Origin of the sequence: Paenibacillus konkukensis (genome assembly GCF_023523925.1) — a bacterium.
GTDB lineage: Bacteria > Bacillota > Bacilli > Paenibacillales > NBRC-103111 > Paenibacillus_S > Paenibacillus_S doosanensis.
On record NZ_CP027059.1, the window covers coordinates 3,488,015 to 3,545,685 of the forward strand.

The 57,671-nt window shown below is 56.7% G+C and carries 37 protein-coding genes (1 of these 37 cut by a window edge); 6 read left to right on the forward strand and 31 right to left on the reverse strand.

Annotation, left to right across the window (positions count from 1 at the left end):
- From SK3146_RS14940 to hepB (SK3146_RS15005), 14 genes are all read right to left on the reverse strand, one after another.
- Positions 1-2,176 carry the 5' portion of a chondroitinase-B domain-containing protein gene (locus SK3146_RS14940; RefSeq protein WP_249865773.1) on the reverse strand. 1,457 nt of this gene lie to the left of the window's left edge, so only the first 2,176 of its 3,633 coding nucleotides appear in the window; it begins with the start codon at positions 2,174-2,176; its stop codon lies beyond the left edge, outside the window.
- A gap of 836 nt (positions 2,177-3,012) precedes the next feature.
- Complete coding sequence (locus SK3146_RS14945) at positions 3,013-4,344, reverse strand: ABC transporter substrate-binding protein (protein WP_249865774.1); 1,332 nt, start codon at positions 4,342-4,344, stop codon at positions 3,013-3,015.
- Positions 4,345-4,365: 21 nt separating this feature from the next.
- A complete protein-coding gene (locus tag SK3146_RS14950) occupies positions 4,366-5,688 on the reverse strand; it encodes a Gfo/Idh/MocA family protein (protein WP_249865775.1) in 1,323 nt (440 codons plus the stop codon).
- A gap of 96 nt (positions 5,689-5,784) precedes the next feature.
- Positions 5,785-7,101, reverse strand: a complete 1,317-nt coding sequence (locus SK3146_RS14955) for an ABC transporter substrate-binding protein (RefSeq protein WP_249865776.1) — start codon at positions 7,099-7,101, stop codon at positions 5,785-5,787.
- Positions 7,102-7,206: 105 nt separating this feature from the next.
- Entirely contained in the window at positions 7,207-8,610 is a 1,404-nt protein-coding gene (locus SK3146_RS14960) for a sulfatase family protein (RefSeq protein ID WP_249865777.1), read from the reverse strand.
- A 39-nt stretch (positions 8,611-8,649) separates the two neighbouring features.
- Positions 8,650-10,161 carry a DUF3604 domain-containing protein gene (locus SK3146_RS14965; protein ID WP_249865778.1) on the reverse strand — a complete coding sequence of 504 codons (1,512 nt, stop codon included), beginning with the start codon at positions 10,159-10,161 and terminating at the stop codon, positions 8,650-8,652.
- 89 nt (positions 10,162-10,250) lie between these two features.
- Positions 10,251-12,146: a heparinase II/III domain-containing protein gene (locus SK3146_RS14970; RefSeq protein ID WP_249865779.1), complete on the reverse strand. Its 1,896-nt coding sequence runs from the start codon at positions 12,144-12,146 to the stop codon at positions 10,251-10,253.
- Complete coding sequence (gene hepB, locus SK3146_RS14975) at positions 12,143-14,452, reverse strand: heparin/heparin-sulfate lyase HepB (protein WP_249865780.1); 2,310 nt, start codon at positions 14,450-14,452, stop codon at positions 12,143-12,145. The genes SK3146_RS14970 and hepB (SK3146_RS14975) overlap by 4 nt, the downstream gene beginning before the upstream one ends.
- A 48-nt stretch (positions 14,453-14,500) precedes the next feature.
- Positions 14,501-15,811 carry an ABC transporter substrate-binding protein gene (locus SK3146_RS14980; protein WP_249865781.1) on the reverse strand — a complete coding sequence of 437 codons (1,311 nt, stop codon included), beginning with the start codon at positions 15,809-15,811 and terminating at the stop codon, positions 14,501-14,503.
- 223 nt (positions 15,812-16,034) lie between these two features.
- On the reverse strand, positions 16,035-18,110 hold the full coding sequence (locus SK3146_RS14985) for a heparinase II/III domain-containing protein (protein ID WP_249865782.1): 2,076 nt from the start codon (positions 18,108-18,110) through the stop codon (positions 16,035-16,037).
- A 16-nt stretch (positions 18,111-18,126) separates the two neighbouring features.
- The gene (locus SK3146_RS14990) at positions 18,127-19,263 is read right to left on the reverse strand and encodes a glycoside hydrolase family 88 protein (protein WP_249865783.1); all 1,137 of its coding nucleotides are present in this window, start codon (positions 19,261-19,263) and stop codon (positions 18,127-18,129) included.
- Positions 19,264-19,341: 78 nt separating this feature from the next.
- Complete coding sequence (locus SK3146_RS14995; RefSeq protein WP_434006817.1) at positions 19,342-20,769, reverse strand: transposase; 1,428 nt, start codon at positions 20,767-20,769, stop codon at positions 19,342-19,344.
- 478 nt (positions 20,770-21,247) lie between these two features.
- A complete protein-coding gene (locus SK3146_RS15000; RefSeq protein ID WP_249865784.1) occupies positions 21,248-22,708 on the reverse strand; it encodes a sulfatase family protein in 1,461 nt (486 codons plus the stop codon).
- Positions 22,698-25,001 carry a heparin/heparin-sulfate lyase HepB gene (hepB, locus tag SK3146_RS15005; protein ID WP_249865785.1) on the reverse strand — a complete coding sequence of 768 codons (2,304 nt, stop codon included), beginning with the start codon at positions 24,999-25,001 and terminating at the stop codon, positions 22,698-22,700. The genes SK3146_RS15000 and hepB (SK3146_RS15005) overlap by 11 nt, the downstream gene beginning before the upstream one ends.
- 355 nt (positions 25,002-25,356) lie before the next feature.
- Between hepB (SK3146_RS15005) and SK3146_RS15010 the strand changes: the two genes are divergently transcribed.
- Complete coding sequence (locus SK3146_RS15010; RefSeq protein ID WP_249865786.1) at positions 25,357-26,577, forward strand: ROK family transcriptional regulator; 1,221 nt, start codon at positions 25,357-25,359, stop codon at positions 26,575-26,577.
- A 28-nt stretch (positions 26,578-26,605) separates the two neighbouring features.
- On the opposite strand, the gene SK3146_RS15015 is transcribed toward SK3146_RS15010, so the two are convergent.
- The 9 genes from SK3146_RS15015 to SK3146_RS15055 all read right to left on the reverse strand — a co-directional run bounded on the left by SK3146_RS15015 (position 26,606) and on the right by SK3146_RS15055 (position 37,071).
- Positions 26,606-28,273 (reverse strand): response regulator transcription factor, encoded by a 1,668-nt coding sequence (locus tag SK3146_RS15015; protein ID WP_249865787.1) that lies wholly within the window; start codon positions 28,271-28,273, stop codon positions 26,606-26,608.
- Positions 28,274-28,357: 84 nt separating this feature from the next.
- Positions 28,358-29,863, reverse strand: coding sequence for a glycoside hydrolase family 32 protein (locus SK3146_RS15020; protein WP_249865788.1), 1,506 nt, complete (start codon positions 29,861-29,863; stop codon positions 28,358-28,360).
- Positions 29,864-30,856: a PfkB family carbohydrate kinase gene (locus SK3146_RS15025; protein WP_249865789.1), complete on the reverse strand. Its 993-nt coding sequence runs from the start codon at positions 30,854-30,856 to the stop codon at positions 29,864-29,866. It abuts the gene before it with no gap.
- A gap of 18 nt (positions 30,857-30,874) precedes the next feature.
- Complete coding sequence (locus SK3146_RS15030; protein WP_249865790.1) at positions 30,875-31,705, reverse strand: carbohydrate ABC transporter permease; 831 nt, start codon at positions 31,703-31,705, stop codon at positions 30,875-30,877.
- A gap of 55 nt (positions 31,706-31,760) precedes the next feature.
- Positions 31,761-32,681 (reverse strand): carbohydrate ABC transporter permease, encoded by a 921-nt coding sequence (locus SK3146_RS15035; RefSeq protein ID WP_249865791.1) that lies wholly within the window; start codon positions 32,679-32,681, stop codon positions 31,761-31,763.
- On the reverse strand, positions 32,682-32,855 hold the full coding sequence (locus tag SK3146_RS15040; protein WP_249865792.1) for a hypothetical protein: 174 nt from the start codon (positions 32,853-32,855) through the stop codon (positions 32,682-32,684).
- 19 nt (positions 32,856-32,874) lie between these two features.
- Entirely contained in the window at positions 32,875-34,167 is a 1,293-nt protein-coding gene (locus SK3146_RS15045; RefSeq protein ID WP_249865793.1) for an ABC transporter substrate-binding protein, read from the reverse strand.
- A gap of 230 nt (positions 34,168-34,397) precedes the next feature.
- Positions 34,398-36,224 carry a cache domain-containing sensor histidine kinase gene (locus SK3146_RS15050; RefSeq protein WP_249865794.1) on the reverse strand — a complete coding sequence of 609 codons (1,827 nt, stop codon included), beginning with the start codon at positions 36,222-36,224 and terminating at the stop codon, positions 34,398-34,400.
- A gap of 190 nt (positions 36,225-36,414) precedes the next feature.
- Positions 36,415-37,071 carry a YheC/YheD family protein gene (locus SK3146_RS15055; protein ID WP_249865795.1) on the reverse strand — a complete coding sequence of 219 codons (657 nt, stop codon included), beginning with the start codon at positions 37,069-37,071 and terminating at the stop codon, positions 36,415-36,417.
- Positions 37,072-37,346: 275 nt separating this feature from the next.
- On the opposite strand from SK3146_RS15055, the gene SK3146_RS15060 reads away from it, so the two are divergent.
- A complete protein-coding gene (locus SK3146_RS15060) occupies positions 37,347-38,192 on the forward strand; it encodes an SDR family NAD(P)-dependent oxidoreductase (RefSeq protein ID WP_249865796.1) in 846 nt (281 codons plus the stop codon).
- A 421-nt stretch (positions 38,193-38,613) separates the two neighbouring features.
- Here the strand turns inward: SK3146_RS15060 and tnpA are convergent, their stop codons facing one another.
- The 8 genes from tnpA to SK3146_RS15100 form a co-directional block, all read right to left on the reverse strand.
- Positions 38,614-39,084, reverse strand: coding sequence for an IS200/IS605 family transposase (tnpA, locus tag SK3146_RS15065; protein ID WP_249860177.1), 471 nt, complete (start codon positions 39,082-39,084; stop codon positions 38,614-38,616).
- A 255-nt stretch (positions 39,085-39,339) separates the two neighbouring features.
- Entirely contained in the window at positions 39,340-42,237 is a 2,898-nt protein-coding gene (locus SK3146_RS15070; RefSeq protein ID WP_249865797.1) for a cadherin-like beta sandwich domain-containing protein, read from the reverse strand.
- Positions 42,234-43,499: a TRAFAC clade GTPase domain-containing protein gene (locus tag SK3146_RS15075; RefSeq protein WP_249865798.1), complete on the reverse strand. Its 1,266-nt coding sequence runs from the start codon at positions 43,497-43,499 to the stop codon at positions 42,234-42,236. The genes SK3146_RS15070 and SK3146_RS15075 overlap by 4 nt, the downstream gene beginning before the upstream one ends.
- A 379-nt stretch (positions 43,500-43,878) precedes the next feature.
- Positions 43,879-44,520, reverse strand: a complete 642-nt coding sequence (locus SK3146_RS15080; protein ID WP_249865799.1) for a hypothetical protein — start codon at positions 44,518-44,520, stop codon at positions 43,879-43,881.
- 36 nt (positions 44,521-44,556) lie between these two features.
- A complete protein-coding gene (locus tag SK3146_RS15085) occupies positions 44,557-45,825 on the reverse strand; it encodes a vWA domain-containing protein (protein ID WP_249865800.1) in 1,269 nt (422 codons plus the stop codon).
- 101 nt (positions 45,826-45,926) lie between these two features.
- Positions 45,927-48,332 carry a hypothetical protein gene (locus tag SK3146_RS15090; protein WP_249865801.1) on the reverse strand — a complete coding sequence of 802 codons (2,406 nt, stop codon included), beginning with the start codon at positions 48,330-48,332 and terminating at the stop codon, positions 45,927-45,929.
- An 84-nt stretch (positions 48,333-48,416) separates the two neighbouring features.
- A complete protein-coding gene (locus SK3146_RS15095) occupies positions 48,417-51,806 on the reverse strand; it encodes a tubulin-like doman-containing protein (protein WP_249865802.1) in 3,390 nt (1,129 codons plus the stop codon).
- 21 nt (positions 51,807-51,827) lie between these two features.
- Positions 51,828-53,588 (reverse strand): VWA domain-containing protein, encoded by a 1,761-nt coding sequence (locus SK3146_RS15100; protein WP_249865803.1) that lies wholly within the window; start codon positions 53,586-53,588, stop codon positions 51,828-51,830.
- A 179-nt stretch (positions 53,589-53,767) separates the two neighbouring features.
- On the opposite strand from SK3146_RS15100, the gene SK3146_RS15105 reads away from it, so the two are divergent.
- The 4 genes from SK3146_RS15105 (at position 53,768) to SK3146_RS15120 (ending at position 57,655) form a co-directional block, all read left to right on the forward strand.
- On the forward strand, positions 53,768-53,917 hold the full coding sequence (locus SK3146_RS15105; RefSeq protein ID WP_249865804.1) for a hypothetical protein: 150 nt from the start codon (positions 53,768-53,770) through the stop codon (positions 53,915-53,917).
- Positions 53,918-53,999: 82 nt separating this feature from the next.
- On the forward strand, positions 54,000-54,848 hold the full coding sequence (locus tag SK3146_RS15110; protein ID WP_249865805.1) for a hypothetical protein: 849 nt from the start codon (positions 54,000-54,002) through the stop codon (positions 54,846-54,848).
- Positions 54,849-54,859: 11 nt separating this feature from the next.
- Positions 54,860-56,953 carry a hypothetical protein gene (locus SK3146_RS15115; protein WP_249865806.1) on the forward strand — a complete coding sequence of 698 codons (2,094 nt, stop codon included), beginning with the start codon at positions 54,860-54,862 and terminating at the stop codon, positions 56,951-56,953.
- A 90-nt stretch (positions 56,954-57,043) separates the two neighbouring features.
- The gene (locus tag SK3146_RS15120) at positions 57,044-57,655 is read left to right on the forward strand and encodes an HD domain-containing protein (RefSeq protein WP_249865807.1); all 612 of its coding nucleotides are present in this window, start codon (positions 57,044-57,046) and stop codon (positions 57,653-57,655) included.
- Positions 57,656-57,671 lie beyond the last annotated feature (16 nt).

Here is a 57,671-nt window from a genome sequence, read left to right on the forward strand (position 1 = left end):
TTTTCGTATAAATTCCGTCCGCCAGTACAATGGTCGTCCCCGCCTGAGCGGCCGCCAGCGCGGCATCCAATTGCTCCGCCGTCGAGACGTTCACGATCGTGCCGCTGCTTATCGTGTATACCGGCGTTGCGCTCGCCTGCTGCGAATTCGCGCTGGAGCCTCCGTCATTCGTCGCCTGAACGACGTAATAATAGGTCGTGCCGCTTGCGATATGCTTATCCGCGAAGCTGGTCGCGCTGCTGTCGGTCGTGCCGACCGTCGTGTATTCGCTGCCGTTCTTCGTGCTGCGCAGTACCTTGTAGCCCGTTGCGCCGCTCACGGCATTCCATTGCAGCGCCACTTGCGTGCCTGCGTCGGCATTGGCCGTAACGCCGGTCGGCGCGTCCGGCGCCGTCAGCGTCGCGCTCGCTTCCGCAGAGCTGCTGCCGGTTCCTGCCGGATTCACGGCTTGCACCGTGTAGTACCAGGTGCCGTTCTCCACGCCGCTGTCCACATAACCGTTCGCACCGCCATCTTCAATCGTGCCGATTGGCGTAAAGCCGCCGCCGCTTCGCATGCTGCGCAGCACAACATAGCCGGTCGCGCCGCTTACCGGCTGCCAGGACAACGCAATCGTCGCGTCGCCCGTAGCGGTCGCTGTGACGCCGGTCGGAGCGGCAAGCGGCGTCGCGTTCAGCGTCGCGCTCGCTTCCGCAGAGTTAGCGCTGGAGCCTCCCGTGTTCACCGCCTGCACCACGTAGTAGTACGTGCCGTTCGCGATGCCGGTGTCCGAATAGCTCGTCGTCGATCCATCCGCCGTCGTGCCGATGCGCACATAGCCGCTGCCGCTTGTCGTGCTGCGCCATATGCTGTAGCTTTTCGCGCCGCTTACCGGAGACCAGCTCAGCGCAATTTCCGAGCCGGCCACAGCTGCGGTCAGTCCGGTCGGAGCATTCGGCGCCGTGACGCCCGCCGTCGCCGTCAAAGGCGCGGCATTGTTGATCGTCAAGCTCGGCGTCGCGCCCGTATCTGCGGTCACCGCCTGCACTCGGTAGTAATAAGTCGTGCCGTTCACAGCCGTCGCATCGCTGTAAGCCGTCGTGCCGCCCGCGACGGTGCCGAGCTGCGTATACCCGCTGTCGCTGGACAAGCTGCGCCAGATCGTGTAGCTGGCCGCCGATGCGAAGCCGCTCCAGCTCAGATCGATCTTGTTATCGCCGGACGCCCCTGTCAAACCTGTCGCGCCGACGGAGACAAAAGCCGGAATCCCTTCCGCCGACGAACCCTGCGGCGTTATCGAGACCGGACTCACCATGTAATAGTACGTCTGGGGATTCGTCACCCCGATGTCCGTAAAAGCCGCGGCGCCAGACGTGCCGGCATACAGATACGGTCCAGAAACAGTCGTCGATCGCCGAATCACATAGCTGTCGGCGCCGGTGACCTCCGACCAAGACAGATCGACCGCCGTTCCAGCGGAAGTGCCGGTCAGTTCCCCCGGCGCGCCGAGCGGCGTATCGGTGGCGTACGGGTTATCGAAGCTCGCGACACCCTTCTGCGTCACAAACCCGATGTACGGAACGGCCGACATCGCCATGTCGTCGCTGACCTTGGCGATGAGCGCCGGCCCTCCCTTGGCCGAGCCGTACATCGCGGCTCCGCTCACCACAAGGTTCAGCGTACAGTAGGTGGCCGAACTGCCGCCGGCGCAAGCTCCTCCGAGGGAGACGGAGCCCGGCATCGAGACCGACGCGTTGTTCACTTTGCCTCGCCATTCGAGGCTGCCCCCGCTTAAGCCAAGCGCATAAAAGTTTTTGCTGTCCTTATACCGAATCAGGCCGGGATGCGCGCCGCCGTCGGCAGCCAAGTCTTTCACTTGCCCGGAGAAGGCGCTGTCGGCCAGGAAAGACTTCGTTTTATTGGCAACGTAGAGACTATTGGCCCCCGGATCGCTCTGAATCGCGTTGCCGTTAGTTCCGTCGGCAACAACGGTCCACGGGGTCGCCGCATTGCCCGTCCATCCTCCTATCGTGTTGCTGCTCGTAATCGTATTATTGACTTCAAAATCGGGAGGCTCAAACCCCGTCGACAGCGTCACCGGCTGGTTGGAAGCGGATACATAATGTGGAAACGAACAGACCGTCAGAGCCGCGATAAGCAGCATGCTAACATAAGAGTTTGGCCGTTTACTACGCATAAAGTCACCTCGGATTCATTAGAATTAAGCTTCGATCGAAGCTTTCAAAGCGGGGCCGGCGCAAGAAGCGCGAAGCCGTTAAGATCAAGCCGTATCAGACGGTACGTTTGCGGGGCGTCCTGACGTTAGGTCCGAGGCCGCACCAATGCAAAGAAATTCCGTGCGAACGCCTGCTGCCAAATACGACATTAATCGCGATTTCTGCCGACATTGCTGACGTTGTTGTGAAAGTTTTTCTCATGTCGATCCTTCAACTCTTATTCGCCTCCAAACTCTTGTCGTTATAATAGATATCCGCATAATAAATCTCAGATACCCTCAAGATTGCTCTCGCTTGCGGATAAGGCGTGCTGACCGCGCTTGTTCCGCCGGCCTGAGCGGCAGAGCGCCGTGCAGTCTCGCCACGCACCGTAGCCATTATACAGCCGCAATCGGCGGTGTGAATATCATCAAAAACGCAAGTTCGTCATTAAAATCGAAAATTTCCCTCTTCATTTTCCACAAAAAGCATAAAAAGATCGTCGTTTTAGCCCGAATTTAATCACGGCCAGGAAACTGTAGAAGCCATAACGCTGCTTGATCCTTCCCGCTGCGGCAAAACGGCAAGCAAGCAACACTGCCCGCAGCAATAGCAACGCCCCTGGCGATCGGGTCAAGTGACAGGTTCCCCCGATCAGTACATGCGAAGGGATTGTGCAATCGCCGGCGCAAACGCCAGATACAACTATCGGCAAAAAGGCGTCCGTCCCTCGCGGACAGACGCCTTTCCCCTTGCTATGCGGCCCCTAGGCCATATGTTTCGGAATTATTCACCGTGCTTCTAGTCCGGCTCCGCCTTACTTCTTTTTCGTTTGCTCGGCCTGAATATCTTTGGCAAGCAGCTCCGACGAATCTCTGACCGCGGTCACGATGTCCTTCTTGCCTCTTCCGATATCGCCGAACGCTTCGTTAAGCCGTTTCCAGGCCAAATCGTTGTATTCGGTCAGCGGGGCCGGAGCGGCGTACTGCTGCGGGAAGATCGCTTGAATGTTTTTGCCTTTGTATTTCGGCAAATCCTGAGCGAACGTTTTCTTAATCTCCGGATTTTTGAGCGCCGTCTCGATTCCCATCTTGGAACGGATCGTCTGGAACTCATCCGAAGTCAAAGCCTGAATGACATCCATCGCCTCGTCCTTATGCTTGCTCGTCTTGCTGATATATATATAGCCCGGATACGCCTGCGGCCCTACCTGGCCCAGCTCTTTGAAATACGGCAGCGAAGCGTAATCCCAGTTCAGATCGTCGGGGAAATTGACCGCCGAGTTCGAGAAATGCGACCACATCGCCAGCGTCTTATCCTTGGAGAACATTCTCGACTGCGCGGTGGAAGCGAAGAAGCCCCCTTCCAGCGGCTTGCCGTCGGTCGTCGGAATCAATTCGTAGAACCGCTTCAAGTTATCCAGAAAAGTCATCATCTTCGGATCGTCGAACATCGGCTTGAACGTTTTCGGATCGACGAACGGCGCCGAAAACTGATTCGTTTTCAAAATATGCTCCGGCGACGCCAGGAACCCGTAATACTGCGTGCCGTTATCGCTGCGCGTCAGCTGCTTGGCAAGATCGTAGACCTCATCCCACGTCATGCCGTCTTTCGGATACGGCACTCCGAATTTGTCGAAAATGTCCTTGTTATACATCAGAACCGGAGAAGTGTTGGACAGCGGCAAACCGTAAATGCCTCCGCCGGCAATTTCCTTCTGCTGCTCGATCGTGAACGGCTCGAAACGACTTAGATCGACGTTCTTCTTTTTAATTAAGTCCGAGATGTCGTACTGAAATTCATTGCGGATCAAATTCAGATGCGTGTGGCCGATCGAGAAAATAAGGATATCGAACTGCTGGCCGCCGGTAATCAAGCCGTCCATGTTTTTGGAAGCCGGCACCGGCACGAATTTCGGCGTAATATTCGGAAACTTCTGCTTGATGTAATTGCCGTAATTGTTCATAAAATCGTCTTCCGTCCAGTCCGCGTTGCCGGTCTGATAGAAGACAAGCTCGACAGGCTCTTGTTTCCCCGATTCTCCTGCTCCTTCTCCTTCCTGTTTGCCTCCGCTGCATCCGGCGAGCAAGCTCCCCGCCAGCGTGGAAGCAATAATGATTTTTCCTGACATTTGAACCCACGATTTCATTGATATACCCCTTTATTTGTTTTAATAGGCCAGTTCCACAGTTGCGTGCCCCGTGCGGGAGCGCTCGGCCGCAAATCCGATTTCGTGTCCGTAAATGGACTGTTCGAGCCGCGTAGACGATATCGACGCCCGCTCCCCTCTCAGGACGCGGACGAAATCTTCCACCAGCAGCAAATCCCCGCCTCCATGGCTGTCGTCCGTCACGTCGACGGTCACTTTTTCCTCGGAATACTGATGCCCTGCCCGCGGGTCGGGATGTCTGACGACGAAGCTGCCGTCCTCCAGCACCCCCTGGATTTCCCCGCGCGTGCCGATGATATGGATCGTCCGGCATGGACGCGATGTCGCGCCGATCATATTATGCGTCGCCGTGCTGCCGTTCTCGAACTCCACCATGACGGATTGATGATCGACGACGTCGTTATCGCAGCGCCACACGCAGCGGCCGTACGGATTCGTAGTGCGAAGCGATTCCAGCTTTTCTTCCTCGGTCAACTTGACGCCGAGATGCTGGTTCTCCCATACGTAAAACCCCCACCGCTTCTGCTCGATATAATGCTTGCGGGCGGAATAGGCGCAATCCGCTTCAATCCGGCAATCGGCCAGACACCGCTCTCCCGAGCCCTCGGGCGCGCGCTCCGCTTTGAACTGCATCAGGCTGCCGAAGCTGCCGACTCTGAGCGGCCTGAGTCCGCCGGTCATCCATGTAAGAATATCGAGATCATGACAGCATTTGGCCATCAGCATGGAAGACTGGCATTTCTCTTGGGAATTCCACTTGCCGCGGATGTAAGAGGCGGCCATATGATGATAGCTGACGTGTTCGGCGGTTTGGATGTTGACGATTTCGCCGATGTCGCCCGCCGCTATCCGCTTGCGGATTTCCCTGTAAAACGGCGCATACCTCAATACATGGCAGATCATAACGATTCGCCCGCATTCCTGCGCCTTGACGTAAAGCTCGCGCAGCTGCTCCTCCGTCGTCGCTATAGGCTTCTCCAGCAGCACGTCATATCCTGCGGCGAGCAGCGGCAGCGTCGTCTCCACATGCAGACGGTCCATCGTCCCGTTGATTGCCGCGTCGGCTATCCGGGGACCGGCCGTCAGCTGCCCGACGGATTCAAAACAGGCTTCCGGAGGCAGCCGAAACGCCTCGGCCGTCCGCTGTCTCCGTTCCGGATCGGGATCGACCACACCCGTAATACGGAAGCTGCCGGGATGACGCCGGGCATAGGAAGCATAGATTAAGCTGCGGTGCCCCGCGCCTACGATGACGGCGGTAACGGGCCGCTCCGAGCCCGCCTTCGTCTGATCGTTCGGATTGCCTTTGACGGTATCGTTCAATTCGGTGTCGCCTCCAGTCGTATGTAAGCGGCGTTTAAAAGGATCGTGATTTCGTCGTGTCCTGCGGTCGCTTGTTTATCATGCTTTTAAGCGCGCTTATTTTTTCTGTTCGGCCAAAATCGCCTTGTTCAGCGTTTCTTCCAGATCGCGCAGCGCGGTGTTCACGTCTTTTTTTCCGGTAAGCACGTTATTGAATTCTTTGTTCAGCGGAGTCGTTACCGGAACGGTGACCAGCTTCGAATCCCGGGCCGGCTGGGCTTTGACCGGCTTATTGACGTACAGCGCTTCCGTATGCTTGCCCTTCAGCATCGAGAAGTCTTGGCCGAACGCCTGCTGAATCGCCGGATTTTTCAGCACCGTCGCCTTGCCCGATTTGCTGGCCTGCATCTGCATCTCGTCGGACAGCACGAATTGCAGCACCTTGAACGCTTCCTCCTTATGCTTGCTGGCGCTGATCAAGTAATAGAAGCGCGGGTTAATCTGCGCGTTCGTGCCCGGAGCTTCCTTCATCGTAGGCAGAGATACCATATCCCAATTGGTGAAATCGTCCGGGAAGCTCTCGGCCGCCGCCGTCACATCCGCATGCATCGCGGATACGCGGTCTTTGACGAAGCTGGCTACCTCCTTCACCCGGCTGCGCTCGTCCATCGGCGCGTTCATCGGAAACCGGTAAAACCGGGTTAACGTCGTAAAGATCGATTTCCAGGCGTCGGTATTGACGTCGGACCGATCCTCGGACAGATGCAAGTAAGGCGCTCCGAGCTGGTTATTATCCAGCAAATAAATGAAATTCATCGTCATGCCGCGATACTGCACGCCGTCCTCGTAACGGGTCAGCTTCTCGGCGAGCGCGTACGCATCGTCCCAGGTCATTCCGTCCTTCGGATAAGCAATCCCGAATTTATCGAATATGTCCTTATTGTAATAGAGCACAGGCGTAAACGTATTGACGGGAAGCCCATACAGCCCGGCGCCGTAGCTGGCCGAAGCGTTCTTGATAATATCGAGATAGGCCGGATCGATCCGATCCAGGTCGAAATTCGATTGCTTGATCAGATCCGTCAAGTCATATTGAAGATTAAACTTGACCAGCTTCTCATTGAGCGCGGAAATGCCCTGGTAATAAATGTCCGGACTGTCGCCGGCAAGCACCAAATCCTGAATCTCCTTGCCCTGATCGGCCCCCTGGAACTCGAACGAAATGTAAGGGTATTTCTCCTTCACCTTCGCCTCTACCTCGGTGCGGAACTTCTGTTCATAATCCTTGTCTCCGGTATAAAATTTGAGCGTCACCGGCTCGTGCTGCTCTTCGCCGGCCGGCGCGTTGTTGGCCGCCTCCTGCTTGCTGCATGCCGATATCATCGTGGCGGCGATGACGGCGGACAGTACGGCCGCCCCTGCTTTTCTTCTCATGCTTTCCCCTCCCCATTGGCATCATCCAATTTCTGTAAAACGCAAGTTGAGAAAAACCTTGATCGAAGTCATTCCAAGACGAGCGGCCGCGTTCAGCGCCTTATACTACCGGACGCCGGCCGTATAAGGCGTATCTTTGACCTCAACCTGCAGCCGGTGCAGCTCCTCCGTCAGCTGTTTCACCGTACCGGCATAGGCCGGATCGGCGTATACGTTGTTCATTTCATGGCTGTCGCTGCGCAGGTCGAACAATTCCCATTCCGGCGGCTTCGGATCGTCGACGGCGTCGGTAGCGCCCAGCGCGTCGGCATAGTAGTAGATCAATTTATAATCATGCGTGCGCAGACCGTAATGGGCGTATACGCCGTGCTCGCCAAGATGCATCCAGTACCGGTAGTACATCGAGGTGCGCCAGCCCTCCGGCACACTCCCTTGCATAAGCGGGCGCAAGCTGACGCCCTGCATCGGCTCCGGCGCCTGCAGCCCCGCATAATCTAGAAACGTCGGAGCAAAATCGGTATTCAGCGCCATCGCATCCTGAACCGAGCCCGGCTGAATTTCGCGCGGGTAGCGGACGATGAACGGCATGCGCAGCGACTCTTCGTACATGAAGCGCTTGTCGAACCAGCCGTGGTCGCCCAGGAAAAAGCCTTGATCGGACGTATAAATGACGATCGTATCGTCGGCGATGCCTTCCGCATCCAACGTATCCAGCAGCCGTCCCACATTATCGTCGATCGAGGCCACGCAGCGTAAATAATCTTTGATGTAGCGCTGATACTTCCAGCTCTTGAGCTCCTTCCCGGTCAAGCCCTCCGGCGGATCGATCTTCAAGTCGCGCTTCTTCAGGTCGCGCTCGATCCGCATGATCGCCGCTTCGGCTGCGGCGGCGCGGTTGCTGTAATCGTCGTCGAACGTCGGCGGCTCCGGAATGTCGATGTCCTCGTACAGATGAGCGTGTTTCTCATCCGGCAGCCACGGGCGATGCGGAGCTTTGTGATGGCACATCAGGAAGAACGGGCGATCCTTATCGCGCTCCGTAATCCAAGCGATGGACCGGTCCGTAATAATATCGGTTACATAGCCTTCATACTGCTTTTCCGTCCCCATCTCGATAAAGGTCGGCTGATGGTAATCCCCTTGGCCGGGCAGCACGTTCCAGTAATCGAACCCCGTAGGATCGCTGTCGCCGCCGTGGCCCAGATGCCACTTGCCGATAATCGCGGTCTGGTAGCCGTCTTGCTGCAGCAGCTTGGATACGGTCTGCTGACGTCCGTCGAGCTTATCTCCGAGCGTCTGAACTCCGTTCAAGTGATTGTACAGTCCGGTCAAAATCGTCGCCCGGCTCGGAGCGCAGATCGAGTTGGTGCAAAAGCAGTTGTCAAATCGCATCCCCCCTTCGGCGATCCGGTCCAAATTCGGCGTTTGATTGATTCGGCTGCCGTAGCAGCTCATCGCATGAGCGGCATGGTCATCGCTCATGATAAATAAGATGTTCGGTCGGCTCACGTTCGCATCCTCCTTGATTTTTCGCAGATGGATTTCAAATTAAGATAAAGCGTAGATCGGCGAGATAAAGGCGCATTGGCCGTTCATTTGCCTAATCTCGACATGATATACGTCGCATTCCGATTCGGCCTCCGTATCCGTCCACGCTTCTTTTACCGTATAAGCATGCTGCGGCACGGCCCGCTGAAGCACCATCGCTTCGGAATTGTAAGGCTTCAAATGCTTCGTCCGGTTGCCTGCGAGCAGTTCGCCTATCGTCGCCGTAAGCTCGACGCCGTTTAACTGTACGCGCACCTGCGACGCTTCGCTGCCCTCGATCTCCAAAATGAGCGCAGCCGTATGGGAATGCATCGTCGTCGGGTTTTTAAAGGTCGTGCAGCTCCACTCTACGGAAGTGTCCGTTTGGCGGATCAGCTCGTTGCCGATCGCATTCATCGAAGGATCGTCCTTCATCTCCGGCGTTGGAGCCAGCACGCTGCGGCCGCGGAAGCAGGTCTCTACGGAGAGCAGTCTGCCCCCGCCGACGTCGGCGGCCCCGTTCCAGAAAAAGCCGTTTTTGCTGTCGCCCCAGCCCATTTCCACTCTGACTTTATAGACTCCGGCTCCGGCTTCGCGGGACCGGCTCGATCCGCTGAGCAGAAGCGATTCGCCGTTGATGATTTGCCAAGGACGCAAATTTTTGTACACGACGATTTTATCGATCTGGTCGCAGGCCGTCACATCGAGCTCGAACCGCCGCTCGCTTGCTTTAGCCTCGCTGCCCATCGGCAGACCGTTCATCGTAAAGCGGCAGGCGATTTTATCCCCGGTAACCGCATACGTTCTGCGCGCCAAAATGGCTTCCCAGATCGATTCCCGCGTCTTCTCGTCGGCCATCACCGCCAGCCGCCCGTCCCCGTAGGAACCCGGATAGCCGGCATGATGGTCGGTCGAGCCGACAAACCCGAAGCGGTGCTTGCGCCGCAAAGCCTCGTACACGCTGCTGCGCGAATCGCGCGGCCCCATGTCATGGTAATATGGATATAAGCCTTGGTCGGACATGCCGCTGCCATGCTTCGAATACACTTCGACAATCGGACTGATTGCCGGATCGAAGCTGTCCCAGTTGCCGCCGCGATAGCCGGGCGTATAGCCGACATGATGCGGTACGGCGATAACCCGGCGCGGCGCCAGCTTCCGGACGATGGCGGCCGGCGACTCTCCCTCGACCAAAGGCAGATCATCGTCGGGCGACACGAAATGATGGTCCCCGTACTGGCTCGAATGCGCTTCGTAGCCTTGGAACGTTACGAATTCCCCCGGCACGTTAAAGCTCTTCACCGTTTCCCTTACTTGGTCCCAATGGCCCTTCAGCTTGGCGAAGCCTTCCTTGTGAAAATCGACCAAATATTCCAGCCCCTCGGTGCGGGCCGGCATGTCGTACCACGATGCGTGGCCGATGATAGCGACGAAATCCAGCTGCCCCCGGGCCGCACGCAGCGCATTCTCCAAGCCTCCGAAGCCGTAGCTGATTCCGCAATGATTGTGCAAATCTCCCCAATATAATGGCATAAGTATGATCCTCTCCTATTTGTATGGTGGAAGTAAAATGGAGACGGCGCCCGGCGCAGAACGTCTCCGGCTTGCCGACCGCCCGAATTCTAAGGCTGACGGAATCGGATGATATGCCCGCCTTCCCGCTCCTGCCTCACAGGGGTGAGAACGATCCGGTACAGCTTCTCTCCCCAGGAATTGCGCAGCTTCTTGTCCTCCAGCGCGATCGCCTCCGCGGATGCCGTAAACGCGCCGGCATCGTATTCCATCACGAGCGCTTTGCGTCCATCGCGGTAGAAGGCCATGACGCCGGCGTTATCCGCGTCCGGCAAGCAGCAGGTCATGAAGTGGAGCGTGAACCGGCAGGCGGCGGAATCGGCGAATGCGTAACGCTCCTCAAGCTCGACCAGCGGCTGCGGCATCCGCTCCAACCGGCAGCGGCGCCGCCAGGAAACGACGCCCGCTTCCGGCGGGTAAGCGGAAGCGATGTCCAGCGTCAGCTGCGAGCCTTCCGCGGAAGCCTCGTAATACGCGGACGACGCCCGGTATTCGCGGCCGTCCCGCTGCATCGATCCGTTCAGCGTCGGCAAGCTGTGGTAGCCGGATTGCATCGTCCATATGTCGTAGCGTTCGGAGCTGAACGTCTTGGCGGTATACTCCTCGACCCCGACATCGATCAATACCGGCAAGCCGTCGGCATAGACGACGAAATGCCCGACATCGTTATGATTGTGACTTTCCTGATTGTGTCCGCCCTTCATGGCGGCATACAGACCGCGATCCGGGGAGTCCGTCTCCCGAGCGGCCATCACTTGAATTCCGTCCATCCACATATCGCGCCGGTAGGTCAGCGGACGGCGGTCGTTCTCGATGACATCGTAGTGGAACAGCGCCGGCAGCACGCGCAGGAACGACAAAAACTTCATGTTCTTCCATCCGTCGGTGCGCAGCATCTGGTGAACGGCCGTCCCCAGCGCCATCATATTGTCGTCGCCGATCCGCTTCCCGAAGCGATACACGACATCTTCTTCCACTGTGATCCGGTGCGGGCCGTCGGCGAAATTAAGATAATAGCGGTCATGAATATGAACCTTATAGATGTAGCGCCCGATATTTTGAATGAGCGGCTCATCATATACGTTGAATTGCCCTCCGGTAGCCGTATACAGCAGCTCCAGACAGTCAAATAGCGAGCCTCCGGCCTTATTCCAGTACCCGGGCCCTTCATCGCAGCCGCCGTCGGCCGGATGCATCGAGAGGTACCGATCGAGACCCGCAAGCGCCTTCCGCACCGCTTGAAGCCGTCTTTCTCCGTCCTCCTCGGCAAGCAGGAAGGCGCTCAGGCAGTTCGAGGTGCACCACGGCGTCCAGTTGTTCAGCCGCTTCTCCCGCTCCGTAAGCCCCATCCACCAGCAGTCGTCCCGCTGCAGGTAAGGATCGAGAATGCGGCGGCGCAGCTCCATGAGCAGCCGCTCGCCGATCAGCGGATTGACCCGGTCGAACGCCGGCCGGAGCAAGTAATGCAGCCAGGCGAACAAGTTGCCGGTCTCGGCCGCAAACAGGTCGATGCCCGGCTGGGCGGCCGCATCGGGCAAGTCGGGATAACGCCCCTGGAACATCCGGTTGTGCGCGGAGATGACCCAGTTCGACTCTTCGCTGATCAGCCAGATGCCGTCGATCAGGTCGTTCATAAACCGTCCCTCGTTCTCCACGCATTCCGCTAATGCGAGACTGGTCACCGCGCGTCTGCGCAGATGATACGGTCCGTCATAACGCGTGCGGTTGCCGTTTTGCAGAAATTCTCTATACATCGTCGCCGTAAGCGCCGGCCAGGCGCAGCCGAGATAGCGCTCTCCCTCGGCAATGACCGATCGGCGCAGCTCCGGCGGGAGCTTCTCCCATTCGTCCCGTTGCTCCGCATCGGGATATGGGCGGCAGCTGTCGCGGGATAACAGTATCGCTCCAAGCTCCTCTGCGCCGAACAACTCGCTAAGCTTGATCATGCCTCAGCTTCATCCTCTCCATTATTCTTAACCGCGCTCCGCCCGGCTGGCGGCGGAATAAGACGCATGGCTGCTGATGCTCCCGGCAGATGAAGCACTCCGGCTTCTTCCGCAACCTCGTGCCTGGCGGCGGGACAGCCCGCTATCTCGACGGTCCACGTCCCGGGCGCCAAATCGGCGATCAGGCACTCACGGCCGCCGGTCGCTCCGGCATCATCCGCAGCCCCGCCCGAGCTTGCCGCTGCGCAGCGGTCCTCCGGCATCGGAATGATCAGCTCTTCGCTCAGCCGAAGACCGCTTTTGCTGAAATAGACCGTCCAATTCCCGATCGCCGCCCCGACAAGCTGCTCCGTCTCGACCTTCGCGGTCGCCAAAGGAGCCGGTCCGCCGATATCTTTCACCTGCATCACGTTCAAGAACAAATCCTGCTCGGACGGCGTGCGCGGGCTCGCTTCAATGCGCCATGCCCCCTGCTCCTTCGTGCTCGGGAAATCGTTGACGTAGTTGGTGCCGAACACCCAGAACTCCTTGCCCGGCCCGCCGACGGGAACGATGTCCACATTGTCCGGCTCCGGCAGCAGCGTATCGTTGATCAACTGGCCGTTGTAGCCGTCTTCGCTGCGGGAGACGACGGTGCGCGAGCCGCTCACTTGGGGCTCCTCCACGCTGTGCAGCAGCCAATACTTTTCGAACTCGGCGTTCGCCGACACGACGCGGTCGAAGACGATGAGCGCCGCCGGATGATCCGCATCCTTGAAATTCAGAAACAGGAAGGAGCGCTGGAACTGCTTCATCTTGGCGGAATAGGCCGCCGTAATGTCGCCCTTGAGATAGGAGTAATCCGGCTGCACCGGATCGGGTCCGCAGGCATGAGCCAGCGCTTCGCCCCGCTTGAAATCCTTGTTCAGCAGATCGTCCAGCGTAAGCGGCGGACGCCCTTCGTTCGGCCAACGCTGGCCCCCGTCGTTGACATTCGGCCAGACCAGGCCGCCGTCCTTAACGTAAGGATACTGCTTCAGCTCATCCGGATCGTAAACGAGCACCGTATTATGAGCGATCGACCGCTTAAAATAATATTTGTTATGCGGTGAATGATATTTGCCCGACGAGCCTTTGTAAATGCCCGAATCTATGGCTAAGTAGCCTTTGTAGTACAGCTGGAACGCCCCCGCGTCCAGATGCTGATGGTTGTTGTACTGGTACTCCCCGATGCGCATTTCGGCCACGACGGCGGACGAAGCGCGGTCCATCCCCTCGTCCCAGCCGGTCCGGGCGATCATAATGCCCGCCGGCGAGCCGAAATAGCGGGTCAGCGGGAGCTCCTTCACCGATTTCGGGCCGACGTCGGGATTGTAGAACAAGAAGGCGTGAAACACGTACATATCCGGAATCGTCTCGAATTCGCGGAACTGCTGATCGATAAAGTACGGATTGCCGTAGTAGCTGCCGGCCATCAGATAAACGAGCGGAAACAGCTTGATGTATTGATGCTCCGCATACAGCGGATTGTCGCTGTCCCCGTCGCGCAGCAGCTTGCCGTCCGGCCTGCGGGTGTAAATCCATTGATAGCCGACTTCCTCCTGCGAAGGGTCGTACGGGTTGCCCGCGCCCATCCGGTCCAAAATCCACGTCGCGTACAGCTCGGCCTGATAACGGTAAGCGCCGTAATTGTCGCCCTGATGATGCCAGCCGGAAGGATAGAAGAAGTTGCGGGCCGGCACCATCTCGGCATAGAAGCGGCCCGCCGCCACATCGTACAGCTCCGGATCTTCGTCATAGATCGCGATGCCGGTGCCGATCAGATCGCGCATCAGCATCCATTCGCTCGTATGGCCGACGATCGAGCCTTCCTTCCTCGGCGGAAACCCGCATTCGAGCATATGCGCAAGCCGTCTGAAGTGGACGATCATAAACTGCCGATCCTCGTCGCTCAGCAGCTCTCTGCACCAGTCGTACACGACGGCCGCAGCCAGCATCAGCCTGCCGATAGCCCGGGAAATATCCTGGAAATTCGGGTTAAATGATTTCGTAATGCAAGAGAGCGCGAGCTCCTTTGCCCGCTGTCCGGCTTCCCGGTCATCGTCTAGCACATACATAAGGGCGTTGGCTTCGATCAAATAAACGTCTTCGGGCGTATCGCCCGATGCGGCTTCCCGGATGTCAACTTGGCTGAAATACACGAGCCGCTCCCATACCTGCTTCATTTCCGGCTTCGTCCGCTTCTCTCTAAGACCCGGCATATCCCGGTGGCGCAGCAGCAAACGGGGATGTTCCTGCGGCGGCTTATGCGGCGGTTTTGGATACATCGCTAGCGCCTCCTATTTTTCAATCATGAACTTCGGCTTCATCTGCCGTCATTTGGCGTTTTTAATCTCCGTCATCGCTTTTTCGGCCTTTTCCTGCACTTCCCTGAGCACGGTATTGACATCCTTATTGTTTTGCGCCATATCCTTCGCCCCTTCGCGGATCAGCTGCTTGAACGGCAGATCGTAGTCGGTCGGCTTCACGATAGCGGCCTGCTTCAGCTTGAACACGGCCTGCACATTTTTGCCCTGGAAGCCTTTCAGCTCGGAAGCGTAGGTCTTCTTCACCTCATCGTTGTTCAAGGAAGTCATGCGCCCGGTCTTGTTCATCGCAATCTGCGCGTCATCCGACACCAGAGTGGACATCACCTTGAAGGCTTCCTCCTGATGCTTGCTCTGCGGAGACAGCATCATCAGATGCAGGTCGACGGGCTTGCCTATGCCGGGACGGTCTTCGAAGCTCGGATACGTGACCATGTCCCAGTTCAGCGGTTTGCCCTGCTGCGCCATATCTTCGATCGTGCCAACGACGCCGTCTCCCCACACCGGATACATGGCTAGAATGCGATCCTTGAAAAAGCCGTTCGAGGTGTACATAAATTTATTTTTCTCGCCGATAAAGCCGGGAATTTCGTACATCGCTTTCAGCTTGGAAAAAGCGGTCTTGTAGCCCGCCGTATTAATGAGCGGCTTCTCTTCCTTTTCGTCCACATACGGGAGCGAATACTGTCTGGTGAGGTTTTCCGGGTAGTCCGGATCAATACCGATATACTGTACTCCGTCTTCCTTGCGCGTCAGCTTCTTGGCTAGCTCGATCGCCTGATCCCAGGTCATGCCGTCCTGCGGGTATTCCACCCCGAATTTATCGAAAATATCTTTGTTGTAAATCATCAAGCCGTAGTTCATTGAGAACGGGAGAGCGTATATTTCCCCGTTGTCGCCGAATTGTTTGATCGCATCCATGCCGACCGGATCGAACTTGCCCAGATCGAGGTTGTTTTTCTTCGCCAGTCCGTTCAAATCCATGCCGAGCCCCAGCTTGTTGAACATACCGATGTAAACGTTGCTGGTCAGTATCAAATCGGGCAAATTGCCGGACGCAATGATCTGCTCGGGCGTATCCTTGTCTCCATTGCGTGAAACGAGCTGCATAGTAATATTCGGGTATTTTTTTTGCACCGGCTCGACGAAAAATTTCTGAAATTCCGAATCCTGAATGCCCGAGCTGTAGCTGTATACGACCAGATTGATTTTCTCGTTCGTCTCGGCCGGCTTGGGCGCTTCGCCCGCCTTATCGCTGCTGCATCCGGATAAAGCCGCCGCCAAACAGAGCAAGCACGGTATCAATACATTCTTCTTCACCAGAAAGACCCCCTATTTACGCTTTTTTTGAAGCATACGGCTGTCGGTTAAGAAAGCTTCCCGTTTCCTAATAAATGAATGCACGCGACAATCGATTTCGCCTTATCGTCCCGGCAGGCGTCCAGAACGGGAGCAGGGCAGGGCTTCGGATTGCCGCGCCCGTTCCGTCCTTCGCCGCTTAAGGGCCGCAAACCGGGACACTTCTTCTAGTGCAGCCTTCCGGTTAACGCAGCGACCATTCGGCAAGCGGGACATAGCGCCCCGGCTCGGCGGGAACTGACTCTCCTGCGGCCAGCGGCGTCAGCTCAACGGCCATACGCATGGCGGTTACGCCGTCCAGCTTGACGGCCAGCTTGCGGATGCCGTTGTTCGGCGTCTGCCCCTTCGGATTGTCCGACTCGGGCAGCGGCTTGGCATCCATCACCTGGAAGACCGCGCCGGCCGGTTCATCTCCGGGCGGGAACACCATGCGGACGCTGAGCCGTTTGCCGTTCTGGCTGAGCAGAGCCGAACGGCCGTCTTCCGCGATCTGGACGGACGCCTTCGTATGCATAAACCACCAAACGGTGGACGGCGCCTTGTTCTCGATCTCATCCTCGACGATCAGTCGTTTGCGGTCCGCAAACATGACGCCTCGCTTCGCAGTGTCGGCATTGCGCGCATAAGCCGGCTGCATGTCGGCAATGGCGTAAGCTCCCTGCGGTTTGGAATCGTAGGCGGCGATCCGGCTCATCGCCGTCGGGATTTGCTGAAACTGCTTATCCGGATTGATCACCAGCGTGTTATGACCTTCCGGCTTCAGCCGGTAATAGGTGTACCGCTCTTTGTCGTATTCGAAGTAGCCCTTGAGGTTGTAGTCCTCCTTGCCCGGATCTATCGCCCACTGGATGCCGTCCGCATGGAACACGAATTCCCCCGTATCCGAATGGGAATGGCTCGCAATTGCCGTGCCCGCCTTGAAGCCGACGAAAGCGGCCGCCGGATCGTCCCACTTGCTGCGCATCGTGACGACCTCGGCGTCGCGGTAATATTGATCCGCAGGCAGCGCCGCACCCGCTTCGCGGAACTGCGGATCGTACCAGAGCAGATCGTATACGCCGCCGTTCTGCTTGGCGTCCTCCATCATGGCGATTCTTCGTTCCGCCAGCATGGGATCGTTCGTCGCCTTGGCCAGCCAGAACAGCTCCGGAATCTTCATCTTGCCGCTGTCGCTGTCGGCGAAGTTGAACGTGCCCTGCGGGCCGGTCGTATAGATCGGAAAATAGGCGGTCTTATGCAGTCCGGGCGTCTCGGCATGACCGTAGGTCGTACCGAGCGAGCTTTGCAGCGCCGCCATATAACTTACCGTATATTCCATCATGTAACGCCAGTAGCCCGGGCCTTCGCTCCATCCGCCGTCGGGCTCCCAATGGCTTAAAATAATGTTCCGCACCGATTGCAGGGATCTGGCGATAATGTCCCCGGCGAGCGCTTGCACCGGCTCTTCATCGCCGAGCGCGAGCGCCCCGACGATGATGCCGCCGTTGCAGACGGCGCTCCAGTTGTTCACCGGATCGGTTCTGACGCTCCACCATGCCTTGTTGTTATGGGCGTCGAGCGCCTTTTGCAGCCCTTTGTCGACCATCGCCTGACGGATAGTGTCCCGCTGCTCTTGCGTCAATCGCTCGTAGAGCCAATCGTAGCCGATTCCCATGCCCGCCGTTATTTCGGCGGTATTAAGAAACTCCTTCTTATCGTTCCAATCGGGAAAAGCGGCCAGCGCCATCATCTCCTCGATGGCCCGCTTCGCATATTTGTCGTCGCCGCTGAGCCGAAACATCATCGCGTTCTGCTCGATGATAGGCCTCGCGTCTCTGGCGGACAGCATTCGCCGGCCGTCCGGAGTTTCGTAAGCGCCGACCGGCTTCGTCAGCGTTTTGTCGGCGGCCTTCCGCAGGTCGCCGTACCATTTGCGCAGCAGAGGGTCGCTCTTCACGCCTTCCTGCAGCCGGATGAACGTATCCGCCGTCGCGAACAATCTCGGATGCTGCTGCTGCGGATTGTGCTGCCGAAGATCGGCTATAATCTGCATCGCGCTAGGGGGCGCGCCGGCGTACGGCTTGAAATCGGCGGGGCTCGGTTCCGAGCCCTTCAGCGTCTTCGCCGCCTCCGCGCTATCCGGCTTGGACGGCGAAGCGCTCTGTTCCGTAGGCGGCTTGGCGCTCTGAGCGGCCTCGTCCGAACAGGCCGGTGCGACCGCCGCTATGCACACAAGCAGCGTAAGGGCAATGAGACGGCTCCATGGCTTGGGAATCCGCATAGCCCGCTCTCCCCTTCTACCAGAACAGCTCGGTTTGTCCGCGCAGCTTGGCCAGCGCCTCGGCGAAGTAGTAGTCGCCGTAGATCAAGCCGACATCGATGTTTTTGTTCGCCGGGAAATGGCCCGTGCCATGCGGCAAAATCGCTTCGTCGCTCAAATCCCAGATCGCGTAATGATCGACCAGCGATTTCAGGATGCGCCGGGCCGCCGTCCCGTAGAGCCGTCCTTCCTCCGCAGGCAGCAGGTCGGCCAGCAGCAGCAGGCCGCTTGCGGCAATGGCTGCCGCTGAAGAGTCTCGCGGAGCTCCCTCCTGGACCGTCAGCCGGAAATCCCAATACGGCACCAAGTCTTCCGGCAGGTTAGCCAGGAAGAAGTGGGCGACCTTTTTGCTCCCCTGCAAGTAGGCGTCGTTCTTCGTATAGCTGTAGCACAGCGCCAAGCCGTACAATGCCCATGCGGTGCCGCGCGCCCAAGCCGATTCGGGAGCGAAGCCCTGCCCTCCGAGCGCTCCGACGCGTTCGCCGGTCTCCGGATCGAAGTTCACGATGTGGTAACAGGAGCCGTCCTCGCGGATAAATTCGCGGAGCACCGTATTGGCGTGCTCCACCGCAATATGCTTGAACCGTGGGTCCTGAATTTGCTCCGAGGCCCAGAACAAGAGGCTGAGATTCATCGTGCAATCGATGATCGCCCAGCCGGTATTGCCGTCCTTGCTGTCCCAGTTGCTTTGGTTCCAGGCGCGGATGAAGCCGCCCCGCAGATTAAACCGGCTCGCCAGCCAGGCAGCGACCTTCAACGCGCGCAGCTTCGAATCGGCGCTGCCCGTCAGCTTGTAATTGGCTACCGAGGTCAGGCTCCACATAAAGCCTACGTCGTGATGCAGGCGGGTATATTCTTCAATGCATACGTCCATCTTCCGCTCGCATTCCTCGGCGATCCGCTTCAGCTCCTCATTGCCGGTATCCCGGTAAATGAGCCACAGCAGTCCCGGCCAGAAGCCCGAGGTCCATCCGTTCGGCTCGGTGCAATCGTATTTCCCGTCTTTGGCTACATGGGGAAAGCCCGCGCCGATCGTACGGCTCGTTTGCCCTACCTTGGCAACCAGCTTCTCCCACGCATCGTCAATCCACATTTCATTCGTCGTCTCCGGCATGTGCTCTCTTCTCCTTGTTTATGTATTTCTTATGTTTTTCCAGCGATTCTTAAAAGTGTGGTGAAAAAGTCCCTGTTATTACAAAATGAAGCCGTCAAAGTTACCAAAAAAACGGAACCCTGAGCATGTAGTGGAGCAAAGATACTGGGGACAGCCTGTTATCTTGGCGAGGACGGTGCAGGAAAGTGCACCGGCCCGTGGCCTTCTGGCTTTGAATCGGCACAGTCGCTTTAAATTCTGGACCATGGCCGTAAGTGTAGCTTGCTCTTGCATGCGATCAAGACCGCGGCTGCGGGCTCGATCGAGTCCATGTCTTCCTTTGGCCTCCGCAAAGGCATGTTCAATACGCGCACGCAGGGCTTGGATGTGCCGGTATGCACCATGACGCTGAATACTTTTTGCAAAATTGTAAGCCTGGATCTCCTTCTGTTTGAGACGGCGTTTGGCTTTTCGAACGGGATGCAATGCTCGGGTCTTGTAAACCGGGAATTCTTGCAGCTTGAGACTACGCAACCGGATGAGTGGGATGATGCCAAGTTCATGGAGCTGAACCAGATAGTCTGCTGACTCATACCCTTTATCTGCCGAAAGCGTTCGGATTTGGAGATGAGGATGACGAAATCGAATCGCTTGCACTTGCTTCAGGCTGACTTCTCTTTCTGCTGTACCGGATGCTAAAGAAGCCCGGGTGTCCAGGATCACGCCGGAGTGAACATCGATCAGATCATGCACCAAATAACGCAGATGAGCTTCCTGCCCTTTGCTTTTCTTATACAAACGGGCATCGGGGTCGCTGGTACTACGGTGCGTACGGTTGGAAAAGGTTTTGCCATGAAAATCTTCGTGAACAGCCTGTTCCTCTACCTCCGAATGATCGTTCCTCGTAGAGGGAGGTTTAGGGGCATCCTCCTTGTCGGTTTTCGTGTCTTCGGTATCCTCCTTGGCTTGGCGTACTAAATACGCCTCGATAGATTCGACAGGGGCCAGTTGGATTTCTGCCAAACTGTGAATGGACGCATTCGCGCGTACTTGTGTTCCGTCCACGGCCGCATCCATTTGCGGCTTAACGAGTCCTGCGATGATGCACTGGTCAACAATGTCGCGCATCAGGTCGTCAAACACCTGATGGTCCCGCCAAAACTTTCGGGTTTTCACCAGAGTGGTCCGATCCGGCAAGGCCAGCTCGGCTTCTTCGGGATGCAGAACGGCTTCAAAGTCGAGGCCGCAAAACCACAAGTAGCCCGCATGCATAGGCAGCAAATTGTACAGAGCACGCTCACTGTGGTTGAACAGATAACAAAGAACCATCAAGCGTAGCTGAAGTTCAGGATCGCTCACGGGACGACCCATATTTTCGGAATACAGAGCACGTGTACGTTCGTGAATCATGCTCCAATCAATAACACGATCCAGTTGACGAAGAAGATGGTTTTGGGGAACAAGCGCCTCCATCTCGACCATTTGAAATAGTCGAGGTTGGGTGCCTTGGCGTTTGGAAACTAGCATAAGTTTTGGCCTCATTTCTCATCGATCAGTTCCATTTATTTTACCATTTCTATTGTGTCATGACTGTACAATGCCACTTTTTCACCACGCTTTTAAATGAAGAAAAGATTATATTTCATTTATGGTATCTCTAAAAAGGTGGTGAAAAACAAGCAGCCTGCGGTCGATAGAAGTTTCCACCCGCTCTTGCAGCCGGATTTTTTTCATTTTAAACCACTAAAGCGGGAAAATCCGTCTACAAAAGCGACCGCTCACGCTACTCCAACTTTTTATCGACTCTTCGGTCACTTTTTCACCACGTTTTTAAAAGGGTGGTGAAAAAGTCCGCTGCGGCGTCCATTTGATCCTCCAATCGCTGTTGAAAACGGATTCTTTAGATTGTTTTTTCGTTTTTCTGTGGAGAATCCGTTTTCAAAGGCGAACGCTTACGCTTTTCCAACTTTCTATCGACTCTCCGGCCGCTTTTTCACCGGGCGTTCTAAGCCTGGAATTCCGCATAATCGCCCAGAAACCGCTCATAGACGTTTTCCGGCAGATCGAGCAAATCGTTCGTGCTCCGCATATAATCGCGCAGGCTGCCGAGCAGGCTCTCGATCCGGCCGCCGTGCTCATCGGACCGGAACGCCAAATTGTTCATTTCCTGCGGGTCTTGCTTAAGATCGTACAGCTCGATAAATATTTCATCCTTAAAAATGTCGGCGATCAGCTTATGATCGCCTTCCATAACGCAGCGCTGGAAGTTGCTTCGTGCTCCGTTGCCGTCGAATTGAATGAAGATGCGCTCACGCGCGAGGCGCTCCTGCTCGCCGGTAATTAACGGCATTAAAGATACGCCCGACACTCCTTGCGGCGTTTCCAGTCCGAGGAAATCGCACAAGGTCGGAAGCACATCGACGCTGCTGACCAGCTCGCCCGATTGCTTGACCGCCGGCGTGAAGTCCCCCGGAAATTTGATGTACAGCGGCGTTTTTACCGATTCTTCGTACATGCACATCTTCTGCCACAGGCGGTGCGAGCCGAGCATTTCGCCGTGATCGCTCGCAAACACAATCAGCGTATTGTCGTATAGACCTTCGCGCTTCAGCTCGGCGACAAGCCGTCCGACGCAGTGATCGAGCAGCGCCACCAGGCCGAGATATACTCGCCAAATGCGCTCCCATTCCTCGCGCGTATACGATGTGCCGAGCATCCCGGTCAAATTGTACAGCTGCAGCGGCGATTGATTGTCGGCCCAGACGCCTACGTTGTCCGGAAGCTTCGCTTCCTTCACCAGCGAATACCACGGCTCGGGGATGTCGAGCGGAGGATGCGGAGCAAGGAACATCGCGTTCAGCGCGAAAGGCTTGCTGCGGTCCCGTCCGCGAATCGCCTCCAGCGAATCGTTAAGAATAAAACCGTCATAGAAGAAATCAAGCTCCTCATCGTAGCGGCCGACGGTCGGAATCGAATACTTGCGCTTGCGGGTCACGCGGCCGTAGGCAAGCTCCGGTACCAAGCCTTGAAAAGCCGGCCCGCCCGGCTTTTTCTTGCCGTTCTGCTTCAGAAACGCTTCATACCGCTGCTCCAGCTGCAGCCAATGGGTTTTACTGTCCGCGCTATGCTCCAGCTTCGGTTCCGTGAACAGATGCTGCTTGCCGGTATGCCAGCTGTCCCATTCCTCCTCGATAAGCCGGTACCAATGTTCATGATCGGGACGCACCATGCCGTGCTCCTTCTCCTGCGGCGTCCACGGATTGATCAGCGAGCCCGTCACATTCGGATATTTCCCTGTGAAGAAGGCTCCGCGGGCCGGAACGCACAACGGCGAGGCGCAGTACGCCCGATCGAACGTCACGCTCTCTTCCTTCAGTTGGTTAATGTTCGGCGTGTACTCTCCTCCCAGAGCGTCCCAGCGAAGCTGGTCGGCCATAATGATGACGACGTTCGGCTTATCTCCCATTCCGTTCTCCTCCTTCTTCGTCAGGCTGATGCTCCGCCGGGCCGCGGTAACTCAGCATAATGCGCCCGGGAGCCGCCATCCACCGCCAATGCAGCACGCCGCTCTCTTCCGTCACCTCGCGGGTCAACAGATGCCGCCGCTCCCATGCCGAGCCTTCCCCATTCCCCGTCTCCAGCTCGACCGTCCAGATGCCGGCCGCCAGATCGGCCGCCAGACCGTTTAGCTCGCGTCCAAGCAGCGGCGAGCCCTCCTCTGTCACCGGCAGCGCGACGTCCTCGGCGAGACGCTCGCCGTTCTTCGCGAACAGCGCAAGCCAGCCGTTCAGCTGCGCCCCGACCATCCGCTCCGTCTCTACCTTCTGCGTAGGGAGCGCCGCCGGGCCGTCGATAGCTTTCATCTGAATGACATTCAAAAACAAATCCTCCTCCGACGGCTGAACCGGGCTGACCTCGATGCGCCACTCGCCCTGCTCCTTCGTGCCGGGGAAGTCGTTCACATAATTGGTGCCGAACACCCAATATTCCTTGCCGGGGCCGCCCACCTTCTCAATCCGCCGATTGCCCGATTCCGGCAGCAGCGTATCGTTGATCAGCTGTCCGTTGTAGCCGTCCTCGCTGCGCGAAATGACGGTGCGTCCTCCCTCGATCTGCGGCTCCTCGATGCTGTGCAGCAGCCAATATTTCGAAAGCTCGGGACGGGCCGAGACGACGCGGTCGAACACGATCAAAGCCGCCGGATGATCCTCATTTTTGAAGTTAAGGAACAGAAACGAGCGCCGGAAGCTTTTCATTTTGCTCGAATAAGCGGCTGTAATATCTCCTTTAAGATACGAATAATCCGGCCGCTGCCGGTCGTCCCCGATGGCGTGCGCCAGCACGTCCGCGCGTTTAAAATCTTTGCTCAGCAGATCGTCCAGCGTAAGCGGCGGCCGGCCTTCATTGGGCCAGCGCTGCCCGCCGTCATTGACGTTCGGCCATACCAGGCCGCCGTCCTTGACATAGGGGTACTGCCGAAGCTCGTCGGGATCGTAAACCAGCATCGTATTATGCGCAATCGAACGCTTGAAATAATATTTGTTATGCGGTGAATGATACTTGCCCGAGGAGCCTTTATAAGAGCCCGAATCGATGGCCAGATTGCCTTTGTAATACAGCTGGAACGCTCCCGCGTCCAAATGCTGATGGTTGTTGTATTGATACATGCCGACCTTCATCTCGGCTATGACGGTGCTGGAATCGATGCCGTCATCCCAGCCGGTGCGCGCGACCATCACTCCGGTAGGAGGGCCGAAATAACGGGTTAGCGGCAGCTCGTGCAGCGGCTTCGCTTCCACATCGGGATCGGCGAACAGGAAGGCGAAGAGCACGTCTTTGTCCTGAAACCGCCCCTCGTCCTTCAGCTGCTGGCATACATAGTAAGGGTCCTTATAATAACCGCCGAGCAGCAAATAAATAAAATGAAGCCTCGTATACTTCGTATGATTCGGCATAACGGGCGTCGAGTCGCCGTCGCGCAGCAGCTTTCCGTCCGGCCGCCGCGTATAAATCCACTGGTAGCCCACTTCGCGCTGCGATTCATCGTAGACGTTGCCGAAGCCCATCCGACCGAACAGAAACGTCGGGAACAGCTCTCCCTGGAAACGAACGCCGCCGTAGCCGTCGCCCTGATGATGCCAACCGGAAGGGTAAAAGAAGTTGCGCGCCGGCACCATCTGATGCAGTACCCGGCCGGCCGCCAGATCGTACATCTCCGGGTCCTCGTCGTAAATGGCGATTCCCGTGCCGAGCATATCGCGCTGGATCATCCATTCGCAGCTGTGGCCGACGAAAGCGCCTTCTTTTAACGGCGGATAGCCGCATTCGAGCAAGGAAGCCAGCCGTTTGAAGTGGCGGATGAAAAAATCCCGTTCCTCATCGCTCACCAGCTCGTAGCACCAGTCGTATACGATCGCGCCGGCCAGCATCAAGCGGCCGATGTCCCGCGAAATATCTTGAAAGTTCGGGTTGAAATGCTTCGTAATGGCGGACAGCGCGAGCGCCTTGGCCTTCAGCCCAGCCTCCCGGTCCTCCTTTAACAAATACAGCAGCGCGTTGGCTTCAATGACATACACATCCCCGGGGCAATGCTCCGAGCCGGCTTCCTCGATCCCGTATTCGCTGTACTTCATAAGCCGCTCCCAAGCCTGCTTCACCTCGGGTCTTGTCATCTTGCTCCGCAGTTCGGGCAAATGCTGCCTGCGAAGAAATAGCCGGGGATGCTCCGGCGGCGGGGTCAAATGCGGTTGCGGAAACATAGCTATGGTCCTCCTAACGCTTATTGATAATGAAGTGCCGATAATAGCCTATCATTAGATTAAACAAGTTAATCATCAACCGGCTAAACTGTAAACGCTATCAACTGCCGTTCGCCCGCGGGGCGGAATTTTCTTCCCTTTTCCTCTTGATCATACGTCACACTCGAAACTTATGTCAATAACTAAACTTATTATCCGAAAAAATTCATTTTACATCTTTAAATTAGGGTAAATTCATAAAAATTTTGTCTAAAGTTTTATATTAGTCTCTATGCCGCCATTGCCTTCACGCGATTATTTTGATATGGTTAATGCAGACATATTTTGAGTTCGAAGGAATTGCGAGGGAACATTTATGGATACTATCCGCAAAGTCTGGGATCAAAAAGGCAGCAAAACCGCCATCCTCCAAATGCTGAGAGTGCACGGGCCGATGTCCCGTATCGAGCTGACCCAACAGACCGATCTAAGCCGCGCGACGATCTCGGTGACGATTAATGAATTGATCGAGCTTGGGCTTGTGCACGAAACGGAGCTGCGACAGTCTACCGGAGGCAGACCGGCGACCAATCTGGAGCTTGTCCCTTATTCCCATATCATCCTGGGCGCCGACCTCAATCATCAGACCTGGACTTTGGGCGCCTTCGACTTGCTGGGCAACACGATCGAGAAACGGCGCATCCCCTTCAGCCCTTTGACCCCTGAGGCGGCGGTGAGCGCGCTGGTTCAGGAGCTTCCCGACTTTATTAAACAATTGGACAAAACTCCGATCCCGCTGCTGGGCATCGGCGTGCCCGGGCTCGTCGATACGCATAACGGCTTGCTCCGCAGCTCCGCCGTGATGGGCTGGCAGCAGGTCGAGCTAGGGGCGCTTCTGGAGAATGCGCTGGGCTGGCCGACGGCCGTGTTGAACCGCAGCCGCGCGCGCGGCTTGTCGGAATGCCGGTACGGCGCGGGCAAAGACTACCGGCATATGATCTATATCGGCATCGATTCCGGTATCGGAGCCGGCATTTATGTGAACCGCGAGCTTATTCACGGGGCGCTCGGAGGAGCCGGAGAGATCGGCCACACGACGGTTGACGCCGACGGGCCGCTTTGCCCGTGCGGCAACACCGGCTGCCTGCAGATGCTGTCCGCGGCTCCCGCCATGGAGCTTGAAGCCCGCCGCCTGCTCCGCCTTGGCTCGCCTTCCTCGCTTCACCATCACCCGGGCTTCGATCTGCAGATGCTGAAGGCCGAGGATATATGCCATGCGGCCGAACAAGGCGATGAATTGGCCATTCAGGTCGTTAACCATGCGGCCACCTATTTGGGCATCACGATGGCGAATCTGGTCAATCTGCTGAATCCGGAGGCGATCATATTGGGCGGGACGATTCCCAAGGAAAGCACCGTCTATGTGCAGTCGGCGATTAAAATGATGCGGCAGCGCGCGATGGGCCAATTATCGGCCGCCACCGTCGTGCACATCGGCGAATTCAAGGAAATCGGCGGAGCGCTGGGAGCCGCCAATATGGCGCTCGATCGGCATATGTCGTTTTCCTACTTTTCGCCGCAGTCCATCGCCAAATAAGCACGCCAATACAAACGGGCCTGCCGTCTTACGGATAGACGGCAGGCCCGTTTGCTGCGGGACGCAATAAGCGTCGATATTCATCCGGCGTTACGCCGTATTTTCGTTTAAACACCCGGTAAAAATACTTCTCATCCTTAAAGCCCGTTCGCGCGGCAATCTCGTATACCTTCAGATCGCTTTCCTCCAGCAGCCGGACCGCCTTATTCAATCGGACGCCGCTCAAATATTTGACGAACGTCGTCCCGAGCTGATTTTTGAATACCATGCTTAAATAATTGGGGCTGAAATAAAACCGCCCGGCCACCGCTTCCAGCGACAAATCTTCCATATAATGCGCATCGATAAATGCGGCGCATTTGTCCGCGGTCAGCTCGTGCTTGCGCGACCGCATCGACTGCAGCGCCGCGATGAGCTGCCCGCCGCAGCCGGCGAGTATCCCGTGCAGCTGCCCGAAAGCCCGGCACTCCTTAATCTGCCGTTCCATCTGCATAACCAGCTGGCGATAGTCTTCCTCGTTCATCATATCCTTCACCGTTTCGGCCAAGCTCCCGGTTAGCCGGATCAGCCTCGCCTTCAACTGGTCCGGAAACGGAAAGCCCTCTTCCGTGATTTTGTTCAACATCTCATGGATATGCTGTTCGAAAGCGTCGGCCTTCAGCAGTTTAATAAGCTCCTTCAGCGTCTCCTCGTCCTTGGACGCTTCGCCGCTCATCCGCTGAAGCGGCCGATCCGCGTCGCCGTAACGTATCGGTCCGTCCGCGGACTGATAGAAATGGCGGGCTTCCGCCTCCAGCGCCTCCGCGTAAGAGCCGGCGGCTTCCGCGATAATATCGCCGCGCGGCCGCCCTACTCCCATCGTGCAGACGGCATCGTCCCCCGCACCGCCGCAAAGCCCGCTTACTTCCTTGTGCACGGCTTCCAGCATCGCCGTCCCGGCGGGATGATCCGCTTCCGCGGCGCTCCCGGTCGTAAACACGGTGACGATGCTGCGCGTATCGTCCGGCGAAACGAACGAAACCGGCTGGCCGAGCGGGCTCAAGCCGCGGTTCAGCGCCTCGATGACGGACTGCTTCAGCTGGTCCGGCTCCGCCGTGGCCCCCGCTTCTTCCTCTTGCCCCGTATCCTCCGGCGCTCCCAAGTGAATGCGGCTGACAATGACCGTCCCCGCTTCCTTCAAGGAAAACGCGGTCTTCAGCTCGTCCCGCTTCGCTGCGGACAGCCGGCCGGCGATCCATTCGCTCAGCAGACGCTCGTAATAGACCGGCAAGGTGGTATCCAGCCGCTTGGCCAGCTGCTCCTTCTCCATGAGGCTGCTTCGTTCCTCGCGGAGGCTCGCTTCCACTTTATCGAGCATCTGCACGATGCTCTCTTCGCGCACCGGCTTCAGCAAATAATCGAACGCTCCCAACTGCAGCGCCTTTTGCGCATATTCGAAATAACGGTAACCGCTCAAAATAATAATTTTCAGCTGGCGGCGCCCCCGGCGGCTGTGCTCGATAAAATCGAATCCGTCCATAATGGGCATCTTGATGTCCGTAATGACCGCATCGACTGGCTCGGAGTCGATCGCCTCCAGCGCCTTACGGCCGTTGCTGGCTTCGATCACCCTGCATTCCGGCCTCACGCTGCGAATCATACCGGATAATACTCTGCGCTGTATCGCTTCATCATCCACTACCAGGATGCAGTTCATAGAGGACCCCTTTCTGGCGAAACCGGATGCAGCCGGGGGCGGCGGGCCGCAAGCTGTCTGGCGCGGCCACAGGCCGGTGCAGGCTTATAAGCCGGGCGCGAGCGGGTATACGGCCAACGAAATCAGCTTCGCCTGGCCTCCCGCAGCGTATAGCCCGATCCTTAACGCATCCGAATCGGCCGGATATATCAAATCCGTAATGGCGGCGGAGCCGTCTCCGGCGAATACCTCGACCGAGGAGCGGTCCAGCCATATATGCATTGTAACACGATGATGCGCATCCTGGCGCAGCGGCGCGGCATGCCTGCCCGCAAACAGCGGATGGAAGGAAGCTTCCCCCGCCCGGGTACGGTCGACGAACAGCTGCTGCGAAGCGGCATCGTAGCCGACGACGACCTCCTGCTCCTGCGCATCGGACGCGGACGTCCTGAGGCGCAGCCCCGCCTCCCGCGCGTCCTGCAGCTCGAACTCCGCGATCAGCTCGCAGCATGCCGCCTCCTGCCCGATCCACGGCTGCGCGTCATCTCCCAGCGCAATGTCCCGCCAAACGGAGGCAGCCCCACGCAGCCGCCGCAATTCCTCGACGGGACGCTGAATCATCTGCAGACGGCCGTCCACGCTCCGCAGGCTCAGCGCTCTCGGAAGCGTCATGGCGCTTCTCCACTCCTTCGTCGGGGTGACCTGGGCATACTGCCAATTGCTCATCCAGCCGATATAGATTCTCCGGCCGTCTTCCTGCGGTATATCCGACCAGCTCACGCCCGCGTAGTTGTCCCGCCCGCAATCAAGCCACAGCACCGTCTCCGGCGGGTTGTCGTTGACGAATTGCCGGCCGTCGAACGTGCCTGTGAAGTACTGAGTTCGCGAGCCTTCCGGAAACGCCGGATTGTTGCCGATGCTGACAAACAGCACCCAGCGCGTCTCCCTGCCGCCGCTTCCCTCAATCGGCAGCTCGAACAGATCGGGGCATTCCCATACGCCGTCATGCGACCCTTCCTTCTCTCCGAACGTGCCGGACAAAGACCACGCCTTCAAGTCGGGAGAAGTATAGAAGCTGACCGTTTGTCCGGTTGCCAGAACCATGACCCATCGGCCGGAGGCTTCGTGCCAGAACACTTTCGGATCGCGGTAATCGTGGTGCTTCTCGTCGGCGAGCACCGGATTGCCCGCATATTTATGCCATGTTCTGCCGCGGTCCGTGCTGTAGGCCAGACTTTGCCGCTCCCGGGGACGATCGCTCCCCGGCACCGTGTCGTGATGGGTGAAGATCGCCACCAGCCCCGGCTTCCCTCCGAAAAAGCCCGTCGTATCCCGCCAATCGACCACCGCGCTGCCCGAGAAAATCGCCCCGTGCTCGTCGGGCTCCAGCGCAACCGGCAGATGCTCCCAATGAACCATATCGGGACTGACGGCATGCCCCCAATGCATCGGCCCCCAGGTCGTGCCGTAAGGATGGTACTGGTAGAACAGATGGTATTCCCCTTCAAAATAAACCATGCCGTTCGGGTCATTCATCCACTGCCGCTGCGGCGTAAAATGATACTGCGGTCTGTAAGGATCATGCAAGCTCGTCTCAAGCTCCCTCTTCATTTACGATTCCTCCCTTATCAAGCGTTCTCCCGTTCTTTCCTTGTTCATCCATTGCTCGATCTCTTCCAAGTAAGGCATGCTGTCGATCGCGCCTTTGCGGGTTGCGGCCAGAGCCCCCGCCGTATTGGCGAAGCGTACGACAGCCTCGAGCTCCTCCCGTTCCAAATCCTGAACGGGTTTGCCGCAGTCGGCGATCCGGCTGAGCGCCGCCCCGACGAACGCGTCTCCCGCCCCGGTCGTATCTACGGCCGTCACCTTGCAGCCCCCCACACTGCCGGTCAAGTCGCCCTTACGGTAAAAGCAGCCTGCGCTGCCCAAGGTTACGAACAGCAGCGGCGTCCCGAAGCTCTCCTGGAGTATCGCCGATCCTTCGGCCGCATCCGCAGTTCCGGTCAAAAACAGCAGCTCTTCCTCCGACAGCTTGACGATATCCGCCAGCCGCAAGCCTTCCGTGATCATCCGTTTGGCCTGCTCCGGCCGCTCCCATAACGCGGGACGCAGATTCGGGTCGAAGGAGACGGCCGCGCCGCAGTCTTTGGCCAACCGCACCGCCGCCAGCGTAGCTCCCGCCGCGGGCTCGTGCGTCATCGAAACGGAGCCGAAATGAACGATCCGCGAATGCGCGAGGATGTCCTTGTTCAATTCCCGCTCCGACAGCAGCATATCTGCGGTCATCCGGCGGTAGAAGCTGAACGATCTTTCGCCGCGCTCATCCAAATGGACGAAGGCGAGCGTCGTCGGAGCTTCTTCGGCAACGACCAGCCCGGCCGTATCGATCTGCAAGTTTTGCAGCACCTGCGCGAGAAATCGGCCGAACGCGTCATCCCCTACTTTTCCGATAAAAGCGGTTTTCTTATTAAAACGGGCCAGCGCTGCCGCTACATTGGCCGGCGCTCCGCCCGGATTGGTCTCGAAGCAGACATTCCCCTTGTCCGATAGCCCGCAGGGAGTAAAATCAATCAGCAGCTCTCCAATCGCCGTTACATCGTACATACCATCGTCACCTTCCGATCAGCCCTTTAGTCCGGAGCTGGCAATCCCTTGCACATAATATTTTTGCAAGCATAAAAACAGTACCACTATAGGCAGCGTAGTAAAAGTCAGCGTAGCCATAATTTGCCCGTAATAAATCGGAGGCAGCGTGAAGAAGGTTTGGATGCCGAGCTGCACGTTGCGCAGGTCTTCTCCGGTCGTAACCAAAATCGGCCACATGAAATCGCCCCAATGCGAAATAAACGTAAGAATGAACACCGTCGTAAAGACCGGCCCCGACAAAGGAACGACCAGCGTAAGAAACGTCTTCATCGGCGACGAGCCGTCCATGGCCGCCGCCTCCAGCAGCTCGTTCGGAATATCCATGAAAAACTGCCGGAACATAAAAATATTGAAGCAGCTGGCGATAAACGGCACGATCAGCGCCAGCCACGTGTTCACCCAATGCAGCGTATTGACCACGAAGTACAGCGGCATCAGTATGCTCTCGAACGGCACGACCATCAGCGCGACAATGCACGTCAGAATCCACGCTCTTCCCTTAAAATTCAGCTTGGCCAGCGCGTAGCCGCAGAGCGAGTTCACCCCGAGGCTGCACAGGCAGATGACCGAAACGTAGAAGAGGCTGTTAAACAAATATTTGAACATCGGAATCCGTTCGAACGCTTTGCGGTAATTGTCCAGCGTGAAATCGACCGGCAGCAGCGCCTTGTAGGAGCTTAAGTCCGCGAAGATGCGCGGCTCCGGCTTGAACGACGACACCACCATCCACAGCAGCGGAGTAATGAACAGGAGCGATACGATCACATTGGCGGCGTACAATAACAGCTTGCTTTTTCGATCCGTCATACGGCGGGCTGTCCTCCTTTACCTAATATTTTTGCCGTAAATCCGCAGCGGGCCGCTATTTGTCCTTAAGAAGCCTTCTCATCATGACGGAAATGAACACGACGATCAGGAAGAAAACGACCGATATGGCGGAAGCGTAGCCGGCATTGCGGAACTGAAACCCTTGCTGATAAATCAGCAGCGCGAGCGTTCGGGTGGAATTCTCCGGCCCTCCGTTCGTCATAATGTAAGGCTGGGTGAACAGCTTGACCGCTTGAATCGTCGTAATCGTCAGCACGAAGACGATGACGTTGTACAGGCTCGGAATCGTAATGTACCTGAGCTGCTGCAGCTTGCCCGCCCCGTCGATAGACGACGCTTCGTACAAATCCTTGGGGATGCCCTGCAGCCCCGCCAGAAAAATCATCATCTGGTAACCGGCAGCCTGCCAGACGGACATGAAAATAATCGAGTTCATCGCCTGTCCCGCGCTTCTCAGAAACGGCTGGTTCGGAATGCCCAGCACATTCAACACGGAATTGACCAGCCCTTCGTTCGGATTGTACAAGTAAATCCATAGAATGGCGATGACGGTCATCGAGGTAATCACCGGGCTGAAGTAAGCGATTCGAAATACGTTGCGGAGCATCAGCCTGTTATTGATCAGAAGGGCGAGCCCCAAAGCGACGGCCGATTGCACCGGAACGACGATCACGGAGAAATACAGCGTATTGTACAACGACTTGTAGAACAGCGGGTCCGTGAACAGATTGATATAGTTGGCGAGCCCGATAAACTCGATGCGATCCGGCCGCAGCAAATTGAACTTCGTAAAGCCGAACACGACGGCGAGCACAAACGGCAGCAGTAAAAATACCGTCAGCAGCAGGGCGGCCGGCAAAATAAACGAATAGCCCATCACGGCTTCCTTGCGCTTGCTCCGGCGAATCGTCGCCGCTGCGGCCCGGTTCTTGAACGTTTCGGTTGCTGTCTGCACTTATGCTGCTCCTTTCTTCTTCGCTGCCTCCAGCTGCTGCATCGGCTTCGGGGCCGCAAGCCTGACGCCGCCCGAGCGAGCGAAAGGTCTTTCGGCCGCCTCCGGCCTAACGGAAGGCAGCCTGCCCGCAATGACTTGCCGGCAAGCTGCCGCCGCATATAGAGTCCGATGCAATCCGCTGGCTTGAAGCGAATTATTTGGTGAAATTCCTCTTATATTCCTCGTCATAGACCGAAGCGATATTATCGAGCGTCTTCTTCACGTCGGCCCCCATCATAATATCCGTCAGCCCTTCGGCGAACTTCTGCGTCAGCACGGGATAGCCCGGCGTTACCGGACGGGCGCGGGAGACGGTCGTCACCTGCTCCTTGATCACCCGCAGCGGCAAATCGTTATACTCGGGCATGCTCTCGTAGGCCGATTTCCGGCTGGCCGGCATGCTGATCACCTTCGCGAGGCCCGCCGAGCTGTCTTTGTTCGTCAGCCATTTGAGCGCTTCCGCCGCTTCCTTCGGATGCTTGCTGTCCGCGCTTAAGCCGATCGTCCAGCTGCCGGATGGCGCGGTCTGCACGCCGCCGGATTTTTTGGGGAAGTACGTAATCCCCCATTCCAGGTCAGGATAATCCTTGAACCCGGGAATATTCCACGGGCCGCCGAGCTTGGTCGCCGCCTTGCCCTCCTCGAATTCGGTCGGCTTCGGATCGATATTGAACAATTTGTCCTTGGCCAGCTTCTGCAGAAATTGCGCCGCTTCCACTCCCTGCGGGCTGTTGACGAAGCCCTGCGCCTTCTTGCCTTCCTTGTCCACAATATCCGTGCCGCCCGACAGCCAAAACTGCTCGAAGGCGTACGTCATCCATTCTCCTTTGTCGTTGATCATATTGGTGCCGAATACTCCGTTCTGGGCGGTCTTCTTCATCACCTCGTACCATTGATCCCACGTCCAGGCGTTCTCCATCTGCGTCGGCGGCTCGATGCCGTACTGCTTCATAATTTTTTTGTTGTAAAACAGGACGACCGAAGATTCCGACAAGCCCGCGGCATAAAATTTGCCGTTATAAGTGCCTTGCTGAATGATCGACGGAACGAAGTCGGCCATATCTTCTTTGGCAAAATACTCATCGAGCGGAGCGACGATGCCCGAGGCCGCGTAATTCGCTACGTTCGGACCGTCGATGGCGATGATGTCGGGCAGCGTATGCGACGCTACCGCGGCGTTAATTTTATCTTCGTACGCAAAGGAGTTCCCCCTCGTAATGACCTCCATCTTCAGCTTGATCTTGCCTTCGTTCGCCTTGTTGAACTCCTCGATGCGCTTGGCGTAGAATTGATCCTCGTCCTCTTTCGCCTGCGGCCGCCAAAAGCTGATCTCCACAGCTCCGCCTGATCCCGAATCCGATGAAGCCTTGTCGGAGCCCGCTCCTCCCGGCGTACATCCGCCGAGCAAAGCAACCGCTAACATAACCGGTAATACTGTCTTTTTCATGAAAACCCTCCTGTAATTCGGCATTCCTTCTTGTTTACGCTTTCATTTTATCCGCTTTTCTATACCAAACCTACTCTAAAAATCAATGAAAGGTGGACTTTTGCATGCAAAATAACCCCGCAAAGCGGGGTCTTGGCTTCAAGCGATTTCAAGCGGAAGTTCACACTAAGCCGCCATGGTTATTACGGGGACGTAATCGCTAACGAATGCGCGGTCGCCCGGACCCGACATTAGGGCTGCCACGGGGCCGTGATGACGACCTTCGTCCCGGCTCCCGGAGCCGATTGGATGTGTACTCCGTACTCAGGGCCGTACAGCAGCTTCACGCGCTTGTTCACATTGTCGATGCCGATGGAATCGGCTTGTCCTTCTTCGCCCGCATCCAGTATGCGGCGGATCGTTTCTTCCGGCATGCCTTTGCCGTTATCCTCTATGCTGAACCGGCGCACATTCCCCTCGATCCGGCCGGATACGCGAATGACGCCTCCCTCCTCTACATCCTCAAGCCCGTGGATCAAGGCGTTCTCAATAAACGGCTGGAGAAAAAACTTCGGCACCGTGCCCTCGTACAGCCTCGGATCGAAGCTGTATTCCACCTGAAATTTCCCTTCGAATCTGCGCATCATGATCGACACGTAATTTTCCAAATATTTTACATCTTCGCTGAACCGCACTTCGCCGGGACGGCCGGCGGTATACTCCAGCATCTCCGACAGCTCGACCAGCATACTGCTGATCAGCGGCTGCTTGTTCTCGATCGCCAAATAGTTAATGATATTAAGCGAATTGTACAGAAAATGGGGGTTGAACTGAAAATTGAGCGCCCGCAGCTCCGCCTCCATCTCCTTAATGTGCACCTCGTAGTTTTCCTTGATCAGCAGCTCGATTTTCTCGTTCATCTGATTGAACTTATGAATAAGAATGCCCGCTTCCCCCCGGCTGCCCGCCGGTTCGATCATCGTGCCGAAATGCCCCTCTCCCATTTGCTTGATCGCAACGAGCAGCTTCTTGATCGGCAGCGTAATGCGCCCGGAAATGAAGGAAGCCAGCGCAATGGAGAGCAGGATCATCGCCGCCGTGGAATAAAGCGTGTAGGAAAGCATGTTAGGCACGGTGCCGAGCAGGTTGTCATAAGGGATGAAGACGACGGACAGCCAGCCGGTTGTCTTGATCGTATCGAAGCAGACGACCATCTTCTTCCCGCCGATGCGGATCAATTCCGTGCCGCTTTGCTGGCGGAGCGCGCTCTGAATCCATTCCCGATCTACATCGGGGGCCTGCTCGAAGGAACGCGAAGCGGAGACGATTTCCCCCTCGGGCGTCAGCACGTAATAATAAGAGCCCTGAACGCCGAGACTTTCGGCGAACGCCTTGTGCAGCATCGATTCCTGATAATTGACGACGAGCACCGGACGCTCGGTATGAGGAGGCAGCTGCTGCAGCATATTGTTCTGGATCATCGAAATGTTGATAAGCCGCGTGGCGGTGAAGACGAGCTGGGACTGTTCCTTATGCTCGGTCGTCATGGCATAAAACCGGTCCAGCAAATTGTAGGTCGGAATCCAGCGCGTATTATCTTTCGCTTCGAGGCCGATCCCGTACAAATTCGACTTCTGGAAATCCGTCTTGGGAATCCAGAAATAAGGGTTGCCGCCGAATATATATTGGCTTGTGACGAGGTTGACCGAGTAGAGGTCCTCCGACGACGGAAAATACTTTTGCAGAATGCGGGTAATTCTCCGGTCGTCCTCCGAGCTGAGCGGCCGGCTGCTCCAATCGCTCGTGTTGAAAAAAGCGAATAAATCCTCGTCAAGATGCATATTGACGGCGATTTGCTCGACCGACGCAAATTTCGAATTCAAGGACTCGTCGCTCTTCTTCACGATGCCGAGGATCGTTTCGCTTGCATTCTGAAGAATTACCTCCGAGCTTTTATAATAATAGCCGACTCCCAAAATCGTTAACGACACGATCACGAGCATCATATACGACAAAAACAGGCGAGCCCGCAAGCTTAACCGGGCGTAGGTGTGGGCGATCCGTTTAAACGCTTTCATAAAACCTCCGGAGGCGACAAAGTATGGAACGGCCGCAAGAGCGGCTTGTATGTTTACATCGTAATGAGCGGGCCTGTCTTTGTCAATTTATTACGCCTCCCGCTTCGGGCAAAGAAAAGACCGCCCGGTTAACGCCTCCCACCCTGCGCGTCCCGGACGATCTTTGCGTTCGCCGAAGCCTCATCCGCCGTTAATGCGGCTTCGTATTGACCTCGAACATCCATATTTTTCCAATTTTATCGATTCCGTAATCGAAGCCGAGCTGCCCGATTCCGGGAAAAGAGGCTTTCAACAGCCGCATGCTGCGGTAGGATAAATTGCGAAGCTCCCGCTTTTTCGCTTGCGGCGCGATCGACAAGGAGCGGCGGATCGCGTCGCTTGATTTCAGCAGCGTGCCGCCCCGGCATAAATTCGTAACGAACAGTCCCGGTCTAGCCAGCCGTCCGACAATGGCTCTGGTCACCCACCTGCCTCCTTGATCAACGAGCTTCACCCGGTAATCGACCGGCCGTCCGGCAATTTGCGCCAAGCGGATGCCCCGCTGAATCAGATAAGCTCTGCCCCGGCGTATGCGCCCGACGGCAGCCAGCATAGAGGCGAAATCGGCTCTGCGCATGATCTTGCCGCGGTAATGAATGATATACCCGCTTCCCTGTTTGTAAATTAGAATAACGCCGCTTCCTCCCGTACCTACGACGGGTTTGGCGACCACTCTGCCGTACTTGTTTACCATTTGTGCCAATGCGGCGCTTGTGAACCGTCTCGTCTCCGGTATGTGGCCCGCAATGCCGCGGTGCCTCAGCAATACATTGGTTTTCAGCCATTTGTTTGCTACGCTTCTTGACATTGTTACCCAAGCACCCCTTCCTTTGTACCGGCTAATCCACTCCATCCACTATTAGACTATTCATGGAAGCAGGGTGGTTCTTGTACCTTTGTCCGGTAAGGACGGATGGCGGAGGAACAAGCGTCTACCGGACCGAAGCGGTCAAAGCTTGCCCCCGGCGAGGAGCACGTCCGCCTTTTCATAGATTCCAATAATTGCGAATAGCTCACTCCCAACATGACAATAGATGACATATTACTTTTGGTATTATGAAATAAATAACTGCGAAGGAGTAGATGAACTTGAAGAGACTTGCGGGGAAAATCGCTCTCGTAACCGGAGGAAGCCGTGGGGCAGGACGAGGGATAGCCATTGAGCTTGGGAAAGCCGGAGCCGTAGTTTATATATCCGGAAGAAGTTTACGAGGCACGACTACGCACGGTTTTCCGGGTAGTATTGATGAAACTGTCGAGGAGATTCTAAACAACGGCGGAGAGGCTTACGCATGTCGTTGCGATCATACCAATGATGAGGATACACGAGCTTTGATCGAGAGAATCCGGCAGGAACAAGGACGTCTCGATATCCTTGTGAATAATGTCTGGGGACTGCATGACTTGGAAGTGAATTTGCAGCCCAAACCTTTCTGGGAATATCCGCTGACCATGTGGGATGCTACGTTTCAGAGCGGAATACGCGCACAAATAGCGACAAATCATTATGCGATCCCGCTTATGTTGGAAGCCGATTCCGGATTGATCGTACATACCACATTTCGGGATCAGGATAAGTATTTAGGAACTTTCTATTACGACCTTGCCAAAAATGCGATTAACCGCTCCGTGTTTGGATTGGCTCATGATCTCAAAAACACCAAAATAACGGCGGTAGCGGTCTCCCCGGGTTGGATGAGAACGGAACTGGTATTAAGGACTTTCGATACAGATGAAGATCATTGGATGGAGGTTGAAGCTCTTAAGCACACGGAGTCGCCGTATTATGTTGGGCGAGCGGTGTCTGCCTTGGCAGGGGATGACGAAGTGCAGCTTAAAAACGGACAGGTGCTTCAAGCTGGCGATCTTGCCCGGGAATACGGATTCACCGATATTGACGGACGATTCGTCCCCCCCTTTCTGATATAATCAGGCATCAGGCATACCGTAGAGACCTCTTTAACTTAGCCTTTATGTGAACAAATCCCCCCAAAAGCCATCCATGCCGCTACGCGGCACCACAGACAATGGAAATGGGGTACCAAGAGTAATTTCCAGGGTAGTGACGTGATGCTCTGAAGCTCATTCCGTCCGCATCCAGCCTAAGCTGGATCGGCGTCTAACCCTTCCTCTGGGATCGTTCTATGGGTAGACTTTACTTTCGGGGGAGAACCCGGATATCCACAGGATATTGCTGCGCTTCATTTCCTAAACAATAGTCATAACCACCGGCTTAGCCGGTGGCTTCCATCAGCCCTATAAGGGCATGGTACTAGCACGCGCCTAAGAAGGCGCACTGAAAGTCTGCCAACCGCGAGCGGTCCCGGGCTTGCCCCTCAAAGGGGCTCTTTTATTTGCCCTTTCCTACCGACTCACCCGTAAACGGGTCGAACAATTCTTTCATCGTGATTTGTTCGTAGTTCTTATCCTCTGTTAGTTGATTTCGAATGTATTCGGCTATCGCTTTCCTGTTTCGCCCTACCGTATCCACAAAATAGCCTCTGCACCAAAATTGCCGATTTCCGTATCGATACTTCAGGTTCGCAAATTTATCGAAGATCATCAGCGAACTTTTTCCCTTTAAGTACCCCATAAACTCCGATACACTCAGTTTCGGTGGAATACTCACCAACATATGGATGTGATCCGGGCACGCTTCCGCTTCGTGAATCTCCACCCCTTTGCGCTCACACAACTCCCGGATGATCTTTCCGATCTCTCTTTTTAATTTCCCATAGATGACTTGCCGTCTATATTTCGGTGCAAATACAATATGGTATTTGCAGTTCCAGCGGGTATGTGCTAGACTGCTCTTATCCATTCCCTTGTCCTCCTTGATTTGATGTTGCGGTTGGCAGACCGGCTATCATCTTATCATAAAGGTCAAGGGATTTTTACTCATAGCTATAAGCTTTCCCGAACCCCCAGTCGAACTGGGGGTTTTCTTAGACAAAAAAGCCGCTCTATGAAAATCATTCATAGACGCGGCTTACCCCTAAGCAAGTCAAATCCAAATTCCGTTACCGAAAAAATAAAAGGATAACTCCGTTGTCGCTTTTGTCCGGCGGCGTGCGCTTTACTTTTTACCGGCGTCGTATTTGACCGTTTTCTTGATCGTTTCGCTCATTTTGCCGAACTTGTTGCCCGCTTTGATTTCGATAGGATTATCTCCCGGTACGAGATTGATCGTTTGGGAAATGCTGCCCTGACCGACCGCCTGATCGTTAATATAGATGGTCGGACTCGGATCGTTCGGGTCTTTGGCGTTGGCCGTCACGGTAATCGAAGCGCTCTTCGTCGTCTCCGGGATCGGCCCGTGCGTGACTGTAGGCAGCGGCACCGTGTACATGACCTTTTTCTGAACCACTTCGGACGATTTGCCGCCCCGGTTCACCGCTTTAAATTCGAATATATTTTCGCCGTCGTGCAGCTGCACCTTGGTGTCGATCGCGCCGTTGGAGACGTATTGGCCGTTGACGTACATTTTGACATTCAGCACGTCTTTGTCAGCCCCCTTGACGCTCGCTTTCAATGCGATCTCCATCGTCGTTGAAGTTTCCGGCAGCGATTCGACGGCAATTTCCGGCGCTGGGCCGAAGCTTGCGATCCAAGTCAGCAGCGGATTCCACAGGAGAACGAGCAGCACGACGATGAACGGCGCCGCAATCAAGCCGCCGCGCACCAGCTTGCGCTTATTTCGCGCGATAAATTGAGCGAGCTTACCCGATTGCCTCAGCTTGATCGTTTGGAACAGCGCGGCGAACGATTCGTTGTCGGTCTCAAGCAGCTTTTGCCGAACCTGCTTATCCTTGAACGCGCGCGGCTCGCGCACTTGGAAATATTTGCTCACCGCCGCTTTATAATGCGGATTGATGACGCCTCTCTCGTCCACAAAGCGGCTGTCGGAAGCCGACCACAGGAGAAAATCATGCACCTTATCCGCTTCGAAGCTGTTCGCGGCGATAAATTCCAGCAGCCCGTCGTAATCGTATTCGTTCGACTCGTACAGTCCCCGCTCCGAATCCGGTCTGTAGAAAGCGAGCAGAATCGAGCTGTAGCGGGACGGATCGATCCTGCCCGCAAGCAGCCGTCTCAACGCCGCCTGCACGTTGTCCAGCTCCACCGGACCGAGTCCTTGCAGCGCGTCCACCGCCTCTTCCTCCTCGCCGGGACGCAGCATGAGCGAGCAGTACAAAATGCCGGTCAAAATGAGCTGCTGACGCCTCGTCTTGTTCGCATGGCGGAACAGCTCTTCGTCGAGCGGGTCGGCGATGAAGCCGAGCGCGACGACGTCCTCGTAGCTCAGCTGCGTCAAATCCAGCTCCTCCAGCAGCGCCAGCTTCACCTCCAGCTGCCACTGCCGGCATACGGCGCCGAACTGCTTGCGGCCGGAGCGCGACGGCAGTTCGCCATAAAAGTCGTGAAGGGAGACCGCCGTTTCGATGCGTTTGCGCGCTTCCCTCTGCAGCAGCTGCTCCTGCTTGCCCGTCACCTCGCGGGCGAAGAACGGCTCCAGCGTCACATCCTCCGCCTGCTTCAGCCAAAACATGATTTCTTCTTTCAGCCGTTCCGCGCTTTGAATCTGCTTCAACCGGTAGGCGACATACTGCTCGGCCGTCGCGGCGGACTGCTTATGCAGCTCTTTCATGACGAGTCCGAACAGGGAAACGCGGCCGAGCAGCAGATCGGACAGCTGCGCCGCTTTTTCGATCCCTTCCCCGCTTTTTCCCGCCAGACGGTTCATAAAGATCATGAAGCACTGTACCAGCAGCGCCTGCTCGCCTTCTTCGGCGAAATCGTAATAAGCGATCAGGCTCTTCATATAGTCCGCCGTCGGGATCGCCTCTCCGTCCGAAACGTCCTTGCGCAGCAGACGGATGAACAGCTCCTTAAGCCGCGGCTTCCGCTCCGCGCTTTCTTTGTCCAGATAGGTCAGCAGCGCATTCATAACGCCCGCGCGGTTATTGTCGTACTGCGCTTCGCTTCCCTGCTCGATCTCATACAGCATGCCGAGCTGATAATAAGTCGGGATCGCCAGGGATAGCGCTCCGGCCTCCCCTTGCAGCGCCTGCTCGCAGAAATCGAACAGCTCGTCCAGCCGCCGCTTGTCGTTATGATGGGCCCAAATCCAGTCCAGCAGGGCGTGATTTTGCCCGGGGAGCTCGGTATTCAGCCATTTTTGGCCAGCGAAGTCGAACACATAATCTTTCTCGACTCTGCGGTCCGGCAGCCGCAGCCCGCCCGGCTCCACAAACACGATATGGATGTTCTGCTTGGCCTCCGGCTCGCTGTTGAACGTCGTAAATCCGAGCTGACGGCGGAATGCGTAAGGTATGCAGCGGTAAATAATCTCCAGCAGCAGCCGCGCCTGCTCGGCGCTGTCCGCAACGTCCGCCGCGAGGGAAATGTAGACCTTCTTTTTGTTGGCCGCCGACGACATGACCGCGTAAATCAGCTGCTGAAACAGGCGCGAATCGATACCCTGCGCGGCAAGCAAGCGATCCCCCTCTTCAGCTGAGCCGGCCGGATCGAAGGCTACCTCGTCCAGCTCCGGAATCGATTTGCCGCCGCGGATGTCGTAGCCGCTCCGGAAATCGCGGATGCGAAGCAGCCGGTTCGGCTCGCGTACGAACGGCTCCTGCCGCTCGCCCGGCACGATGAATTGATGCGTGAACGACGCGCTGCGCTGCCCCGTGAAATCCGTCTGAACGTACACGCTGCGGCCGATGACGAGTTCCCCGCTGTCGGCGCGAAACACCGTCAGCGTCTTCGGATACAGGCTGCTATCCGTCTCGTCGCGGCCGAGCAGCTCCTGCGGCGCTTTATAGACGCAGTACGGATGCAGCACCGACTTGATAAAGCCGTTGTCGAGCCCGGCCGACTTGGCCACCGTATCGAAGCCCTCGCTGGTGCGGAATATGCCTTCCCTGTCTCTTGTAAAATATTGCTGCTGAATTTTCCTCTGTCCGGTCACCTGGCATCTCTCCTGCCTACGTAATCCAGCTGGTGAAGCAGCCAAATGAACGGCTCGTCGACGCGAATCGGATTGATGACGCTGGTTACTTGTTTATTTACGGGGTTGGTGCCCAGCGCGGACACGGCAAAGTAAGCGGTGTTCGTAAAGTAGACGTCGATGGCGTCCTTGAACGGCCGGTCCACCTTCTCGATAAAACGGCTGATCTCGCCGTTAATATTTTGAAATTCCGTCTGGTCCAAATAGCCCTTATGAACGACATTGCGAAAAACGTTGCTGTTCGGCTGAATGTACTCGCTGTCTTCTTCCTTCAAATACTGCAGCATGTCGCTCTTCGTGAGCACGATCGCCGTCGGAATATCCGTCTTGCTGTTATGCTGGTGGGCGATGAAATTTTCGAACAGGCTGATGACCACCTCGCGCGGCTCGTCATAGCGGCTCGCGAATTCGCCTTCCTCTTCGCCCAGATTCAGATGAATCCGGTCGCGGATCGTGCGGATTTGCAGCGGATCGACCAGGAACAGAATGCCGGACGAATTTTTAATATGCGCGGCATAAATGTCCAAATAATCCCGCTCCACCATTCCTTCGCCCGCCACATCGAAGAAGACGAGCGTCAGCGGCGCCTGCTCCGGATCTTTGAACACGAATTGAAAAATAAACGGCTCCTGCTGCTCGTTCGGGTTCGTAGATTGCAGCATGCTGCCTCTCTCGAAAATCGGCTCATGGTAATTTTGCCGGAATTTGCGGCTGATTTCCGCACTGAGCGGCATGCACGCCGCATCGAAGTTCGAGGCGGTCGTCTGCTGCAGCGTATGGATCAGCGAGGTCATATAGACGGACTTGCCGACCTGCGAGGCGCCGACGATGGAGATGATGTTGCTCGGCACCTTGCCGGATGAAATCGGCAGCTCGTTATGGCAGTTCGGGCACAGCCGCCGCTTGGTCGTATGACCGTAGCGGTCGGTGACGGCGACGAGCACGTTTTGCGAATATTGCTTAAAATCCTCCGGAATCGTATCCGGATCGATCACCGCTTCCATATCCTGCTCGGACAAATGGAACTTGCGCCGCCAAGCGTTCAGTCTGCGGTCCTCCTGCAGCATGAACTCGTCGTCGTCCTCCTTGCTGTGAACGGCGCGGAACACGACGTCCTCCGGCTCGAATTTGCTGAAGCAATACGGGCATACGATGCTGTAATAAGGGGGCCGCTCCTTGACGGGCGGCTTTTTCTCAAACAGGCTTTTGAATTTACCCAGCATGTGAATCCCTCCTAAAAGTTTTCGGAAGAAAACTATCTTCGTAAGCATAAGCTAAGAGTTTTCGTTAGAAAACTGACTTCGTGAGCTTTCAAAGGGTGGTGATTTCGTCGTGTCCTGCGGTCGATAGAAGTTTCCACTCGCTGTTGTAGCCGGATTTTTTTCATTTTTGAAGCCCTGAAGCGGGACAAATCCGTCTACAAAGGCGACCGCTTACGCTGCTCCAACTTTCTATCGACTCTCCGGCCACTTCTTCACCATGTTTTTCAAAATATGGCGAAAACCGCCTGATTTCTTGAATAGGTTAGATATCCGGGGACAAAGGCGAACGCTGCGCTTCTCCAGATTGCTCTCGCTGCTTCGCCCGCTTTTTCACCGTTTTTCACGATTCCAATATCAGCTCATACTGTTCTCCGTAACGGCTCTCCGTAAAAAACAAGCGGACAAAGTCGTGCTTGCCGACTTCGATCTCGGGAAGCGCGCTGCGGCCGACGGCAAAATCGCTCATAAACGGGTAAGCGATGCCGTCCTCCTTATGCGCCGGAACGGCGCCTTCCTTCTTCACATAGCAGAGCGCTTCCTTCGGCACCGCGATTTCGCAGAACAGCTGGATGCGGGCTGTCTTGAACTTGCTGAACAGCCTGCCGCCGTATTTGATCGAGCAGCGTATTTGCGCTCTCCCGCCGCTGACGCGGACGTAGTTATCGCGGTCGGCCTGCCTGAACGCCGTCAAGCCGCTGCCCTGCCGGAGGCAAGGGAAGATGCGGTAGCCGCGGGCGCCGATATAGCTCACGCGCTCCTTGTAACCGCCCTTCACTTTGTACTCTTCCCGGGTCAGCAGCTTCAGCTGCGCCGGAGAGAGCTGCTCGGGCGCCTGCTCCTCGTCCTCCTTAAAGCTGTAAATATATACGTATTCGACATCCTTCGGCCACTGCCAGGTGATCGTGCATTCCCCGTCCCGCAGCTGGCATTCGGCTTTGCGGATGCGATAAGCTTCGTTTAATGATTCCCACTGCCGCTGCATCGCTGTTTATCCCTCCGTCCCGTAATCGCTGCTTTTTTAGCGGAACCGCTTGCCGGTCTGGTCGCCGCCTCGTCTGCCGTAGCGGCCCTGCGGCTCCAGCTCGACGCGGGACCTCCGGCCCCGGCCGAAGCCCGAATGGCCGCTCGTTTCCTGGCGTACCGCAACAAGCAGCGTAGAGACGGAAAGCACGAAAGCGAGAATCAGGTCGGCCATCAACCGGTATATCGACGGATAATCGGCTCCTTGGACGCCGGATTCGATAATCAGCCCGGCCAGAAGTCCGGCTACCGTGCCGCCGATCGAGAAGCTCGCCGCCAAATAGCGGTTGTCGAAGATGATCCCGAGCGACAAGCCGAGCAGCGTTCCTATCAGCATAACCAGCGCCGCTCTCAATATGCCGTGATAACCGTCGGACGCCGCGGCCCCGGTGCGCTCGTTCAGCAGATGCCGCTGATGATCCAGCAAATAAATTTGCTCGAAGGCGTCGGCAATCCGGTCCGCGCTCTGCGCGTCGTAATAATTGCCGCCGGTATTGGCGGCAATCTGCTGCAGCAATTGTCTACCTTCCGCCTGAGTGGAATCGATGCCTATCGTATGTACGCGGACATGCTCCTGCACGTAAGGAGCAAGCACCTTGGCCGTATCGACATCGCTGTACCCGTCGGAAATAAGGATCACCGCCGCGTTGCGGCCGGCTCTTCCCTGCTGCTGCAAATGATCCATGGCGGCATTAAGCGCCTTGCCGATATCGGTTTGCCCGCTGGGAACGTAAGCAGCCTCCAGCTTGGCGGACAGCTCGTTCTTGACGCCCGCTCCGTTCAGCTGCGTCAGCGGAAATACTTGCTGAGTCTGCTCGTTGAACGTGAACAGCGCCGCGCGCTTCTTGCCGTCCATTTTGCCGATCAGGGACTGGGCGGCCCGGACGCTCTGCCTGTCCGGGTCGGTCTGCAGCATGCTCTCGGACTTGTCCAGCAGCAGCACGTAATCTTGGGGAACGTCCCGCTTCCCCAAAGACAGGCCGTATATAAACTGAAACAGAACCCCCGCGACAAACAGCAGGACCAGCGTACCGGGCACAAGCAGCTTCCAGCCGTCGCCGGCGTAACGCAGCCGCCAATTGTTCCCGTTCAGCTTCGGCGAGATGATCTCGGCCGCCAGGCAGCCTATGCCGACGAACAAGGCGAACTGGCCGAAATACAGCCCCATCAGCAGCGTCTCGTGCATCGCGCCTTCCCAGCGGTCCAGTATCCATTCTCCTACGACAAAGCCAATAAAACCGCCGATAACGCTAAAAATTGTCAACAATGAGTTCCATTTGCGCTGTTTCACCGTTTCCCCCTCTTTCTAGTTCCATGCCTTCCCGTATCGATTCCGCTTCCGGCCGCCACGCAGCCCGATGCTGATGATTAGTCTTGATCCGGCAGCGCCTTCGGTTCCGAAGAGCGGTCTTCCGGGCCGCTCAGCTCAATCCCGTGAAACTGGTACCCGTTCTGAACGTACGTATCGTAATAAATTTTACCGTTGCGGTAATACATCAGATCGTCCAGCCGGAAGCCGCCCATCAGGTTCAGCTTCTCGATGCCGCTCGGCTTTTTCTCATGAATGCAGCCGAGCTTGTACGTTCGGCTGCCGTGATCGACGGCGTACGCATATTGTACGAATTCGCTCTGATAATCGCCGAATATATATTTCTCCTCGTACCGGTGCCGATGCGTCGACCGGTACACATCGATGCGAATCGCCGCCTCGTTCTCGAGCGTTGCGTACAAATCGCGGAACAGATCCTCCTTCGACAGCACCTCGCGGTTATCGTAGCTGGCGGCCACATTCGCCCGCTTCAGCAGCTCGTCCTCGAACGTGCGGCTAAACAGGCGATGGGAGAACAAGTCTTTGCGCGCGGCTTCGATCAGCCGGTCGATCAGCGCCTCTTCCCCCTGCAGGAGCAGAGCCGATATATTGCCGAGACAGCGGTCTTCCCAATAAAACTGAACGCCGCGGCGCTCCTCCAGCTCATCTGCGATCTCCTTCACCACTTGCTCGTAAAACTCGTTGATGTTGCGGCCCAAGTAATCGTTCGTCACGGATATGCTGCTCCGACTCGTATCGCGAAGCGCCGTCTCCAACCGGCGAAGCCGTTCCGCGAACGGCGCGGCGTACGCGTGCAGCTCCTCCAGCTTGCCGATATAACCGGCAAGCAGCTGCTGCTTCGTCTCCAAATAGAGCAGCTCCAGCTTCATTCCGTACACTTCATCGACGATATGCCGGACGACCTGCTTCACTGAAAGCTGATTCCTCAGCCGGCTCCATAGCGACGCCTGCCCGAACGATTGCGCCTCGACCCGTTCGTCGTACTTGCGCTTCAGCTCCTCGCGGCACTGCTCGATATGCGCCGCGTTTTCTCTGAGCTGCTCGCGCAGCTCGTGCGCAATGCCGCCCTCCAGCGTCTCAGCCGTCCACGCGCAGCCGCTGATAAACCCGTAAGCCGGGTGATTCAGGACGCGCTCCCGGAACCGCCGCTCCAGCTCCCGCGGCAGGCCGCGCTGGGCCAGCGCTGTCTCGGCCCGTCGGGCGACGTTCGTCTCGAAGAACGTTTGCGCGTTGCCGCCGAACAGCGCGATCTCCGCTTCCCGAAGCGTCATCGTTTTAAGCTCCGACGGCGAAACGGGATGATACAGCATCCCGTACATCCCGTCGACCGCTTTGGCGGGCTCGCTGACAAGCTCCTCGGCCAAGCGGGAAGAACGCCCCTCTTCCAGCTCCAGCTCGTGCAGCAGCTCGCGGCTGTCCCTGGACGCGCTGTTCTCCTTCAGCCGCTGCAGGGCCAGGCGGTACCAATGGTACAGCGCGGTCAGCGCAATTGCCTGATCCGGCCGCTTCACCCGAGCCATGCCGGCGGATGCGTAGCAGCGTCCGTCGGTATCCGGTGGGATCATATTCTGCTTGAACTGCTGGTTGTTATAGGCGCCGTGCTGGGGATCGAGCTCCTGCTGCGCCTTGCGGTTTTTCAGCAGATTCAATCCGCTGATGATGTCGTAAGCGCCCTGCATGCCGCTATCGGCAAATATCCCCCGCTCATCCTTGTTGCTCAGCAAGTACACCATGTCGAACAGCGGCGACGGACCGTGCATAACCGGCAGCCGAATGCCTTCTCCGGTGACCTGGAGCATCGCTTCAAACCGGTAGCCGCGATCCTGGTACGAGTCGGTCTCCCGCAAAAAGCTGACGCCGAGCGAAGAGGAGAAGGCATAAGTCTCCTCGACCTGCTTCTCCTCCAAAAGCCCGTACAAATCGATCATCACGGAGCGGAAATGCTCCCCGAACACCGATTTGATCAGCACCGTCAATTCCGGCAGCAGCACGTTGCAAGGATCGTCCAGCTCCGTTACGACCGCGATGTTCAATCGCTGCAAATGCGAATACATCCGTCCGAATTCCGCGATGCGGCTGTTCATTTTCCGCAGGATGACGTTCAATTCCAGCAGCTTCGCTTCATCTTGATAGAAGCGCTTGTGCAAATCCGCCCGCAGGCTTTTCTTATCCCCGGCTGCGGCGGGCATCGTCCAGCGGTACAAGCTGCGGTCGTCATCCGCGTCCAGCGGTTTCGTGCCGACATGCAAGTAGACGACGCCGGCGCTGTTGTTCCACTGCTTGCCGTTTAACGCTGCAACCTGCCGCAGCGCTTCCTCCGTCTGGTCGCCAAGGAACAAAAACACGAGCGGATGGTTGATGCTGCGCAGCTCGTCTCCGTCACTGCCTCGGTTATCCATATCGGCCGCATATTCGTTGGCGAACGCGAGCAGCTTCTCCCGCATGTTCCTTCCCCCTCTCCGCTTAAGCGAAGTGTTCTTTTTTTCATTAGATCCGGCCCCGTTTGATCTTCCTAGATGCCGACTGGCCTATTTCAAGCTTTTCACCATATCGTTTACTTTCACCGACACCTGCTTGTAGAAGCGGTACATGTCTTCCCCGTTCTCCCACTCGACGCGATCGTAATCCAGAGCCGATTTCGCCTCCTGGTAACTGGCCGCCATCTCGCTAAGCTTCGCGAGCAGCCCGCTAATATCCGAGGATGACGTCAGCTGCTGTACCCGCTTGGCCGACTTGCGCTGCAAGAGCGCCTTCTTCTTTTCATCAAGCTCGCGGACGCGGTTATAAATTTCGTATTCGACGAATTTATTCACCTGCATCAGATTGACGAAAGCGTCCCACGGATCTTCGTCCGCATCGTGATCGTAGACGAACAAAGCGCCTTTTTTGCAGATGGTGTCGGTATACATCGCCTCGATGAACAGCTGCATCAGCTTTTCTTCGTCCTTGTAGGCTCCGAGCAGCTTCTCCAGCTCGGCGATTTTGGCCGAGATCTGATCGTACTTGCGGCCTTCTTCCTTCACCCGCTTGAGCAGCTCGGGCGAACGGATCAGGTTGTCCTTCGCCATCTCCTCGCTTATGCTGCCGAAAATGTCTTTCGTTCCTTCCACCGGCAGCCCTTGCTGAACGAAAGCCTTGAGCTCGCTCACGCAGCGCTGCACTTCGCCCAGATTCGGTCTTTGCGAGCCGAGCTGCATATTGAAGGAGGCCAGGTGGCGCTCCAGATCGAACGGCTGCGAGAATCGGCATTCGTAGCGGTTAATCGTGCCGCTGTCGTCGCCTTTGACGCGGATGACTCCGTATTCCATCAGCTTATCGAACAAAGCGCGGACTTCGGCATTGTATTTTTTGACGCGCGAATTGTCGTAGGTGTCGCCCCATGATTTCTCCGGTATCGGCGAAGGCAGATACGTCCAGTTGATCTTATCCGTCTGCACCAAATGGCGGCCGATGCCTTCCGGCTCGAGAATCGTGTTCTCATAGCTCGTCTCGTATACTTTGAGCGGCGTATAGAGGAACAGCGGAATCCCGTTTTGCGTGTTCAGCCAGAAGATGCGGTTCTTCACTTCGCTCTCCTTGACCGTGAAGCGCGAGTTGGCGATCGCATGATCCTGGAAGTTGCGAATCCCTTTGAAAATGGCGGGAGCCTTCACCGGCACCGAGACGAAGCCCCATGACGGGAAATTGAAATGTCCCGAGCTGTTGCTCAAATGGAAGACCGGCTTCGCTTCCTCGTACAAGCGGTTGGCGATGTTCTGCTCCACCAGCTTCTCGATCGAATCGTCATGGCCGTACTTGATGACGAGGAACTCCTCCATCGACTTGGTGATCAGATCGCCGAAATGGTCGGTCAAAAACTCGGAGATCGCGCTGATAACGTCGACTTCCTGCTCCTTGATCCATTGATTCGATTTGCGCAGCAGCTCGTTCGTGAAATCGCGGATCAAATCGTTCACGTTCTTCTCGTCCGTCACCTGACCGATCAGCTTGGCCATATCCGGCACGCTGACGACGTTCCAGTAGTACGTCCGGTTGCCTTTATGATCGACCTCTTCCTCGCCGTTGGTCAAAATATCGCCGTTTTTCTCGAATATTTTGTTCAGCTCGTTCAGCAGCTCCGTAAACACTTGATAAATCCGCGAGTTTTCCTGGTTGATCAAATCGTACAAATCCTCGTAAAACTCCACCATCTGCTCCATTCGCTCGCGGTCGGCCTGCAGCAAATATTCGTGGATTTTGGCCTCGATGTACGCATCCTTTTTCTTGTCCTTGGAGATGAACGCGCTGCGGGCCTCGGTCAGCTTTTGCTCCGAATTTTCTTCGGCCGACTCGATATCGCGGGGAATGCGGTAAATGCTCTCCTTCAGCGACTCGATATACGAGGAAATCAGCTTCAGCAGACAGAATCCTTTATCCTGCAAAATAATGCGCGACACATAGAACGGCCCCTGCTCCGGGTTGCGGAAAATTTTTGTTACCTGCTCGGAGAACAGCTCTTTCTTCTCGCCCGGCAGCTGTCTGCGGCATTTGATATATTCCTCGCGCGCCCGGGAGAGAAAGCTTTGCTCCAGCTCCGTATCGATATTGACCGTCTGCTGCTTGACGACGTTGGCATAGCTTAACCGCTCGCTGTTCTGATAGCCCGCCAGCGGCTCCGGCACGCGCTCTCCGAATTCCCTGTGGATCGAATCGGGATCGATGCCGAGCTTATGCGCCAGCTTCTCTACGTCCTCCTGGGACGGACCGGCATGGAACATCTTCTCCATCCGCTGAAACATCTTGAAGGCGAGGTATGTCGTCATCTCCTCGATCGGCAGCACGGCCGACGAGGCGCCCAAAATGTTGTACTGGTAGTTGGCCGCGTACGCTTTGGGCATCTGATTGATATTGGTGCGGATGTTGCTGATATAGTCATGGATCGCGAACTCCTCGCCGGAGCTTTTGTCCTCGCTCGCCATAAAGTTCGTAATATTCTCCGCCGTCACGTTCATGCAGTAATCGTAGGCGTTCTCCAGCAGCTTGCCTTCGAGATTCGTCGCCGAGATCAGATGCGCCAGATTGAACGGAGGCATCGGCGAGTTGACGTTCAGTATGCTAGCATACTGCTGCTTGAACCGCTCGCTGCGTTCGTCGACATTCATCCAGTAGTCGAGCTCCTTGAGCGCCGCATAGCCGTTCTTTTTGATATATTCGCGCGAATGCTCGGATAAGCTCTTATTGGCCAAATTCACGTCCGGCGTGAACAAATAGCCGAGCAGGTTCACCTTATCGACGCCGGCCGAGCCGAAATCGCGTTCGATGATGCCGCGAACGATATAGGCGATATCGAGGAAGCAGCCGCTGCCCGTACCGCCCGACAGACCGGTCAGCAGAAATACCATCAGCTTCTTGTTCGTGCCGACCGAGAGCGTCTTGATCTTCCGCTCGATCGTCTGCACGACCTGCACGATCTTCGTGAACAGCAGCAGCCGTCCCGCCTGCCGGACGCCGGAGGCGCCGTTGATGCCGTCGGTAATCGTCAGCTCGGGCGACAGCCATTCCTTGATGTACGGCTCCAGCACGCTGCGGTTTTGCAGCACGCTGCCGATCTCCGGATTGGAGAGCAGCACGAATTCCGTCAGCGGATCGAGCCCGATCCCCTTATATTTCTTGTTGCGGTCGTGCTCGTTGGTCTCCAACGCGAGAAACTCGACGTTGCCCGGCTTCTCCTTTTTCTTCTTCGTAAAAGGGTCCTCCGGCAGCTTGAACCGGCGGTTGATCTGGTATTTCAAGCGGAGCAGCGCATCGATCCCGGTGCCGCCGAGACCGATGATCAGCATCGGGTTGTCGATCGTGTCGACGCGGATTTTTTCGCTGATAATACCGCCGCCCAAAGAAACATCCAACTGTTGTATATGCTCTCTGACCACTGCTTTCATATGTGCTTCCTCCGTTAACGGTTATTTTATATATTCGAGGGAGATCGATTTATTTACGTTTTGCAGCGTAATCCGGATGCGGTCGCCGCTTTTCAGCTCCTTGCCCTTCGCCGCGTCGAACACGCGTCCGCCCTTCTCGATGACGCAGCCCGATTCGTTGAACAGCGCGACCGTATCCCCGGCTCCCGGCCTGAAGATAATCGTTTGCGTCTCCGCAAACTCGGGGGCCAGCTGCAGCAGCTGATGGAGCTGGAACTTGCCTTTGAAGGCGTTCAGCTTCTTGTACTGCGGCGTCGTGCGCTCTCCCGTATCCTCGTCCTTAATTTCGATCACGAACTGGCCGACGAAGCCTTTGTTCGCCTTCTTCCAGACGGACAGGGCGTACAGCAGCGCTGCGATAAGAATAAGCGCGCCGGCGATCGAGCCGCCCGTCACCGCCCAGTTGATCTTCGGCTCCTCCGAAGTCCCCGTGCCCGTCTCGGGAGCCTTGGCTCCGGATTTGGCGGAAATCGTCGCCGCTGCGGATTCCTTGACGAAATTCGCGTTCTCCACCTTTACCTTGAGCGAATAATCGTGCGCATCGGCGATCTTCATCGAGCCTTCAAAGCTCTGGGCCGATACGGCGAGCGGAACTTCCTGCGTCTTCTTCGTATCGAGATCCGTGACGATCAGCGTCGATTTGGCGTTTTTGTACAGCTCGGCATCCGTAGCCTTCTGTCCGTTCGACTGCAAATACGCTTTGACCGGCACCGTGTCTCCAGGCCTATAAGATATAGACGACGAAAGTTCCATCGACACCTGCAAATCGTAGTTATAAATTAAATTAATGTCGATTTTTTCTTTGGGAACCCCTTTGACCTTCAGCTTCCAGTCGCCCTGCGCCGGGTTCAAAATTTTGATCAGCGAATAAGCGTTCGAAGTCGAATACACGATCTGGTCGGACGGAATCGCCTGCTCTTGACCGGCCGGATTGAACAGCTTAACCTCTACGGGCTTGGCCGACATGATCGAAATGTTGGCCTCCTGGACGCTGGAGTTCGGAATCTGCACAGCCACCTCCTGAAAATCGCCGTTCGCCGTAATGCCGGTGAGCGGCACGACCTTCAGCTTCAGATGACTCGCATAAATTTCGCTCAAAATTTGCGGCAGATCGTCCGCCGAGCTGGTCACGAACAGCTTGCCGTTCGTTTCGTTCGAAATGCGCTCCAGCGCATCCTTGTTCAGCTGTCCGTCGGCGTTGAGGCCGATCGTGTAGATCGGAATGCCTTTGTCCTTGGCCTTCTTGACTGCGTCGCTCAGCACTTTGTCCGACTGCTCCTGCGACTTGCCGGCATTCAGCGAGTTGTTGCCGTCGGTCAGCAGAACGATGAGCGGAACATGCCCCTGCTCGGAGCCGGACTCCAGCACCTTGACCGCTTCGCTGACGCCGACGGCGATATCCGTATAAGGCCCGCGGGTTAACTGGTCGATGAATTTCTTGAGATCCTGCTTATCCGAAACGCTGTTCATCTTCAGCAGCGCCTTCTCGCGGAGCACTTGATCCGTGTAGGCGACGACGCCGATTTTATCTCCTTGCACCGAGGACATATCGACGAACATTTTCATCGCTTCGTAGCTGACTTTGTTGACGTCGCTCTCGTTCATGGACGTGCTGACGTCCACCGACAGCACCGCGTCGATATGCGTATCGCCGTCCGCGCCGGCTGCCCATGCTCCCTGCGAGCAGGTCAGAAGCAGCAGAAGCGTAAGGAGCAAGCGGAAGACGGATGTGGTATGATTCATTGTGTTGATTCCTCCAAAACGTGATTTACGGAAATTGTCGATTCCTGTCGGGGTTGTAACGAATTTCTGTTGTAAATTGTAAAATGTGGGAGCGATGATGTATATTATGTCTACTAACCATATTAACTTTTTAATATGCAAAATTCCACTAATAGAATCTTAAAGTTTAGGAGAATCCGATGCCGACATTTATTGGAATAGCTTTTGCCGCCGTCTTTGTCGCCGCCCGCTGGATTTATTTTCATACGAGCCGAAAGCAGGAAGTGCGCCCGGACGCCGTCGACGCCGAATTTCTGGACCTGCTGAACAACGGTGATCGCCATGAGTAAAAAGATTCCCGTGCAATTTCGCAAAAGCGTGCGAACCCGCCATGCTTTTGAACGTTTAAAACAGTGCAAAGGTTGCGGAAATGTGTCCGTTCTCTGGAGCGAAAATTGTCTGAAATGCGGAGCGGACGGAAAATTCCAGTCGTACCGGCAGATCGTCCGAACGATTCGCCGCCGCCAAACGGCCAGAGACGCGATGATAGCCTTCTCGATCAGTCTTGCCGCTTTTTTCCTGGCGGAAACCCTCCTGCAGATGGTTATCTCGGTGCTGGCGGGCATCGCCCTCGTCGCCGGATATTTTTTGCTGGCCAACCATTATGCTTCCTCCGTGGAAAACCGGCTGCTGCATCAGCTGCTGGCGACCGAGCATCAGGCGATCCGCGACGGCATGCTGCTCGATCTGGAGGATGCGGCAAACGATCTGAAGGCGGACGATTTCAAGACCGCCTACGAGAAGCTGCGCGAAATCGGCTACTTGATCACAGGCAATCAGGTGAAGGTGCTGAAGCTGATGTGCCTGAGCCATTTTATCGTGCGCAGCGATATGGACCTCGAGCTGTCCACCCTGATTCCGTCCGGCTTCGAGCCGGATTTCATCCGCTATTTGCACGAGGTGAGCAAGGTCAGTCCGCAGCTCGTCGGGCGCGACGCGCTCGACTATGTGATGCGCCACCGCCAGGCAATCGAGGCTTTCCCGGGCGGTCCGGAGACGCTGGCGCTGACGGCAAGCGCCGCCCTGCGGGTCAAAGGCTATGTGCTGCAGTACCCCGGCCTGATCGCCGATTATTTGGACGCGCTGCCGCGAGACCGCCTGCTGCGCCTGTGCAAGCTGCTCCAAGGCAGCCGCGACCGGGTGCCCGAGCTGTACGACAAGGCGCGGGAGCAAGTGAAGCTGAAATACGATTTTGATCCCGAATTTCAAGGGTTATTGTAGGAGGGACGGTCATGTTCATATCGATGTACAGCCGTTCGAAGCATACGCGCAATCTGGCCGGTCTGCTGCTGGCCGTCATGCTCGCCGCCGCCGGCTACAAGAGCTACGCCAGCTGGTCGAAGGCCGATCTGTACGAGCAGGCGGCGAAAGCGCAGGAGGCCGGGCATGAGCTCGAAGCGGAGGCTCTGTTCCAGCGTGCGAGTGCGAATACGGCCATCCGCTATAAAAACGAGGAGATCGACGCCGCTCTGAACGCGCTTCGGCCGGTAACCGAGCTGAAGCGGACGCTCGGCTCCATCGCCGGCCAGATGCATGCGGCGACCCAGGTGAACGACGTGCCTACGCTGCTCCAGGCGTACGAGTCGTTCCAGCAGGTCCAAACGGAGTATGCTTCGCGCAGCGAAGCGGACCAGAAGCGGCTTGCCGAGGCGGAAGCCTCCTATCGGGTGGAGGAAGGGCTTGCGCAATCGTTCGCCGACGTGAAAACGCAGCTGGAGCAGAGCCTGGAGAACGGCGCCGCCGACAAGTCGTTCGACAGCGGCAATGCGATGCAATATTTGCTGCAAATTCCCGCCGCCTATTACAAGGACGAGAAGACGAAGAAGCAGCAGTTGAACGAGTTGTTCAAAGCTTATGACCAGAAACGGCTGGACGCGCTGTTCCAAACGAAGAGCTTTCCCGAGGTCGTGGACGAAACGCAGCGCCTCCGCAAATTTTATACGGCCGGCGGCGTTCAGGCCGAATGGCTGCTGCCCCAGTTCGAGACGTATGCGCAGAATGCGCTCGCTTCGCTGCTGAAGAAAAACGATTTAACCGCCTTTATATCTTATTCCAAAAAATATCAAGGGACTAAAGAGCTTACGGACGGACGCCCCAAGCTGAGCAGCTATATTCAAGCTTCGATCAAAACGCAATTTACCCGGGCGCAGCAGCTTGCCGCCGCGAAAAAATTCGCGGAAGCGATCGATTTGTATACGGTATTAAACGCGTACCAGGATACGTCGAAGGAAGCCGCCGATACCGAGCAGCGCTGGCTTGAAGCCGATCCGGCGCAGCTCTTGCGCAAAGCGACCGGCGCGAAGGCCGACGCCGTCTTCACGAATGTGCAGAGCGCCAAAGGGGCATGGGGCGCGAAGCTCGCCGCCGTAGGGATTGCGGCAGACGGAGAGCTTGTCCTGGCGCGTCTGGCGGCCGATCAAAAGCTCGATTACGCTTCGGCCGCGCTCGGCAAACAGCTTGCCGTCCAAGCGCTGAAGCTGTCCGGCCCGCTCGGCGGCGGCGACCAGCAGCCGGCCGTCGTCATCGAAGCCGCGTCGAAATCGCGCCGAGCCAGATACGTCGCCGTATCCTACGAGCCGCGCTCGGCGGAGCTCAAGACCGTTCTCGACGTAGAAGCCGACGGATTCGCTCCGGACCGCAGCCGCCCGGGCACGCTGATTGTCGATAATCCGACCGGCGAGGCCGCGGGACGGCAGGCCTATTACGAATTTCAAGGGGGACAGTACGTCTTCGCGAAGGTGAAATCCGATGTCCTCGACATCGCGCTGTCCGAGCTGCCGAAGCAGAAGACGGGAGCGATCATCCGGTTTCAATGCCAGATCGCGTCCGTGGACGGCAATACCGCCGTCGTCAGGCTCGGCAACGACGTTGTGCTGCTGAGCGGCAATGTCCGGTTTCGGACGGGACCGGCCGTCGTAACGGGGACGCTTCTGGAGAAGAGCGCAGCGGATGGGAAGGAAAGCCGGGAGCGGCCGCAAGGCGAGGCCGGCGCCGTACCCGGGACGAAGAGCCCCGCGGCAGGCTCAAGCCCTGTTCCGAATCGAGAAGCCGAAGTAAGCGCGAAAGCAACAAAACAAGCGGATGTGCCCGGAAATGCCGATGGAAGCCCGGGCGCCGGTTCAATAAACGGCGCCGGCCCGCTGCCGGACACCGCTCCGCGAGCCACCAGAGGCAGCGGCGCGGCGGCGGGAGCGAACCAAGGCGGCGCCACGGGCGTCCCATCGTCGGCGGCGGCCAACACCTATAAAATCGCCGTGATCGAGCTGACGCAGGACGACGGCGGAGGCTTCTCCGGCCGTTCCGCCAACCGCCCGGCACAGCCCTGATTCGGCCTGCCGGCATCATACGTTTACAACCTTCCGGATTCCCGTTATAATATAACTCTTTTCCCAGTAACCGGAATCGGAGGCAATCCTATGTATAAGCATTACCCTGCTGTTCAGCAAACATTTCATCATAACGAAGTATGGGAGCCGCTGTACCGGATGCGCGTCCTCGCCGACGATTGCGAAGCCGCCTTATTCCGGAGCGCTCCCGTGCGAAGATTGAAGCATCTGCATCATTTCGGCGCAGGTGCTTTATTTTGCCCGGTTACCCATTCGCGCTACGAGCATACGGTCGGCGTCTGGGCGCTTGTGCGGCATTTTTTCCCCGAGCACCGGGAATTGCGGGCCGCGGCGATCGTCCACGATGTCGGCCATCTCCCCTTCTCGCATACTGCCGAGCATGTGCTGAACGTCAGTCATCACGGGATGACGGAAGCGGCCATTATGTCTCCGCCTATTTCGTCCATATTGACGGAACACGAATTGTCTCCCGAGCGCATCGTCCGGCTGCTGAACGAAGACTCGCCCTTGACCCACCGAAGCGAGCTGCTCGGCCTCGATCATCTGGACAGTTTTGTGCGGGATACTTGCGCGGCGGGGCGGTGTGCGGCGCAGCCTTGGGAGCTGATCGGAAAACTGAAGTTCAGCGGCAACTATCTCGATACGAAGAACCAATCCCCCAAAAGTGACGTGATGCTTTGAAGCTTATTCCGTCCGC

Bases quoted from the DNA above. Each gene is read 5' to 3' on its own strand.
- SK3146_RS14945 (WP_249865774.1), bottom strand. From the start codon at position 4,344: ATGAAATCGTGGGTTCAAATGTCAGGAAAAATCATTATTGCTTCCACG.
- SK3146_RS14955 (WP_249865776.1), bottom strand. From the start codon at position 7,101: ATGAGAAGAAAAGCAGGGGCGGCCGTACTGTCCGCCGTCATCGCCGCC.
- SK3146_RS14965 (WP_249865778.1), bottom strand. From the start codon at position 10,161: ATGCCATTATATTGGGGAGATTTGCACAATCATTGCGGAATCAGCTAC.
- SK3146_RS14970 (WP_249865779.1), bottom strand. From the start codon at position 12,146: ATGATCAAGCTTAGCGAGTTGTTCGGCGCAGAGGAGCTTGGAGCGATA.
- hepB (WP_249865780.1), bottom strand. From the start codon at position 14,452: ATGTATCCAAAACCGCCGCATAAGCCGCCGCAGGAACATCCCCGTTTG.
- SK3146_RS14985 (WP_249865782.1), bottom strand. From the start codon at position 18,110: ATGCGGATTCCCAAGCCATGGAGCCGTCTCATTGCCCTTACGCTGCTT.
- SK3146_RS14990 (WP_249865783.1), bottom strand. From the start codon at position 19,263: ATGCCGGAGACGACGAATGAAATGTGGATTGACGATGCGTGGGAGAAG.
- SK3146_RS14995 (WP_434006817.1), bottom strand. From the start codon at position 20,769: ATGCTAGTTTCCAAACGCCAAGGCACCCAACCTCGACTATTTCAAATG.
- SK3146_RS15000 (WP_249865784.1), bottom strand. From the start codon at position 22,708: ATGGGAGATAAGCCGAACGTCGTCATCATTATGGCCGACCAGCTTCGC.
- hepB (WP_249865785.1), bottom strand. From the start codon at position 25,001: ATGTTTCCGCAACCGCATTTGACCCCGCCGCCGGAGCATCCCCGGCTA.
- SK3146_RS15010 (WP_249865786.1), top strand. From the start codon at position 25,357: ATGGATACTATCCGCAAAGTCTGGGATCAAAAAGGCAGCAAAACCGCC.
- SK3146_RS15015 (WP_249865787.1), bottom strand. From the start codon at position 28,273: ATGAACTGCATCCTGGTAGTGGATGATGAAGCGATACAGCGCAGAGTA.
- SK3146_RS15020 (WP_249865788.1), bottom strand. From the start codon at position 29,863: ATGAAGAGGGAGCTTGAGACGAGCTTGCATGATCCTTACAGACCGCAG.
- SK3146_RS15025 (WP_249865789.1), bottom strand. From the start codon at position 30,856: ATGTACGATGTAACGGCGATTGGAGAGCTGCTGATTGATTTTACTCCC.
- SK3146_RS15030 (WP_249865790.1), bottom strand. From the start codon at position 31,705: ATGACGGATCGAAAAAGCAAGCTGTTATTGTACGCCGCCAATGTGATC.
- SK3146_RS15045 (WP_249865793.1), bottom strand. From the start codon at position 34,167: ATGAAAAAGACAGTATTACCGGTTATGTTAGCGGTTGCTTTGCTCGGC.
- SK3146_RS15050 (WP_249865794.1), bottom strand. From the start codon at position 36,224: ATGAAAGCGTTTAAACGGATCGCCCACACCTACGCCCGGTTAAGCTTG.
- SK3146_RS15055 (WP_249865795.1), bottom strand. From the start codon at position 37,071: ATGTCAAGAAGCGTAGCAAACAAATGGCTGAAAACCAATGTATTGCTG.
- SK3146_RS15060 (WP_249865796.1), top strand. From the start codon at position 37,347: ATGAACTTGAAGAGACTTGCGGGGAAAATCGCTCTCGTAACCGGAGGA.
- tnpA (WP_249860177.1), bottom strand. From the start codon at position 39,084: ATGGATAAGAGCAGTCTAGCACATACCCGCTGGAACTGCAAATACCAT.
- SK3146_RS15075 (WP_249865798.1), bottom strand. From the start codon at position 43,499: ATGCTGGGTAAATTCAAAAGCCTGTTTGAGAAAAAGCCGCCCGTCAAG.
- SK3146_RS15080 (WP_249865799.1), bottom strand. From the start codon at position 44,520: ATGCAGCGGCAGTGGGAATCATTAAACGAAGCTTATCGCATCCGCAAA.
- SK3146_RS15090 (WP_249865801.1), bottom strand. From the start codon at position 48,332: ATGCGGGAGAAGCTGCTCGCGTTCGCCAACGAATATGCGGCCGATATG.
- SK3146_RS15095 (WP_249865802.1), bottom strand. From the start codon at position 51,806: ATGAAAGCAGTGGTCAGAGAGCATATACAACAGTTGGATGTTTCTTTG.
- SK3146_RS15100 (WP_249865803.1), bottom strand. From the start codon at position 53,588: ATGAATCATACCACATCCGTCTTCCGCTTGCTCCTTACGCTTCTGCTG.
- SK3146_RS15105 (WP_249865804.1), top strand. From the start codon at position 53,768: ATGCCGACATTTATTGGAATAGCTTTTGCCGCCGTCTTTGTCGCCGCC.
- SK3146_RS15115 (WP_249865806.1), top strand. From the start codon at position 54,860: ATGTTCATATCGATGTACAGCCGTTCGAAGCATACGCGCAATCTGGCC.
- SK3146_RS15120 (WP_249865807.1), top strand. From the start codon at position 57,044: ATGTATAAGCATTACCCTGCTGTTCAGCAAACATTTCATCATAACGAA.